The sequence below is a fragment of the Nocardia sp. NPDC005746 genome, assembly GCF_040630785.1.
In the GTDB taxonomy this organism is placed as follows: domain Bacteria; phylum Actinomycetota; class Actinomycetes; order Mycobacteriales; family Mycobacteriaceae; genus Nocardia.
In genome coordinates, this window is sequence record NZ_JBEXYE010000017.1 from 1 (window position 1) to 55,985 (window position 55,985).

A 55,985-nucleotide genomic window follows, 5' to 3' on the forward strand; every position below is an offset into this window, starting at 1 on the left:
GCAGCATCGAGCACCGAATTCTCGATGAACCCATCACGCGCGGTCGGGCTTTCAGCATCTTCCACATTGCACATACCCGGACGCGCCAGCTTCGCGAACGCAGCATCGAGCAACGCACGCAGCTCAGGAGTGATCCACCCTTCGATCCGCGTCATCCCGTCCACACCAGGACGGCACAACGTGATCCCGCGACGGCGGCGACGATCCGCGTCCGACACGACCTTCCCGTCCGGGTCCAGGCGCGCGAGGATGTCGCGCCCGATCTTCAACAGATCATCCGGCCACCCACTACGCGAGTAATCCACCAGGATCTGCTCGGCCTCCGCCCGCGCCTCAACAGGAACGTCGAGTGGCAGGTGGTTCATCACGTCCAGAATGTGACGCACATGATCCCGCGAGATCTCCCCAGCAGCGAAGGCTTCGGCGGTCACGGGCAGCACCGGCGGCGCGACATGCCCGGTCTGCTGCACGAACTCCCCACACTGGTGAGTGATCTTCACCCGCACCGACGCGTCATACCGCGACAGCCCCAACGTGTGGCGCAGGAACGGCACCATCTTCCCCGCCCCGCTCCGCGAGTGCAGCGAACGCTCCCCGGCTTCGATGATCAGACACGTATCCAACGCCGCGAGTTGACGCTTGCAGGTTTCAACCTGCCGCATCAACGACACAACATCCTCGTCGGAGAACCCTGCCATCTCCCCACCCTGAATGGACTCGGTCAGGGTCGCCACCGCGGCCGCCAGTTCAGCGATACCGCAGTCGTCGAGTGTCACCCCATTCGAATCCATGCCCCCATTCTACGCCCGCACGATCATGCCGGGAACCCGAAATGTCTGGTATCCCTTATCTTTTCATCCAATATCGAAACCGCATTCAAATCCATACCGGGTGCCCCAACCAAACACAAACTACTCGGAATTCCCCGAATTCTCGCCAATGGAAAAATAACCGCCGGCCCGCCGACAATCGACGCCAAACACGTCAAATGCAGCGTCCGCATCCGCCCCGACTCCAACGCCCCAGCGGATGCCACCCGAAGCGGCGGAAGCGTAGCGACCGTCGGCAACACAAGAAGCCGCCCACGCAAGGCATCCCGAAGAACGGCCGCCGCATCCCGGAGCACCGAGCTCGCCCCGAACGCCTCCTCCGCGGTAACCCTCGATGCGATGTGAAATCGTTGCGCCACTTCCGATTCCAACGAACCCGGATGCGCCGAGATCCACGCGCCGTGGTTCCTCCAGGCTTCGAACGCCTGCACCGTCCGGAACGCCGTGAACCACGATTCGAGGTCGGCATTCAGGTGGTAGTCGACCGCACCGAGCTGCCTGGCCGCCTTCAAGCCGGCTTCCGCGACCTCGGCATCGGCCACAGCGCACAAGTCGGGATCGACGATGAGCTCGTAGGGTCCCGAATTCTGCTCTGGAAGCAAGCATTCCGCGACCGATCGCAGCGTGTCCAGGTCTCGTGTCATCCACCCTACGGTGTCGAAGGACTCCGCCAGCGGGAGCAGTCCCGCAGTGGAGATGCTCCCGTGAGAGGTCCGCATCCCCCACAGCCCCTGATACGCCGCAGGCACTCGAATCGATCCCGCCGTATCGGTCCCCAACCCGATGGTGACCTCCCCACGCGTGACCGCCACCGCGGACCCGCTCGACGATCCACCCGGAATCCGCTGCGTAGCAGCCGGATTGATCGGCATTCCGTACCGCCCATTGCCACCGGTGATGCTGTAGGCGAATTCATCGGTCTGCGCGATCCCGGTGATATCGGCCCCTGCTGCGAGCAGACGAGCCACAACCGCCGCATGGGCGTCCGAGGGTGCTCCCAGAAACTCCTGGACCCCGCCACCGAGTGGATAGCCGGCGACAGCGTAGAGATCCTTCACCGCCACGGTGTGTCCACTGAGCACCCCGTCACCGGTAGCGGCAACCAGCGGCGCGCCCCGCTCCCGCCACACCCGAGGATCGAACTCGGCTGTCCGCTCGGCCGATTCGCGTGCCACTGTCATCAAACCCTCGCCAGCACGCGCCTGGCCAGCTCGGTGGCGGCGTGACCGGCGAAGTCCGCCACCCGCACCTCGCCGTGCACACCCCGCACTTGGTCCACAGCCTGCGAGATGGTGAAATCCGCTGCGGCACTGAGATACAGATACGCCTGCTGCGGATCCGCGTCGAACAGCGACACCACCAGTTCGATGGCGTTCCGGACACACAGTTCCAGCGCCTTGTTCAGATCCTCGCTCAAACCCGTCGGGATCAACAGCCCGTGGGAAGCCGCGAACGGCCCGATCCCCCGCCCCAGCCCGGCCGCGACTTGAGCCGCCGGAATCACGTCGACCGTCAAGGTAGCCCGTAGCGGCGCTTCCAACGCGGTGAGCGCCACTTCCCCGTTCCCTTGGGCGAAGTGCGGATCCCCGATATAGAACAGCGCCTCGGCGACCTGCACCGGCAGAAACAATGTCGCCCCCGCAGTCAGCCTCCGGATGTCGATATTGCCGCCGTGCGCCCCGGGCGGCACCGAGGACACCCGCGTATCCGTATCGGTCGCGACACCGATGATGCCCAGGAACGGGTGCAGCGGAAACCGGGCCTGCCCCGGCCGATCCGGATGCAGCGGCATCGTCCCGTACCAGGCCCCGCCCCGCTCTTCGACGGCGCAGAACTGCCCGTAATTGCCGTCGAACCCGGACTTGTTCGCCAGCACACCACGTGCGTGCCGAGTGGATACGACGCCGTACGGCGCACGCATGGCCAGCGCGTCGATCCGGATCGCGAGCAGGTCCCCCGGTTTCGCCCCTGCGACCGCGATCGGCCCGGTGATGATGTGCGGCCCCGCCAGCGAGTCACGGCGGCGGGTTCCGGCCACCTCGATCGCGTCGACGAGCACCTGGTCCCGCTCGACCCCGTGCCGTCCGAAGTAGGCCAGCGGATCAGACCCCTGATCCTCCAGAATCCCTTCGTGACTCACGGTGTCGACCACGATGGTCCCGCCCGCCTCGACGGTCGCCACCGGCTTGTCGCCGACTCGCGGCAGCCGCCCCCAGAGCACCGCCGTGGGGTCGACCGGCAGATACCCGGCGTCCTCGATCCCCTCGCCCGGTTGCAGTACCGGAAACGCCGGGGCGAACCCCCGCACAATCGACGTCACGCGCCCTACCTTCCCTACCCGGCCAGCATTGGTCCGACCATCCGATATGCCGACCATAAGTCGGCCCGACCGGCGGTGCGGGGCCACGAAACCTAACGTAACTGCCGTTTTACCTACCCGAAATGGTCTGCCAGGGAAGGGATTTAGACTCGGGGCGTGACGGCATCGATTCCGCCGCTCCGCCGGCGCGCACGCAGCGTCAGCGCGGAGGTCGCGGCGCACCTGGAGGGTTTGATCGCCAGCGGGGAACTGCGGGCCGGGGATCGGCTGCCGCCGGAACGCGAGCTGGCGGCCGGGTTGAGCGTGTCACGATCCTCGTTGCGGCAGGCCATGTTCGAGCTGGAATCCAAGCAGCTCATCGAACGCCGTCAGGGCCGGGGCAGCACCGTCATCGAGAACCCGCGGCGGGCGGGCGATCTCGCGGGCGGGCTCGCGGACCTCGATATCGAGCTCGGCCACGCCACCGAACTCCGGGACCTGGTGGAGCCGCGGATCGCGGAGCTGGCCGCCCTCCGCGCGGTCGAATCCAACCTGCTGTCCCTCGACGACGTCCTGGCCCGCTCCAGCGACTCACTCTCCCCCGCCGAATCCCTGCGCCTCGACATCGAATTCCACACCCTCCTCGCCCGCGCGGCGCAGAACCCGCTGCTGGTGACCCTGTGCACCATGACCACCGACTGGACCCGCCGCACCCGCGCCCTGTCTCACCGCACCCGGCACGCCCGCGCCCTGTCCATAGATGGCCATCACCGCATCTACACCGCCGTCGCGGCCCACGACGGCCCGGGCGCGGCGGCGGCGATGGAACAGCACCTACGTGAGGTTCGCGAGGTCAGCCGCCCGCGCCGGTGAGTACCGCCTCGCTCCGGAAGGTGCGGCGATAGGCCAGCGGTGCGACGCCGATCGCCTCGTGCAGATGCTGCCGCAGCGAGGCGCCGGTCGCGAACCCGACCTCACCGGCGATCCGATCCACGGAAAGCTCTGTGGATTCGAGTAGTTCGCGCGCCCGGAACACGCGCTGCTGGATCAGCCACCGGCCGGGACTCATTCCGACCTCGTCGCGGAAACGGCGCGCGAAGGTGCGGCCGCTCATGCGCGCGCGATCGGCGAGGTCGGCCATGGTGAGTGGCCGGTGCAGGTTTTCCAGTGCCCACTGCCGGGCCTCGGCCGTGCCCGCGGCCGCCGGCGGCGGGACCGGCTGTTCGATGAATTGCGCCTGCCCGCCCTCGCGCCACGGCGGGACGACGCAACGCCGCGCGACGGCGTTCGCGACCTCGCTGCCGTGGTCGCCGCGAATCAGGTGCAGGCACAGGTCGACTCCGGCGGACGCGCCCGCGGAGGTCAGGAGGTCGCCGTCATCGACGTAGAGCACGTTGGGGTCGACGCGGATGCCAGGGAAGGCGCGCTGGAAGCGGTCGGCGATATTCCAGTGGGTGGTGGCGGGCCGGTCGTCGAGCAGTCCGGCCGCTGCGAGCACGACAGCGCCGGTGCAGATGGACACGAGTCGCGCACCGGGACGGATCGACGCCAGCGCCGCCGAAACCTCGTGCGGCAGTCCCTGTTCCAGGATCGGAGTCACATCGCACGGCGGAATCACCACGGTGTCCGCGGTTTCCAGCACGCGCGCGTCGTGCGCCACCGCGATATCGAAGTCCGAGCTGCTCCGCACGGGTCGCCCGTCGAGCGAGCAGGTGATCACCCGGTACCGCCCGTCAGCGGTCCCGAACACCCGGTTCGGAATGCCGAGCTCGAACGGATACACCCCGTCGAGCGCCAGCACCACCACGGTATGCGGCCGAGCAACCTCCGAATCCATGGCACGATCCTATCGAATAATGGCGATCATGCCATTTCCCCGACCTGGGTCCGGGCGGCAAACTGAGAGCCATGAGCGACAAGGACTACACCCTCCCCACCACCATGACGGCCATCGGACAGGACGTGCTCGGCGGTCCCGAGGTCCTGCACGAGGTGAAAGTGCCGGTGCCCCAGCCCGGTCCGAGCGAACTGCTGGTCCGGGTTCGCGCCACCGCGTTGAACCCGACCGACTGGGCGCACCGCGCCCGCGCGGGCCTGTTCCTGCCCGCACCCCCGTACATCCTGGGCTGGGATGTCTCGGGCGAGGTGGTCGCGACCGGTGTCGGAGTCACCCTGTTCGAACCCGGTGACGAGGTATTCGGCATGCTGCCGTATCCGCACGGGCACGGCGCGGCGGCCGAATTCGTCACCGCCCCGGCTCGCTCCTTCGCCCGCAAGCCCACCAACCTCGGACACCCGGAGGCCGCCGCGATCCCGCTGGCCGCGCTGACCGCCTATCAAGCCCTGGTCGACACCGCGAACGTCGAAGCCGGGCAGCGGGTCCTGATCCACGCCGCCGCCGGGGGCGTGGGCCACTTCGCCGTACAGATCGCCAAGGCCCGCGGCGCGTACGTGATCGGCACGGCCAGCGCCGCCAATCACGAATTCCTCCGGAGTATCGGCGCGGACGAGGTACTCGACTACCGCACCACCGATTTCGCCGAGACGCTGCGCGATATCGACATCGTCATCGACCCCATCGACGCCGACCACGCGCTGCGCTCACTGCGGACGCTGCGCCCCGGTGGCCTCCTGGTCACACTGCGCGCCCTGGGTGCCGACCATGTGAAAGCCGCGGCCGAGAAGCTCGGCGTCCGCGCCGCGGTCATGCTCGTCGAGGCCGATCACACGGGTATGAACGCGCTGCGCGAGCTCGCCGAGACCGGTGCACTGCGGCCCACCCTCGCGGGAGTGTTCCCGCTCGCCGAGGCCGCCGCTGCGCACGCCCTCGGCGAAACCCGCCACACCGTCGGCAAATTGGTTCTCACCGTGGACTGACGGCCTCGCGACACGCACCGGCCGTACCCGAGACGGCCGGTGCCGCACCGCTCTACGGCTCGAACAGGTCCATCTGCGGTTCGTGCCGCCGCACCTCGATGGAACCGAACACCAGGTCCGGCGGCGGGACCAGGCCCAGGTGTTCCCAGGCGGCGGCGGTGGCGATGCGGCCGCGGGGTGTGCGGGCCACCAAACCCGCTCGCACCAGGAAGGGTTCACAGACTTCCTCGACCGTGGCCGCTTCCTCGCCCACGGCGACGGCAAGGGTGGACACACCCACCGGGCCGCCGTTGAAACTGCGGATCAGCGCGCTCAGCACCGCGCGGTCGAGCCGGTCCAGGCCGAGGGAGTCGACGTCGTACACCGACAGTGCGGCGTGGGCGATCTCGGGGGTGACCAGGCCGTCGGCCTTGACCTCCGCGTAGTCGCGCACGCGGCGCAGCAGGCGGTTGGCGATACGCGGCGTGCCACGGGAACGTCCGGCGATCTCGGCGGCCGCGTCGGATTCCAGGCGTACGCCCAGGATTCGGGCCGAGCGTTCGAGGATCTGCTGCAGTTCGAGCGGCTCGTAGAAGTCCATGTGGCCGGTGAAACCGAAACGGTCACGCAGCGGGCCGGTCAGCGCGCCCGAGCGGGTGGTCGCGCCGACCAGGGTGAACGGGGCGATGTCGAGGGGAATCGAGGTGGCGCCGGGGCCTTTGCCGACCACCACGTCGACGCGGAAGTCCTCCATCGCGAGGTACAGCATCTCCTCGGCGGGGCGGGCCATGCGGTGGATCTCGTCGATGAACAGGACGTCGCCCTCGACCAGGTTGCTGAGCATGGCGGCCAGGTCGCCGGCGCGTTCCAGAGCGGGGCCGGAGGTGAGGCGCAGGGCGGTGCCGAGTTCACCGGCGATGATCATCGCCATACTCGTCTTGCCCAGACCCGGTGGCCCCGACAGCAATACGTGATCGGGGGTGCCGCCGCGCAGCTTCGCGCCCCGCAGCACCAGGGCCAGCTGTTCGCGCACCCGCGGCTGGCCGATGAAGTCGTCGAGCGACTGCGGGCGCAGGCTGGCCTCGATCTCGCCGTCGGACTGCAGATAGCTCGCGGTGACGCTGGATTCGTCCGCGTCGAAATCCGCGTCGTCGAAGTCGTCGAAATCCTCTGACATGACCGGTTATCGATTCTTGCCGAGCAGGCCCAGCGCCGTGCGCAGCGCCTGGGAGGTGCCGATACCGGGTTCGTCGGCGAGCACCGCGTCGACGGCGCCCTCGGCCTGCCGGGCCGGGAAGCCGAGGCCGATGAGCGCATCCACCACCTGCTCGCGCACCGGCGTGACCACGGGCGCGGGACCCGATCCGGGCGGACCGGACTGCACCGGAACCAGATTCACCTTGTCGCGCAGCTCCACCACCATGCGCTCGGCGCCACGCTTGCCGACACCGGGCACCCGGGTCAGCGCGGTCACGTTCGATTCCGCGAGCGCCTTGCGCAGCGCCTCGGGCTCCAGTACCGCGAGCACCGCCATGGCCAGCTTCGGGCCGACGCCGGACACGGTCTGCAACAGCCCGAACAACTCTCGCGCCTCGGTGTCGGCGAAGCCGAACAGGGTCATCGAGTCCTCGCGCACGATCATGGTCGTGTAGAGGCGGGAATCCTCGCCGCGGGTCAATCCGGCCAGGGTCGCCGGGGTGGCGTTGAGCCGGTAGCCGACTCCCGCCGCCTCGATCACCACATGGTCGAGCCCGATGTCGAGCACCTCGCCGCGCACCGACGCGATCACCGCGTTACCGCCTTCCGATTCGGAGATTCACCACGCTGGGAACCAGCACCGCGCCGGCCGTCTCCGCTTCGCGGAGGGCGGCCGTTACCGCGTTGCTGGGCAAGCCTTTCCTCGTACAGCCGCCGCTGCTGCTCGGCCATCGCCTCCGCCTTGGCCATGCGATCCAGCATGGGCGCACGCCAGCAATGGCAGATGGCCAGGGCGAGCGCGTCGGCGGCGTCGGCGGGTTTCGGTGCGACGGACAGCCCGAGGATACGGGTCACCATCGCGGTCACTTGCGCCTTGTCCGCCGAACCGTTGCCGGTGACCGCCGCCTTCACCTGCGAGGGGGTGTGGAAGTGCACCGGGATCCCGCGGCGCGCGGCCGCGAGGGCGATCACGCCGCCCGCCTGCGCGGTGGCCATGGCGGTGCGGACATTGTTCTGGGAGAAGACCCGTTCGATGGCGACGACTTCGGGTCGATGATTGTCCATCCAGGCCTCGGCGGCATCGGAGACCCGCAGAAGCCGTTGCGCCAGATCCATTTCCGGCGGGGTGCGCACCACGCCGACCTCCAGCATGGACACCTGTCGGCCGAGAGTTCCGACCACCATGGACAGACCGCACCGGGTGAGCCCGGGGTCGACGCCCATCACCCGCACCGAAACCCCTCTCACCGTGAACGAACAACTGTTCGAGAGTCTAACGGACCCCCGCCGCGACATTGTCCATCGACACGGCCGGTCGGGGGCCGGATCCAGCACTCGCACCGCGCAGACGCGACGCGGGCCGCCTCCCGGAAGGGAAGCGGCCCGCGTCGTGAGAGCCGAAGCCGGTTCGTGAGAGCGGACGCTAGGCGTCGAGCTCGGCCAGCACCTCGTCGCTGATATCGACATTGGTGTAGACGTTCTGGACGTCGTCGCTGTCCTCGAGCGCGTCGACCAGCTTGAACACCTTGCGGGCCAGGTCCACGTCCGCGGGAACGGTCACCGACGGCTGGAAGCCGGACTCGGCGGAGGTGTAATCGATCCCGGCCTTCTGCAGCGCGCTGCGCACCGCGATCATGTCGCCCGGCTCGGAGATCACCTCGAACTCGTCGCCCAGGTCGTTGATCTCCTCGGCGCCGGCATCGAGCACCACATCGAGGATGTCGTCCTCGGACTGCCCGGCCTTGTCCAGCACCACGACACCCTTGCGGGAGAACAGGTACGACACCGAACCGACGTCGGCCATATTGCCGCCATTGCGAGTGACCGCCAGACGCACCTCGCCGGCCGCGCGGTTGCGGTTGTCGGTGAGGCATTCGATCAGCAGGGCGACACCACTGGGGCCGTAGCCCTCGTACATGATGGTCTGCCAGTCCGCGCCGCCCGCCTCTTCACCGCCGCCGCGCTTGCGCGCGCGCTCGATGTTGTCGTTGGGCACCGACGACTTCTTCGCCTTCTGGATGGCGTCGTACAACGTCGGGTTGCCGTCCGGGTCACTACCACCGGTGCGGGCCGCCACCTCGATGTTCTTGATCAACTTGGCGAAGAGCTTGCCGCGCTTCGCGTCGATCCCGGCCTTCTTGTGCTTGGTGGTGGCCCATTTGGAGTGGCCGCTCATTCCCTACTTCCTCGTTTCAGGGGGCTGAATGGTTTCCGACATTCGAGCGTACGTCAGACCCCGGCGCGCGGACGCACCGCGGTGTCGACGAACAGCCTGTGGACCCGCAGATCGCCGGTTACCTCCGGATGGAAGGACGTGGCGATGACATTGCCCTGCCGCACCGCCACGATCCGGCCCGCGGCCGGACCCGACGGCACCCGCGCCAGCACCTCGACGCCGTCACCGGCCCGCTCCACCCACGGCGCGCGGATGAACACCGCCCGCACCGGTCCATCGGTGAGGCCCGCGAAATCCAGATCGGTCTCGAAGGAGTCCACCTGCCGGCCGAAGGCATTGCGGCGCACCGTCATATCGATGCCGTGCAGCGCCTGCATGTCCGGGCGGGTGTCGAGCACCTCCGAGGCCAGCAGGATCATGCCCGCACAGGACCCGTAGGCGGGCAGGCCGTCGCGCAGCCGCTGCCGCAGCGGTTCCAGCAGCTCGAAGACCTCCAGCAGTTTGCTGATGGTGGTGGATTCACCACCGGGGATGACCAGTCCGTCGACGGCGGCGAGCTCGGATTCCCGGCGCACCGGGACCGCTTCCGCACCACAGGCCTCGAGAGCGTGCAGGTGTTCGCGCACATCGCCCTGCAGGGCCAGCACACCAATCGTCGGTTTCACGCCGTCGAGCATACGTTTGCCGGGGTGTGTGGCCCTGCTCACCCAGGGCGTCAGGGTTTCGTCAGGACGCGGTTCCACCGGGGTTTTCGGGTGAACACTCGCGGATGTGACTGATGTGCTTCCGCAAACCTCGCCCGGGCCGCGCGGCGGAGTCGACGCTCCGCCGCCGCGATCCGGGCGCACCCGGCACGGGCTGACCGTCGCCACCGGACTCGCCGGGCTGTCGCTCGACGCGATGGCCTCGGTCGCCTACGGACCCGAGGCGATCGTGCTGGTGCTGGCCGCGGCGGGCGCGGCCGGACTCGGCTTCACAGTGCCGGTGACGCTGGCCATCGTGGTGCTGCTGGCCGTGCTGATCGCGTCCTACCGGCAGGTCATCGCCGCCTTTCCGAACGGCGGCGGCGCGTACGCGGTGGCCAAGGCACGACTGGGGCGGCGGACCAGCCTGGTGGCCGCGGCCTCGCTGATCGTGGACTACGTGCTGAACGTCGCGGTGTCCATCGCCGCGGGTGTGGCCGCACTGACGTCGGCGTTCCCCCAGCTGTTCCCCTACACGGCCTGGATCTGCCTGGCGGTGCTGGCGGGCATCACGGTGCTCAATCTCTACGGCATCCGTGAGAGCGCCCGCGCCTTCATGGCCCCGACCGTGGTGTTCGTGCTGGGCATCCTCACCGTGATCGTCGCCGGGCTGCTGCGCTCGGAACCGGCGACCGTCGCCACTGGCGCGGCCGTCTCCGAGAACGCGCGCACCATCGGAATCCTGTTGCTACTCAAGGCGTTCTCCAGCGGCTGTGCGGCGCTGACCGGTGTCGAGGCCATCGCCAACGCGGTACCCAGCTTCGCCGAGCCCAAGGTCAAGCGCGCGCAGCGGGCCGAGGTGGCGCTCGGTGCGCTGCTCGGCGTCATGCTGATCGGGCTGGCCACCCTGATCGGCAAGTTCGCGATTCACCCGATCGAGGGCACCACCGTCCTGTCGCAGCTGACCGAAGCCGCGCTCGGCCACGGCATCGCCTACTACATCGTGCAGTTCGCGACGGTGATCCTGCTGGCCCTGGCCGCCAACACCTCCTACGGCGGCCTGCCGACACTGACCAAGATCCTCGCCGACGACAACAGCCTGCCGCACCGGTTCGCGGTCAGCTCGCAGCGACAGGTGTACCGCTTCGGTGTGCTCGCACTGGGCATCTCGTCGGCGGTGTTGCTGGTCGCCTCCGGCGGCGATATGAACGCCCTGGTGCCGCTGTTCGCGATCGGCGTGTTCGTGGGCTTCACCATCGCCCAGGCCGGGATGGTCCGGCACTGGCTCGCGGTGGGCGGCCCGGGCCGGCAGTGGCGTGCCGTCCTCAACGGTGTCGGCGCGGCGCTCACCTTCGTGGCGCTGATCGTCACCACCGCAATGAAATTCACCGAGGGCGCGTGGCTGATCGTGGTGGTGCTGCCGCTGCTGGTGGTCGCCATGGAACGGATTCGAACCATCTACGGCCGCATCGACGGCTGCCGGGGCACCGGCTGCGTGCCCGCCGAGCCGAAGGCCACCGAGACCGCGATCGTGGTGCCGGTGTCGGAGGTGTCGGAGCTCAGCCGTGAGGCGCTCTCGGCGGCGATGTCGCTGGGCCGGGATGTGACCGCGGTCCACGTGTGCCTGCCGGGCGAGAACATCACCGTGTTCACCAAGGAATGGGAGACCTGGCATCCGGATGTGCGTCTGGTCCTGCTCGAGGACGGCGATTCGACCGTCGGCGGCCCGGTGGCGCGCTACGTCGCCGACCATTTCGCCGGGCGCCGCAAGGTGGTGGTGATCGCGGAGGTCGAGCCGCCCGCCGGGTGGAATCACGTGCTGCCCAGCCATCGCAGCGACGAGCTGGAACGGGTGCTGCGCAAGATGAACGACACCGTGGTGTGTCACCTGCGGGTGCAGACCGCCTGACCCCGAAACCACGAGCGCGCCGCCGGATTCCACCGGCGGCGCGCTCGATTCGTTTGTCGCTCAGGCGGTTCCGGGCGGGTACGACTGCGCCTGCGGATCCTTCAGGGTGCGGGTCAGCCCCTCCTGCATGACGACCGCCACCAGTTCCCCGGCCTGGTTCCAGATCCGGCCGCCGGTCAGCGCCCGGCCCGCGCCCGCCGACGGCGACTGCTGGTCGTAGAGCAGGTAGTCGTCGGCGCGGAACGGACGCAGAAACCACATGGCGTGGTCGAGCGAGGCGTTCTGGGTGGGCTCGTCGGGGTGGATGACCTTCGAGGAGCCGAGCAGGGTCATATCGCTCATGTAGGCGAGCGTGCACACATGGAACAGCGGGTCGTCGGGCAGCGCGTGCCGGTAGCGGAACCACACCTGCTGCTGGGCGGCCAGGCCGCCACGGCGGTCCACCTCGTCCTGCGGGATGGTGCGGATGTCCCAGTGCTCCCATTCGCGCATGGCCCACAGCCGTTCCGGGCTCATGGACTCCTTGGCGTCGGGCAGGTCCGCGGGCGGCGGGACGTTGGGCATCTGATCCTGATGCTCGGGCCCCTCGTCACCCACATGGAACGAGGCCGACATGGTGAAGATGGCCTCGCCGTTCTGCACCCCGGTCACCCGGCGGGTGCAGAAGGAGCGGCCCTCACGGATGCGTTCCACCATGTAGACGGTGGGCCGTTCCGGGTTACCGGGCCGCAGGAAGTATCCGTGCAGCGAATGCACCTGATAGTGCGGATCCACCGTGCGGACAGCCGCCACCAGCGCCTGTCCGGCCACCTGCCCGCCGAATGTGCGGGGCAGCTGCGTCTTGATGGACGCGCCGCGGAAGATGTCGCGTTCGAGTTGCTCGATTTCGAGCGCCTCTTCGATCGTCGCCATGCACCCGTCCCTTCGCGTTTGTCCCGCTCAGGCTAACAACCGCAAAGATCTATCAAATTCTCCACGATCGTTTCTGATATGATCGTTTCATGTCCTGGAAGCGCCGCCTGCTGATCGCCGCGAGTTGTGTTGCCGCCCTGGTGTTGTCGGCGGGCGGGTGGGTGGTCGTGCAGCACGACTTCGACATTCGCACCGAACGGGTCACCATCACCGGCGGAGCGCAGCCCCTGCAAGGCACCCTGGCGCTACCCGAAAAGGGTGACGGCCCCTTCGGACTCGTGGTTTTCGTCCACGGCGACGGCGTGGCCACCGCCGACCGCGACGAGTTCTACCGGCCGATCTGGGAGAGCTTCGCCGAGGCCGGGTACGCGTCGCTGGCGTGGGACAAGCCCGGGGTGAACGGCGCGCCCGGGAACTGGCTGGACCAGACCATGCACGACCGGGCCGTCGAGACCGAAGCGGCCATCGCCTGGTCACACGGACGCCCCGAGATCGACGCGCAGCGCATCGGCCTGTGGGGCATCAGCCAAGCCGGATGGGTGCTGCCCGAAGTCGCGGCCCGGCACCCGCAGCTGCGATTCATGATCCTCGCCGGACCGGCGATCAACTGGATCCGGCAGGGCGAATACAACCTGCGCGCGGAACTGGATCGGCGCAACGCCTCCGAGGACGAGCTCGCCGACCGGCTGCGGCGACGCGAGAACGATCTGACCCTGCTCCGCGAGGGCGCTGACTATTCCCGATATCGCGCGGCCACCACGGATTCCCCGCCGATGTCCGAGGATCGGTGGCGGTTCGTCGGCAAGAACTACCTCGCCGATATCACCGAAACCCTTCCACGAGTGCGCGTTCCGACACTGTTGGCACTGGGCGAGCGCGATCTCCATGTCGACGTCGCCGAGACCGCGCGCGTGTATCGCGAATCGATGCCCGCGAGCCTGCTGACGGTGCGCACCTATCCCGACGCCTCGCACAACATCGTCAAGTTCGAGCTGGACAAGCCCGACAGCGTCCGGTCCTTCCTGGTCGCCCTGTTCGCGCCCCGATCCCTGTACGCCCCCGGCTATCTCGACGCGCTGCGCGACTTCGCCGCCGATCCTTCGAAGAACTGAACCACCGAGTCACGGGAGTACCGCCATGAAAGTCCTCGCCCTGGGCGCGGCCGGCGCGATGGGAGCCGCCGCCGTCGAGACCGCCGCCACCCTGCTCGGCGTCGAGCACATCGTGATCGCCGATCGCGACGGCGACGCGGCCGCCGCCACCGCCCGGCGGTTCGCGGCGGCGCGGGTGCCGGTCGCCGCGCGCACCGTCGATGTCACCGACGCGGCCACCCTGCGCGACGCGCTGTCGCGAGCGGACCTGGTGCTCAACACCGTCGGCCCCTACTACCGTTTCGGCCGCACCGTACTAAGCGCGGCCATCGACACCGGCACGCACTATCTCGACATCTGCGACGACTGGGAACCGACGCTCGACATGCTCGGGCTCGACGACGCCGCCCGCGAGGCCGGGGTGTGCGCGATCGTGGGCATGGGAGCCAGCCCCGGGATCAGCAACCTGCTGGCCGCGCTGGCGTCGGCCGAACTCGACACCGTCCACGACGCGTATACCGCGTGGCCGGTGGATGTTCCGGGCGCGGGCGAGGACGAGTCGCTGCTCGCCGGCGGGCAGCCGACCGCCGCAGCCGTGCACTGGATGCAGCAGAGCAGCGGCACCATCACGGCGGTGACAGCGGGACGTCTGGTCTCCCAGCGCCCGCTGCGCCCGGTCGAACTCACCCTGCCCGGCGGGCGGCGCGGCACCGCCTACACCGTCGGCCATCCCGAGCCGATCACCCTGCAGCGCAGCCTGAAACCGGTCGGCGACGCCGCCAATCTGATGGTGGTGACGCCCACGACGCTGGCCTACCTGGACATGCTGCGCCGCGACATCGACGCCGGGAAACTCACCAACGAAGCGGCCGCACGGGAACTCGCGCGCCCGTCGCTGGGCCGGATCGCCCGCTCGGTACCCACCGCGCTGCGCACCAGAGGACCGGGCAATCTGCCGCCCTTCTTCGCCACCGTCTCGGGCCGGCGCGCCGGTCGCGAACACCGGGTGCTGGCGCACCTGGACCCGAACGCCGCCGGCGGTCTCGATAAGCTGTTCGCCGATATGGCGCGAGCGACCGGGATCCCGTTGGCACTGGGCATGTCCCAGGTCATCGACGGCTGCGCCCGCCGCCCGGGCGTACACCCGCCGGAGGCCGTCATCGACGCGCCCCGCTTCTTCGCCGACCTGGGACGCGAATTCGGCGGCGCGTCACAGGTGGTCATCGAGCAGGAACGGGTCGGACAGTGAGGTGCACACAGTGGACGACCTGATTCCGGCCACCGAGATCCCCACCCGGTCGCTGGTGGAGAGCATGATCCGCGAGGACGCCACCATCGACGCCGGCGAACTCTACGATGTCGCGGCCGCGCTCGGCATGACCGATCAGCAGGTACGGCTGTGCATCAAGAGGGTTGTCGCCGAAGGGCTGTTCACGCACGAGGGTCGCGGCCGCAAGGCGCTCCTCCGCGCCACCGAGGACACCCGCGCGGTGCTCGCACCCGAGCTCGAGTATCTGCGGCTGATGTACGCGCAGGACCGCGGGCGGGCGAGCTGGGACGGCGTCTGGCATGTGGCGGCCTTCGCGGTGCCCGAGACCGACCGGACGGCCCGCGATGCCATGCGCAACACCATCGTCGAACTCGGCGGCGCGCCGATCCAGGGCGGACTGTACGCCTCGGCGCACCCGTGGGAGGAGCGAATCCGTTCGGCAGCAGGCGAACTCGATATCGCCGGGTCCCTCACCACCTTCTCCACCCGCGACCTCACCGTCGGCGCATGCACCGCGGCGCGTGAGCTGGCAGCCCACCTGTGGCCGCTCGACCGGATCGCGGCCGGCCACGAACGCCTCCTCGGCATCGCCGAACACGTGCGCTCGGCCCTCCCGACCGCGCAGGAGACCGAACGCGTCACCCTCGCCATCGCCTTGGCGGCCGAATTCGACCGCGCCCACAACCCGGACCCGCTGCTACCGCCCGAACTGCTCCCCCAGCCGTGGATCGGCGCATCCGCCCGCGCGGTCGTCGCCGAATGCTGGGCCGCCCTCGACGCCGCCCCCCTACCGCCGATTCGTTTGTTCCGCTGGTATGCGGACGCGGTCACCGAGATCACCGCCCCTTCCAACTCCCATTAGGCCGTCGCCGCACGTCGAGCACCGCATCCGCGCCCGGTCGAGGGCCGCCCGACGGCGCCCGGCGTCGGGAACGGCCGGTCGGCTTCACGGTCCATGCGAGCGAACCGGAGCCCCCAGCGGTTCAGCCGCACGCCCGATCCGACCTCCTACACCCCTGACCCGCGAAATGCGGTTGAGTATCGGGCAGCCCTGGATCCCGCTCCATGACGCATCAGGCCGAGACCGGCTGTCGAACCCGGTATCTGCGCCCGACCATCGCGGCCCGACACCACCTCCGGCGGAAGCCTGTCCGTCACAAAAGACCGCTGCCACGATCGGGTCGTGCCGTTGGCCGCCGCCCCCGACGATGTCCGGTGTGATACCTGCAGCAAGATGGTGTCGTGCCCGAGTTCACCGCCCTCACCCCCGACGCGCTGCTCGAATTGGTCGCCGGGCGGGCCGGGGCGCTGCGGGGGTACGCGGTCGTCGCCGTGGACGGCGCGGACGCGGCTGGGCCGATGACCGTGGCGGACGGCGTCACCGAGCTACTGCGCTCGCGGGGCCGTCCCGCGGAGGTGGTGTCCCTGCACGATTTCGTGCGGCCCGCGTCGGTTCGCCTGGAGTACGACCGGGACAGCGAATTCACCTATCGCACGGCCTGGTTCGACTACGCCGCAGTGAACCGCGAAGTCCTGAAGCCCCTTCGGGACGGCGGGCGCTACCTGCCCGCGCTGTGGAACGAGCAGACCGATCGCTCCGCCCGAGCGCGCATCCGCACCGCCGCCGAGAGCACGGTGCTGTTCGTCGCCGGTCCCATGCTGCTGGGTCGGGGACTGGACTTCGATCTGACCGTCTCCCTGCGCATGTCGGAGGGGGCGCTGCGGCGACGGACCGATCCGGAGCAGGCGTTCACAGTGGACGGCCTGCTGGAATATCAGCGCGAGCACACCGAGCGACCGGACATTCTCGTCGCCTGGGACCACCCCGACCGCCCGGCCGTACAGGCCGGGTAAGCCCGGGCGCCGTCGAAGAGCCTTACGCCGCCCCGGTTTCGAGCAACGTCCTGGCGCGATCCAACCCCGAGACCTCCGCGGTCATGGTCTTCTGGACCGGGCCGCTCATGAACAGCTTCTTCAGACCCGACAACTGCGCCCACAGCGAGAAGGTCACCTCGGTGGCGGCCTCACCCACCGGCACGAATGTGTAGGTGACAGTGGGCCGCAGCGGTCCGGCGATGCCGTGCAGCACCACCGCCCGGTTCGGCAGGTACTCGGTGATCTCGACATCGGCGGGGATACCGCGCCCGCCCAACCCGGAGACCGTCTGGCGATAGATGGTGCCCACGGCCGGCTCGCCCTCGGCGGTGATCTCCTTGACGCCGCTGCGCCACCGCGCGCTGTTGGTGGTATCGGCGAAGAACGCGAAGACATGGTCGATCGGGCGGGCAATGGTCACCGTGCGGGTCGCGGCGGGCATGACGATCCTTTCCCCGGGGTGTGCGGAGCAATGCTGGCGTTCATGACACCAGCATCCGGACCGTCAGGCCACGACCGCCGCGGTGTGTCTCACCACTGCCGATGCCGGGCGTCGAAGGTGTCTGCCGGGTACTTCTCGGCCGTAGGGGCGCTCCCGGCGCGGCGCGCGGGCCAGAACCGGCTGGCGTACTGCCCGCGGATGCGGCTCAGATCCGGCTCGTCGATCTCGGTGATCCCGACCTGGAACAGCAGGATCATGGTCGCCATGCTGACCGCGATGATCAACGGCGTGAGCAGCTGCGCGGGCTGCGCCCCCGACGGCGCGTGCATGTGCGCCGCCACGTGCGCGTGCATCGAGAACATCCCCGTGTAGTGCATGCCGCACACCGCGACCCCCATGATGAGCGCGGCGCTGACCGTGGAGACGATGCCGTTGACGTGCAGCGTGAACCAGAGCGCCGCGATCGCCGCGACCACCGCGATCACGATGGACAGCAACACCACCCACGGGTCGTACGCCACCAGCGCATCGGTCTTCATCGCGTACATCCCCGAGTAGTGCATCGCCCCCACCCCGAGCCCCGTGATGGTCCCGCCGGTGATCAACGCGAACGCCTCCCCGTGCTGGTGCACCACGATGTAGAGCCCCAGCCACACCACCCCCATCGCGATGGCGGCACTGAACAGTGTGATCGGCACGTTGTACCGAATAGTGCTGTCCTGCACAGAGAACCCCAGCATCGCGATGAAATGCATGACCCAGATCCCGGTCCCCCCGAGCGCGATCGCCCCGGTGATGATCCACCCGCCGTGCCCCTGCTGATTCCGCGCCCGCACCATGCACCGCAGTGCCAGCAACGACCCGGTAACGGACATGACATAGGCCAGGACGGGGGTCAGCCAGCCATAGGTGAAATGGTCGATCGCCAGCATGCGGGCTCCTTGCCAGAAACACGATATTTGACTGCTCACCGGTGACTCAGCCGAACACTAGCCACGAAACACCAGGTAGTAAATTTGCCGAACCTCGCTGCCCGAAAAGCGATCACAGTTTGCCGACCGGTATGCACGCAGGTAGCCACCGGTATGGACACCCCCGCGCCCCACCGCGTTCCACGTCTGCCGCACTTGACGCCTAGCACCCATCCCGCAAACCCAATAGGGCCGAAAGTCCCTCGCGCACAATGAAAAACCGCCGGGTGGTCACGAGGACCACCCGGCGGTGTGAATCAGGCTGCGGCCGAATCGATTACCGGCCGCGCTCGGCGGAGATTACCAGCCGCGCTCGGCGAGGCGGTGGGGCTGGGGGATCTCCTCGACATTGATGCCGACCATGGCCTCGCCCAGGCCACGGGAGACCTTGGCCAGAACGTCCGGGTCGTCGTGGAAGGTGGTGGCCTTGACGATGGCGGCGGCGCGCTCGGCCGGGTTGCCGGACTTGAAGATTCCGGAGCCGACGAAGACGCCCTCGGCGCCGAGCTGCATCATCATGGCGGCGTCGGCGGGGGTGGCGATGCCACCGGCGGTGAACATCACGACGGGCAGCTTGCCGGTCTCGGCGACCTCGCACACCAGCTCGTAGGGGGCCTGCAGTTCCTTGGCGGCCACGTACAGCTCATCCTTGGACAGCGAGGTCAGGCGGCGGATCTCGGCGCGGATCGTGCGCATGTGGGTGGTGGCGTTGGAGACGTCGCCGGTGCCGGCCTCACCCTTGGAGCGGATCATGGCCGCGCCCTCGGTGATACGGCGCAACGCCTCGCCCAGGTTGGTGGCGCCACACACGAACGGGACGGTGAAGGCGAACTTGTCGATGTGGTTGGCGTAGTCCGCGGGGGTCAGCACCTCGGACTCATCGATGTAGTCGACGCCGAGCGACTGCAGGATCTGCGCCTCGACGAAGTGGCCGATCCGAGCCTTGGCCATGACCGGGATGGAGACGGCGTTGATGATGCCGTCGATCATGTCCGGATCCGACATGCGGGACACGCCACCCTGAGCACGGATATCGGCCGGGACCCGCTCGAGCGCCATGACGGCGACCGCGCCGGCGTCCTCGGCGATCTTGGCCTGCTCCGGCGTGACGACATCCATGATCACACCGCCCTTCAGCATCTCGGCCATGCCGCGCTTGACGCGGGCGGTACCGATGGTGGGCGTGGTGTCGGGCGTGGTCACGGCAAACTCCTGGGTCATGTGGGCCAATCGGATCGTTTGAATTCGAACACCGGCTCGGAATCGAACACCACGATTCTAGGCTGCGGGTTCAGGCCACTTCATAGCCAGTCCGACACGACTGGACTGCCTACCTGCATCGGAATGACGGGCGTCACAATTGCGGGGCTACCGCGTCGCTAATACTCGTTTGCCCGAACCCGCCCCGCCCGCCAGGATCGAGGGCGATGACAAGTGAATTGCACGAGGTCCGCCGCCTGCTCGCCGCGGACGATGTGAGCGGCGCGGCGCGCACGCTGCGCCCGATCGCCGACGCCCTCCCGGTCCATGAAATGGCATCGATCACAGCCGAATTGGCGGACCGAGCCGAGCTGGACAAGCTCGCGCTGGCCGCGTGGGCCGCCGCGAGCGCGCCGGACAATCCGGATGCCTGGACCATCTTCGGCTACGAGTGCATCGAATACGGTGTGCCGTTCGCCGCGATCCCGGCCCTGCGGGAGGCCCTGCGCACCGGCACCACCAAGCCCAATCTGGCCCTCTCCGAACTGGTCTACGCGTTCGAGGACGAGCACCGCCACGCCGAAGCGGTGGAAGCGCTGCTCGCCCACGAATCGATCCTGCGCCCCTATCCCGAGCGGTATCTGCTGACCTACGACTCGATCCTGGCGGGCGATCTGGACCGCGCCCGCGCCGAATTCGCGCGGCTGCCCGCACCCGAGGACGAGGACTGGTTGCCCGCCCGCGACCGCGTGCACCGGATGCTGCTCCGCGCCGACCGGGTCGCCCCGGTCAGCGAGCTGGACGGCACCGACCTGCGCGGCTGGCACTACACGCTCACCGGCGGCTACCTGGCCACCCTGTCGCCCTATGGTTTCGACGCCGGGATGACCGGCCGCTGGGCGTACCTCGGTGACCGCCTCGAACTGTGCCGGCACACCCTCGACCGGCTCGCCGTGATCCTGCGCTCGGCCGCGCTCACGCCGTCCTCGGTGTCGCTGCTGCCGAGCCGGTCCGACCGGATCATCGGTTTGGCGGCGGCGGAACTGCTCGGCCTGCCCGTGGTCGAGTACGCGCCGGACCGGACGGACACCCTCGTCGTGGCCTACTCCCTCGGCGACGTGGACCGCGACCTGAGCCGTGCCCTCACCGTCCGCGCTTCCGGGCAGATCCTGTTCGAGCACGCCACCTACTGGGTCCGGCCACCGGCGGTGGCCGCCGACATCAGCGGCCTGCTGTGCCAGATGGCCGTCGAACCGTGGGGCCCGCACACCCGCCTCGGCGACAACGGCCCCGAGACCGCGCCCGCCGATTCCCGCCCGGAGTCCGAGATCGCACGGGAGATCGTGCGCGCCGACGGCACCCCGGACTCGGGCGACGACCGGACGCCGCCCGACCCCGACCACGTGCTGGCCGACTTCGTCGCCGCCACCCGGGACACCTGGCTGCAGGGCTCCCGGACCCCGGTGAAGTCTCCGGGCCCGGTGCGCAGTTCGTTCTTCGGTTGAGCGCTCGGCCCGACCGGTGAGCCTCAGCCCAGCTGATAGAAGTAGCGGCTGGTGGGGACGAGGTCCAGGTTCAGGTGCGCCCCGAACCGGACCACGCTCTCCATCATGGCCGTGACCCGGCGCTGCAGTTCGGCGTCGTCGCCGCCGCTGCCGTAGAAGGCGTGCGCGCTGGTCATGGCGGCCATCGGGAACAGTTCCTCGACAAGCGCGTCGACCTGCTTGCCCTCGGTGACGGCCTGCGCGACGGTGTTCTGCACGTAGCCGAAGGTGTCCTGGGTCTCGATGGCCACCGGGGTGTGCAGGACGTGCCAGTTGTGCAGCCACTCCTCGCGGGTGAGGTTCTCGGGGATGCGCAGGATGGCGATATTGGCCAGCGCGTCGGTGCGCTCGCCGTCGGCGACCTCGGGCGGTTCGATCGGGCGGCGCTCGTGCACGACCCACCCGTTGACCTCGTCGGCCACCGCCCGCAGCGCGGCCGTCACGGCCTCGTGGTCACCCTCGGTCCACACGCTGACGATGGCGTCGATCGGCGCGTCATAGGTGGTGTGCCGAACCTGGGCGGCCTCCACGTCGGCGTCCCGGACGTTCACCTGCAAGGCGCTGACCCCCAGCCCGGTCAGCTCTTTGCGCAGCTGCTCGCCCCGCAGCCGCTCCCCCAGATCCGCACCCCACAACGCGTACATCAACTTCATGCCGTAAGTCCTTGCCACAGATCACCATTGATCGGCCCACCGTAACCGCGGATCGGCTCCGGCGGACGGGGTTCGCGCTCGCGGTCCCACCCAGCGGACGCGCCCGGGGTCAGCGGATGGAGCGGACTTCGGGATCGGTGTCGGAGTCCGCGGCGGTGATCGCCTCGGCGAGCAGGTGATCGAGGTGGTACGGGTACACCGTTTCGCCCGAGTGGTCGAGGTGGGCGATGTCGGTGGGGGTGCACCACTTGTTGCCGGTGATGGAGCGGCGTTCGATGAAGTTCAGGTTGGTGGGGACCGGGTCGAAACTCCTGGCACGCAGGGCGAAGAAGAGTTCCTCGGAGCGGATCAGCTCACCGTTGAACGGGAACACCGCGACGCGCCGCCACAGCGGACCGCGCAGCGCCGACGAGTCGGCGGCGTGACCGGTCTCCTCGTAGAGTTCGCGGATCGCGGCCTCACGCAGCGTCTCCCCCGGATCGACGCCGCCACCGATGGTGAACCAGAACGGCACGTCCGGGACCTTCGGGTCGACGCCCTGCAACAGCAGGACCCGATCCTGCTCGTCGATCAGCACCACGCGGGCCGAGGTCCGGACGGTGTCGACCTCGAGGCCGGTCGAGGCGGCCGCGGTGACCCGTTCGGCGATCTCGAAGTACACCGGCAGCGGCGCGGTACCGCCGAGGTGCAGCCACCGGACCAGGCGTCGGGTGCGCAGGGCGAGGGTGTCGCGGACGGCGTCGTTGTGGAAGCGGCGGGCGATGAGCACCCGCGCCTCGGCGTCGGCCAGCTCAGCCACCAACTGCGGCGGCAGCAACGCGATGTCGACCGCGGACAGCGCGGCGGCGAGCTGATTCTCGACCGTCTCACGGTCCCGCCAGTGGGAGCGTTCGGCGCGGTCGGCCAGCGCGGTCAACCGGCGGGCCTGCTCGACCAGCGCCGGATCGTAGAGACCGGCCAGCGTGGTGGCCACCGACCGCGCGACGACCGCGCGACGGGCCAGCGCCGCGTCCAGCGCGTGGCGGGCCTGGTCGGTGCGCACGTGCAGGCGGTCGAGGCGGTTGGCGGTGGTGTACGCCCAGACCGCGGCCGCGATGACGGCCGCCGCGACGAGCGCGAGAACCAGAATGGTCGTCGCGGAGAAAGTGATCATCCGGCGGTCCTGACGCGCACGTCGCCGACGGTGACGGTCTCGTACACCCGCAGGATCTGCTCGGCCACGACCGGCCAATCGTATTCGCCGACAACCTGATTGGCGGTGCGGATGTACTCCTCGCGCCGCTCGTCGTCGGTGAGCATGGCGCTGATCGCCGCCGACAGCCGCGCGGAGTCGCCGACCGGCACCAGCATGCCCGCGGTGCCGTCGCGCAGTACCCGGCGGAAGGCGTCCAGATCGCTGGCCACCACGGCGGTCCCGGCGGCCATGGCCTCCACCAAGACGATGCCGAAGCTCTCGCCACCCAGGTTGGGCGCGACGTACACGTCGGCGCTGCGCATGGCCGAGGCCTTCTCCGCATCGGTGACCTGCCCCAGGAACCGCAGGTGACCCGCGTTCTCCCCGGCCTCACGGCGCAATCGGTCCTCGTCACCGCGCCCGACGATCAGGATCTCCACGTCGGGATGCTCGCGGACCAGCTCGGGCAGTGCGCCCAGCAGGACCTCCATGCCCTTGCGCGGTTCGTCGAACCGGCCCAGGAACAGCACCGACTTGCCGGGCTTCGGATAGCCGTCCAGCAGCGGCGCGTGCGCGAACGCGGGCACGTCGACCCCATTGGGGATCTCGACCGCGTCGCCGCCGAGCGCCTCCACCTGCCAGCGCCGCGCCAGCTCGCTCACCGCGATCCGGCCGCTGATCTTCTCGTGGTACGGCCGCAGCACACCCTGGAAGGTACTCAGCACCAGCGATTTCGTGGTCGAGGTGTGGAAGGTGGCCACGATCGGCCCCTCCGCGATCTTCAACGCGAGCATGGACAGACTGGGCGCGTTGGGTTCGTGGATGTGCAGGACATCGAAGTCGTTGTCGGCGATCCAGCGCCGGATGCGGGTGTAGGCGGTGGGCCCGAAGGACAGTCGCGCGACCGACCCGTTGTAGGGGATCGCGACCGCTTTGCCGGCGGAGACTACGAAGTCGGGCAGCGGCGTGTCGTCGGCGGCGGGCGCGAGCACGCTCACCTTGTGGCCGCGCTCGATGAGCACCTGCGCCAGCTCCACGACATGCGACTGCACCCCGCCCGGAACGTCGAACGAGTACGGGCAGACCATGCCGATCTTCATAGTGCCCCTGTCCCCGGCTCCCGAGAGCCCAGCGCCTGCTGCGCGGCCGCGATGCGATCCAGCCTGGCCTGCGATAAATCACTCTTCCACACCGGCTGCAACATGTGCCAGTCGGCCGGATGGGCGGCGATATTGGCCGCGAACGCATCGGTCAGCGCCTGGGTGGCGGGGGCCATGCCGCCCGCCAGGTCGAGGGACTCGAACACCCGCATGCCCCAGCCTTCACGGCCGTCGGCGTCGACGGTGAACCAGCAGTGCACCGGCAGCAGCGCCGCCCCGGTGTCCTGGGCGAGCTTGGCCGCGCCCGCGGGCAGCCAGCTGTCCTCGCCGAAGAACCTGACCGGCACGCCCTTGCCGGTGATATCGCGCTCCCCCATCAGGCACACGATCTTGTTGTCCCGCAACCGATCCGCCAGCTGCGGGAACGGCGGCTGCTCACCGCCGGTCAGCGGGAACACCTCGAAGCCGAGGCTCTCCCGGTATTCCACGAACCGCTCGAACAGCGACTCCGGCTTCAAACGCTCGGCGACCGTGGAGAACTGGCCGTAGTTCTGGACCAGCCAGACCCCCGCCATATCCCAGTTGCCCGAATGCGGCAGCACCAGCAGCACACCCTTGCCGCGGGCCAGCGCGGCGTCGACGTGCTCGATGCCCTCCACGCGCAGCGACTTGCCCAGCGCCACGTGGTCCATCGACGGCAGCCGGAACGCCTCACGCCAGTAGCGGGCATACGAGCGCATGCTGTCGCGGATCAGGCTGTCCGGCACCAGGTCCGGCGTGGTGCCCAGCACTCGCGCCAGGTTCTTGCGCAGCTGGTTCGGATTGCCCCGGCGCGCGGCCTTGTTCGCCTTGCGGGCGGCGAGATCCGCGCCCCGGTCGAACAGGCGGCGCGCGGTGCGCTCGGGCAAGGCGCGGACCAGCCGCCATCCGGCCGCGTACGCCTTGTCGGTCATCGCGGACGTGAAATCGGTTGTCACCGCTGCGGTTCCTCCGGGGCCTGCGCCGCGGGGGCGATGATGTCGCGGGCGCCGGGCGAATTGCGAACCGCCAGCACACGCTGGAAGACGGTGATGATGCTGAGCACGGCGAGGATGTACATGGCGACATACACCGCGTACGACAGCCACTCGATGCCGAAATAGCCGCCGATACCGGTCAATCCGGCGCCGACCAGCACGATGACCAGCCGGTCGGGCCGCTCGATCAGACCGCCGTCCGCCGAAAGCCCGCTGGCCTCCGCGCGCGCCTTGGCGTAGGAGATGACCTGCGAGGTCACCAGCACCACCAGCGTCGCCACGAACAGGTGCTTCGAGTGCTCGGTGTACACCGCCCACCAGGCCAGCGCCGCGAAGATGGCGCCGTCGGCCACGCGGTCACACGTGGCGTCCAGCACCGCACCGTATTTCGTGCCGCCGCCGCGCGCGCGGGCCATGGCGCCGTCCAGCATGTCGAACATGACGAACAGCCAGATCACCATGGTTCCCCAGAACAGGTGATCGGCCGGGAACAGCGTCACCGCCGCGGCGATCGAGGCGGTGGTGCCGATGAGCGTCATGGCATCGGGGGTCAGCCCCGTGCTCACCAGCGCTTTGCCCAGAGGCGCGGTCGCTTTGGCGAACGTCTCGCGACCGAAGAAGCTCAGCACGCGACGAACTCCCGGCCACTACCGCTCACGCGGCGCCCTCGGGGCATGAGCGAGGGCCCTCCATGGTCACGCTTCGCTACCGCCTCCGGGCCTGACCCGCTCATGCCGAATCCGCTTCCTTCCACGCCTGTGCCAGCAGCGCCCGGGTCTCCCGGAGCAGCTGCGGCATCACCTTCACTCCGCCGACGACGGTAATGAAGTTCGCGTCCCCACTCCAGCGCGGCACGATATGTTGATGCAGATGATCGGCGAGTGAACCCCCGGCAACGCCACCGAGATTCAGCCCGACATTGAAGCCCTCGGGCCGCGACACCTGCTTCATCACCCGGATCGCCTGCTGGGTGAACGCCATCAGCTCGGCGCTCTCCGCGGCGGTCAGGTCCTCCAGGTTGGCGACGCGACGGTAGGGCACCACCATCATGTGGCCGGGGTTGTACGGGTACAGGTTCAGCACCGCGTACACCGATTCACCGCGCGCGATGATCAGCCCGTCCTCGTCCGACATCTCGGGGATGTCGGTGAAGGGGTGCCCGGTCTTCTTGGGCGCGTCGGCCTTCGACTCGGCCGCGGTGTCGCGATCCTCGGCCTCGCCGGTGATGTAGGACATCCGGTACGGGGTCCACAACCGCTGCAGGCGATCCGGATCTCCCGCACCGGTGTCCACGATCTGCTCGGGCACGGGTACGAATGCTTCGCTCATCGACCCGCCTTGCGGATCTCGAAACCCTCCGCGGTCGGCGAGCTGTTCTCCCGCCGCTGCACCCAGTCCACGACGGTGGCGACCGCGTCGGCCACCGGCACACCGTTGACCTGGGTGCCGTCGCGGAAGCGGAAGCTGACCGCGTCACCCTCCACGTCGCGCGCGCCGGCCAGCAGCATGAACGGCACCTTCTGCGCGGTCTGGTTGAAGATCTTCTTCTGCATGCGGTCGTCGCTACGGTCGAGCTCGGCGCGAATCCCGTTGTCCTGCAACTGCTCGATCACGCGATCGAGGTGCTCGGCGAACGCCTCGGCGACCGGGATGCCCACCACCTGCACCGGCGACAGCCACGCCGGGAACGCGCCCGCGTAGTGCTCGGTGAGCACGCCGAAGAAGCGCTCGATGGAACCGAACAGCGCGCGGTGGATCATGACCGGGCGGTGCTTGGCGCCGTCGGAGCCGGTGTACTCCAGCTCGAAGCGCTCGGGCAGGTTGAAGTCGAGCTGGATGGTCGACATCTGCCAGGTGCGGCCCAGGGCGTCCTTGGCCTGCACGGAGATCTTCGGGCCGTAGAACGCGGCGCCGCCCGGATCCGGGACCAGCTCCAGACCGGAGTCGGTGGCCACCTTGCGCAGGGTCTCGGTGGCCTCCTCCCACAGCTCGTCGGAACCCACGAACTTCTTCGGGTCCTTGGTCGAGAGCTCCAGGTAGAAGTCGTCGAGGCCGTAGTCGCGCAGCAGCGAGAGCACGAACTGCAGCGTGGAGGTGAGCTCCGCGTGCATCTGCTCCTTGGTGCAGTAGATGTGCGCGTCGTCCTGCGTCATGCCGCGCACCCGGGTCAAGCCGTGCACGACGCCGGACTTCTCGTAGCGGTAGACCGAGCCGAACTCGAACATGCGCAGCGGCAGTTCCCGGTAGGAACGCCCGCGCGACCGGAAGATCAGGTTGTGCATCGGGCAGTTCATCGGCTTGACGTAGTAGTCCTGGCCGGGCTTGCGCACGGTGCCGTCCTCATTGAGTTCGGCGTCGAGGTGCATGGCCGGGAACATGCCGTCGCGGTACCAGTCCAGGTGACCGGAGACCTCGAAGAGGTGGCCCTTGGTGATGTGCGGGGTGTTGACGAACTCGTAGCCGGCGGCGGTGTGGCGGCGACGCGAGTAGTCCTCGAGCTCCTTGCGGATGATGCCGCCCTTGGGGTGGAACACCGGCAGGCCCGAGCCGAGCTCGTCGGGGAAGGAGAACAGGTCCAGTTCCAGGCCGAGCTTGCGGTGGTCGCGCTTCTCGGCCTCTTCCAGCAGGCGCAGGTGCTCGTCCTGGGCCTCGGTGGACTCCCAGGCGGTGCCGTAGATGCGCTGCAGATCCTCGCGGGACTGGTCACCGCGCCAGTAGGCGGCCGAGGAGCGGGTCAGCTTGAACGCCGGAATGTACTTGGTGGTCGGCAGGTGCGGGCCGCGGCACAGGTCGGCCCAGATCAGCTCGCCGGTGCGCGGATCCAGGTTGTCGTAGATGGTCAGCTCTTTGCCGCCGACCTCCATGACCTCCGGATCGTCGATGCCCGACTTGTCGGAGATGAGCTCCAGCTTGAACGGCTCCTTGGCCAGTTCGACCCGGGCCTCGTCGATCTCGACCACCCGGCGCGAAAACCGCTGCGCGCCTTTGATGATCTTCTTCATCCGGGACTCCAGCTTGGCCAGATCCTCGGGGGTGAAGGGACGGTCGACCTGGAAGTCGTAGTAGAAGCCGTCCTTGATGTACGGGCCGATGCCCAGCTTGGCCTCGGGGAACTCCTGCTGCACGGCCTGCGCCAGCACGTGCGCGGCCGAATGCCGGATCACATTGCGGCCGTCGGGCGAATCGGCGGTCACGACCTCCACCTCGGTGTCCAGCTCCGGCACCCAGGTCAGATCCTTCAACGCGCCGTCCGCGTCCCGCACCACGAGCACCGCGCCCGGGCCCTTGCTCGGCAGGTCCGCCTCCCGCACCGCGGCCCCGGCGGTAGTCCCAGCCGTGACCCGGACGCGGGCGGCTGGGGTCTGCTGGGGTGAGGTGGTCACGGCTGGACACTCCTAGGCGTTTCACGGCGGCGATCCATCCGCCGTACAGGTTGGACATGACGACCGGGCACCCCCCTCGTGAAGGGCAGAGCCCCGGCGGCCACCACTCTATCGGCACGGTTGTCCCCGCGCGCCGATGGACCACCCCTGCGCCCCAGGGTGTTCGGCCCCGCCCGCGCCGTCAGCCGCGCGCGGCGACCTCGGCGAGCAGGACCTCACGCTCGGCGGCGGGGCGTTTGGGGCAGCTGGTGCACATGGTGCAGCCGGGGACCTCGAAGACCAGGCAGCAGGAAATGCGGCGGACGAAGGTGCGGCCGCCGACGTCCTGGAAGCGGGGCACCGGAAGGCGCCCGGCCACGTCGCGGGCCAGTCGCGCGCCCGCTTCCTCGGCCCCGATGTCGAGGGCGCGGTTGCCGATGGCATCGGCCACGATCGCCCACAGTGAGGCCACGCCCGCGCCGGACACCTCGGCGACCACCGGGATCACCCGGGACAGGGTATGGCGCAGCGCGTGCCCGACAGATGCTGTCGCGCAGCCGCTTTCGGGCCCCGAGGCGCAGCCTTCGAGGTCGGCGGCGTGGACTTCGGACTCGGTGTCACCGGTAGGCGCGGGCATCAGCGGATCCACGATCGACGCGGCGACCACGTCCGGGGCCGCCACCGCGTCCGATCCGAGGGCGAGCAGGTGGGCGGCGATCCGGTAGCCGTGCGGTTCGCCCAGCACGCGCTCGACGCCGCCGTCCGGCCGGATCTCGAGCACGATGTGCTCGAGCGCGGGGTCGAAGGCGGGCGCATCGCTGGCGATCGCCGCGACGATCGGGTCCACCAGGGACGACGCGGCCATGCACCACCACAGGGTGCCCGAGACCCGCGAGTCGGCAGTCCCCCACGAGATCCCCATGTCGGCGATCCGTTCGGCCAGCCACTCCGGCCGTAGCAGGTCGGTGCCCGGCACGAGGGCCTGTGAAACGGGGGGCTGCGCAACCATTTCCATTCGACTCCGATCCGGCCGTTCACGGTGATTACTACCCACGATGTCACGTTTGGGCGCCGAAGTGGACCGCTCCCCCGCGAGCCTTCCGCGCACCCGATCAGCCCGCGATTCCACGAGGCGCGCTCAGCGTACGGCGCGCGTGCCGAACCGCCCGGCCGACGCGCCAGGCGAACGCACCCGAGGACGATGCGGCGTTCCTCGGGCCACACCGATCGCCAGCGGAGGACACCGATCACGAAGGGCCAGTCGGCCCGACCATGCGGCCGTGCGGGCTCGCCCGCCTGCTGGCCCTTCATGATCCACGGCACCGAAAAGTACGGTGGCGCGGGCAATCCCGAATGGAATGCCCGCGCCACCGTGTGGTGTGGGTCGATCAGTGGGTGTGCGCCAAGGCCGATAGCTCGGGGGCGTCGATCTCCCGGATGCCCGCCGAGGTCACCTCGAGCACCCGGGCGGTGCCGATGTCGAAGAACAGGCCCTTGATCTGCAGGCCGTGTTCCGCTATGGCGCGCCGGACCACGGGGTGGGCCCGCAGGGTGTCCAGCTGCACCGCGACGTTGACGATGGAGAGCTGATCGTCCACGCCGTATCCGGCCCGGGCGGCCGCGGCGGCGACCGGGTCGTCGGGGTGGAAGCGGTCCAGGCTGGCGCGGCCGTGGACCAGCCAGTTGCCCAGGCCCGGGCCGGTGGGCCCGCCCGCGACCAGGGCTTTCATCGCTCCACAGGCGGAGTGGCCGCACACCACGACATTGTCGACGCGCAGTTCCTCGATGGCGAACGACAGCGCCGCCTCGATGGAGGTGTCGCGGCCGCCGGGGACCACGAAGTTGCCGACATTGCGAATCGTGAACAGGTCACCGGGTCCGGTATTGGTGATCACATTGGGCACGATCCGCGAATCCGCGCAGGTCAGGAAGAGCGAGTGCGGGTTCTGTACGTCGCGTAGCTCGTCGAGGTGCGGGCGCACCACGTGGGCGTTGCGGCGGTGGAAGGCGGCCACGCCGTGGGTGATCGGGTTGCCGTCGTCCTCGCGCCACGGTCGCAGAACGTCGTCGAGCAGGGTGCGGGCGCGGCCGCGGACCGGCGGCCCGGTCAGGGCGTGCGCCATGCGGGCGGTGCCGAGTTCCACGTATTCGACTGTGCCGCCGGTGTTCTCGTGCTGGCCGGCCCAGTCGTGGATGGCCTCGTAGGCAGCGTGGTCGAGGAAGTCGACGGTCAGTTCGACCAGCACGTTCGCGCCGGTCGGGACCTTGCCCAGTTCCGCGGACAGTTTCGGCAGCGCCAGGAAGGTGCAGGTGCCGTCGATGCTGACCAGCCAGCGATCGGTGCCGGCGACCTCGCCCGCGGTCACCGACACGCGGACAACCCGCCACAGCAGTAGCCCGAAGGCCAGGACCAGGCCGATGATGACGCCCTCGAGCAGGTTCAGGAACACCACGCCGAGCACGGTCACCACGTACACCAGCAGATCGCCGGTGCGCCGGGCCAGCTTGATGTGGGCCAGCTTCACCAGCTGCACGCCGACCACGATGAGCAGACCGGCCAGCGCCGATTTCGGAATCTGCTGCACCAGTCCGACCAGCGCGACCGAGAACACCAGCACCCAGACGCCGTGCATCAGGGCGGAGGCGCGGGAGCGGGCCCCGGCCTGCACATTGGTGGCGCTGCGCACGATCACGCCGGTGACGGGCAGGCCGCCCAGGGTGCCGGAGATCATGTTGGCCGCGCCCTGACCGATCAGTTCGCGGTCGAAGTTGGTGCGCGGGCCGGTGTGCATCTTGTCCACCGCGACCGCCGACAGCAGGCTCTCCACGCTGGCGATCAGAGCGATGGTCAGGGCGGCGAGCGCCACCGCGCCCCAGTTGCCGGACGGCATTCCGGGCAGGCCGATGGCGTCGAACAGCGAGCCGCTCAACACGATTCGCTCCGGGGAGCCGGGCAGCACCAGCGACAGCACGGTGCCGACGACGACCGCGACCAGCGGGCCGGGCAGCACCTTCACCTTGCCGGGCACATACTTCCAGCCGAACATGATGGCCATCACGACCGCGCCGATCAGGAAGTCGTCGCCGTGGATGCTGGACAGCTCACCGGGGAGCTGGATCACGTTCTGCCAGGCCGAACTATGGGACGCGCCGCCGAGCAGCACATGCAGCTGCTGCAGCGCGATGGTGATGCCGATTCCCGCCAGCATGGCGTGCACCACGACGGGTGCGATGGCCAGGGCGGCGCGGGCAATTCGGCTGAGCCCGAACAGAATCTGGAGCAGACCGGCCAGGACGGTAATGAAACATGCCGTCTTCCAACCGAACTGGGTGATGGTTTCGGCGACGACGACCGTCAGACCGGCCGCGGGGCCGCTGACCTGCAGCGGGGAACCGCCGAGCAGGCCGACCACGATACCGCCGACCACGGCGGCGATGAGTCCGGCCGCGATGGGCGCGCCGGAGGCGACCGCGATGCCGAGTGACAGCGGCAAGGCGACGAGAAAAACTACTAGGGATGCAGGCAGATCGTGACGCAGCAGGCTGTCGAGCCTGCCTTCGGATCTACCTGGCGGTGAATCGGTGTCGCGAGACATATCGCTCCTCAGCGAGCATGTACAGGGGCATCGAATAAAGACCGCGGACGGCGTTGGCCGCGCACTCACCGGACGAGCAAAGGCCAGGCTAAAGGTAAAGTCTTAGCAAAGTCTGAGAAAACCTGCCGCCCAACATAACAAGGGGGTGAATCCTGCCGGATTCACGCCCCTTTTGCCCGAAAATCCTCACCAACACCCCAAATCACACGCGCCTCATGCGGGCTGGGCCACCCTCCCCACGCCGTCGATCTCCGCGATCCCGTCCACGGTGACCTCCACCACCCGCGCCGTGGCGATGTCGAAGAACAGCCCCGACAGCACCACCCCGCGCTCCTGGACCCCGCGCCGCACCACCGGATGCGCGTACAGCGTCTCCAGCTGCACCGCCACATTCACCATGCCGAGCTGATCGACCGGACCGAATCCGGCTGCGGCAGCGGCTGTTCCGACCGGATGCCCGAGCCGGAACCTATCCAGGCTGGGCCGGGCGTGCGCGAGCCAGTCGTCGAGCCGGGACCCGGTGACCAGTTCACCGTGCAGCGCGCCCATCGCGCCGCATCCGGAGTGCCCGCACACCACCACCGAACGCACGTCGAGCTTGTCGAGGGCGTAGATCAGCGCGGCTTCCATGGACGAGTCCTGGGCGTCGCGCGGAATCAGATTGCCCACGTTGCGCACCGTGAACAGATCGCCGGGACCGCTGTTGGTGATCACGTTCGGCACGATGCGCGAGTCGGCGCACGTGACGAAAAGCGAGTCCGGTTCCTGCCCGTCACGCAGCACACCCAGGTGTGGCCGCATGACGTGCGCGTGACTGCGGTGGTAGGCCGCCACACCCGCGACGATCGGGTCCACATCGGTCGCGGTGCGCCGCCAGGGCCCGAGCACCTCGTTGAGCAGGTGCCGCGAATGCCCGCGCGCGGATGGACCCGCCGCGGCATCGGCCATACGGACCGCGCCGACCTCGATGAACTCGACCGTGCCGCCGTCGGCGCGGTGCTGGTCCACCCATTCCTGCAGGGCGTCGTAGGCGGCGTGGTCCAGGAAGTCGACTGTCATCTCCAGCACCACATCGGCGTTCGGCGGCACCTTGGCGAGTTCACTGGTGAGCTCGGGTAAGGCCAGGAAGGTGAAGCTGCCGTCCACCGTGACCCGCCAGCGCACGGCGTCGGTACCGCCCAGCCCGACCTCCTCGGCGGTCACCGTCACCCGCACCACCCGCCACAGCAGCAGCGCGAAGGCGAGTGCGAGACCAACGACCATGCCCAGCAACAGATTCCAGAACACCACCACGAACACGGTGGCCGCGTACACCACCAGGTCGCCGGTGCGCTGAGCGCGCCGGATGTGGGCCAGTTTGATCAGCTGGACGCCGACCACGATGAGCAGTCCGGCCAGCGCCGCCTTGGGAATCGAGCGCGCCACCTCGACCAGCGCCACCGAGAACAGCAGGATCCACAGCCCGTGCAGCATGGTCGAGGCCCGGGTGCGCGCCCCCGCCTTCACATTGGTGATGCTGCGCACGATGACCGCGGCCACGGGCAGGCCGCCGATCAGGCCGGAGACCACGTTGGCCGCGCCCTGCCCGATCAGTTCACGGTCCAGATCGGTTCGGCGAGTGGCGTTTTGACGCATCCGGTCGGCCGCGACGGCCGATAGTAGGGTCTCCACACTGGCGATGAGCGCGATGGTCACCGCCATCAGGGCGATGGCGGCCCAGCTGCCGTGCGGCACCTGCGGCAGCCGCAGTTCGTCCAGCAGCGATCCGTCGATGGTGATGTGCTCGACGCGCACCGGCAGCAGCCGGGCCAGCACGGTGGCGACCAGCACCGCGGCCAGCGGCGCGGGCACCTTGCGTACGGGTTCGGGCAGGTGCTGCCAGCCGACCAGGATGGCGATCACCACCAGCCCGATGCACAGGTCGCCGGCCTTCACCGAGGCCAGCTGGTGCGGCAGCCCGGCGATGGCCGCCCAGGACGAGGTCAGGGTGTCGCCGCCCAGCAGCACGTGCACCTGTTGCAGGGCGATGACGATGCCGATCCCGGCGAGCATGGCGTGCACCACGACCGGCGCGATGGCGAGCACGCCGCGCGCGATCCGGCTGAGCCCGAACAGGATCTGCAGTCCGCCCGCCAGCATGGTGATGAAACACGTGGCGGCCCAGCCGAACTGGTTGATGGATTCGGCGACCACCACGGTCAGCGAGGCGGTGGGCCCACTGACCTGGAGCACCGAGCCGCCGCAGAGCGCGGCGACCACCCCGCCGACCACCGCGGCGATGAGTCCGGCGGCGACGGGGGCGCCCGCGGCCACCGCGATGCCGATCGACAGCGGTAGCGAGACGAGGAAGACGACGAGCGAAGCCGGGAGATCGTGGCGCACCAGGGTGGCCCACGAGTCCCGACGCGCGGGACCGGGAAGCGACGTCCGTGGAGGCTGATCGGTGTCGGTGGACATATTTCTCCTTCGCCGGCACGGCGGAGCCGCCCGGTTCATCGGTCAACATGTACTGGCATCGAGAGGCAGCGGCGGGCGAGGCTGGAGAACCACGACGCTTGGCAGAACGCGGGTAAGCGTAAAGACAAGGCAAAGGGAACGAAAAGCATTTGCGGCGATTGATGCGAACCGCTATCAAACTGTGACACAGCTCACGCGCTCGCGCCAATCGGATATCACCGTTTGTTCACCCGATGCACCCTGCGGGTTCGCCAGCGATGCCTACTGTGCGCGCGAGATTGCTGTGGAACCCGGAGTGAGTCGGGGTCCTTCGGAAAGGGTCCCGCGGAATGTCGCTCCCCCGCCGCGTCGTCGTCGCGGCCGTCGTCCTCGCGACCGTCTCCACCGCCGCCTGCGGCAAGCCGCCGGAGCCGAGAACGGTTCCGGCGGCGACCAGTTCGTGGACCGCGCCGCCCGGGCTGCGCGGCGAGCTGACCCTGTACTCGGCCAATCCGCAGGACCTCACCGACGATCTGGTGGCCGCCTTCACCAAGGCGTCGGGGGTGAAGGTGACCGTGTTCAGCGCCGAGACCGGCAAGATCACGGCCAAGCTCGACAAGGAGGGCCCGAGTCCGGCCGCCGACGTGGTGTACCTGGCCTCGTGGACGCCCGCCGCGCAATACGACCTCGACGGCCGCACCCTGCCCTACACCCCGCGCGGCGCGGACCGCGTGCACGACGGGTGGATCGGCAAGAATCACGGCTTCCTGGGCCGCGACGGGTCCGCGCTGACCATGGTGGTCAACACGGAGGCGTCCCCGCGCCTGCCCAACGACTGGGCCGACCTGGCCGCGCCGGAGTTCCACGGCAAGGTGATCATGCCCGACCCCCGCGAATCGGGCACCGCGCGCGACCTGCTGGCGGCCATGGTCAGCGCGTGGGGCAAGGACGACACCTGGGCCGTCTTCGACGCGCTGTTCGCCAACGGCATGGTGGTACGCGGCGGCAACGGTCCGGCCCTCGACGAGGTCGGCTCGGGCAACGGCTGCGCGGTGGTCCTCGGCGGCGTCGACTACGCGGCCTACGACGCGGCCGCCAAAGGCGTTCCACTGCGGGTCATCTCGCCCGCCTCGGGCACCATCGTGACGCCGCGCCCGGTCTTCATCCTGAACACCACCAGGAACCCCGCCGCCGCGAAAGCCCTGGTGGACTACATGTTCACCCCCGAGGCCCAGCAGATCTCGGCAGCCCACAAGATGATTCCCGCCCGCACCGACATCCCGGTGGCCCCGGGCACCCGCACCTACGCCGAGGTCAAACAGCTGCCGTTCTCCTGGGATCAGATCAAGGGCAACGGCGCCGCGATCCTCGCCGAGTTCGTCCAGCGCTACCTGCACTGACCCCGCGCGACCTCAGCCGCGCCCGTGCGCCCGCTCGTAGGCCGCGCGGGCGTCCGCGGCGCGGGCGCGTTCGCGCTGATCGGCCAGATTCGGGTCCAGGCCGTGCTTGGCCAGGCGAGCCCGCCGGAACACGTACATCAGCGCCGCGGTGAAGTAGATGAGCGGCAGGTACAACAGCGCCATCATCGACGCCCCCATCCACAGCGGCCCGGGAATCAGCAGGAACAGGCACAGCGGCGGAATGATCGGGATCAGGATGCGCAGCATGTAGCGGCGGGCCGCACCGGGCCCGGTCAGATCCTCGATCACCCACGGGTGCATCGACGCGGGCAGGGCGCCGCCCGCGATGTAGCGCAGGCGCTGCCAGAGATTCGGGGTGTCGTTCGTACTCATCGATGGCTGCTTTCGGCGGGACGGGAGACGAGTTCGCGGGCGACCGCGATGGCCTCGGGGGTCTGATCGAACAGGTGGCCCGGGCCGGGCAGCGCGCCGACGGCCGCGAGCGTGCGCCGGTGGTCCTCGCGCAGGCCGGACATGAGCACGGTGATGTCGCGATGCTCGAGCTTGCCGACGGCGTCGCGCAGGGTGAGCGCGCCGGTGGTGTCGAGCGCGGTGAGGTGGGACATGCGCAGGATGACCACCCGCACCTGCGACACCTCGGCCAGTTCCAGCAGGAAGCGGTGCGCGGCGGCGAAGAAGAGCGGCCCGTCGAGGCGGTAGGCCACGATGTGGTCGTGCAGCAGCTCGTGCTCCTCGGCCAGGTGGTCGGCGTCGTCGAGCGGAATCTGGTGCAGCCGGGCCTCTTTGGCGACCGAGCGCAGCGCCAGCAGCACCGCGATGCCCACCCCGACGGCGACCGCGCTGACCAGGTCCAGGGCGACGGTGATCCCGAAGGTGATCGCCATGACGGCCGCGTCGCCGCGGGAGGCGCGGGCGATGGCGGCCAGCGAGGCGGTCTCGACCATGCGCACGGTGGTGGCCAGCAGCACGCCGGCCAAGGCCGCCAAGGGAATCGCCGCGACCAGCCCGGTGGCGAGGAAGACGATGCCCGCCAGCACCACCGCGTGGGTGAGCGCGGCCAGCCGGCTGCGCGCGCCCGAGCGCACGTTCACCGCGGTGCGCGCGATCGCCCCGGTGGCGGGCACCCCGCCGAACAGGGGCGCGGCGATATTGGCCAGGCCCTGCCCGAACAGTTCGCGGTCGGGATCGTGGCGGGTGCCCACGGCCATGGAGTCGGCCGCGGTCGCCGACAGCAATGATTCCAGCGCCGCCAGCGCGGCCACGGCCAGCGCCGGGGCGATCAGCCCGCCGAGCTGGTCCAGGTGCACGAAATTCAGTGTGGGCGCCTGCAATCCGGACGGGATGGTCCCGATCAGGGTCAGGTCCAGGTGGAAGACCTTGGCCGCCACGGTCGCCAGCACCACGGCGAGCAGCGCGAACGGCAGTCGCGGCAGGTAGCGGCCGCCGATCAGTACGACAGCCGCCACCACCAGCGCGGTGCCCAGGGACACCCAGCCGGGTTCGGCGGCGAACTGCCGCACCGCGTCCCACGCCGACTGCCATACCTTGTCGCCCTGCGCGTGCGCGACCCCCAGCGCGGACGGGAACTGCTGCAGCGCGATGACCACCGCGATCCCCGCGGTGAATCCCTCGATCACCGGGGCGGGCATATAGCGCACGGCGCGCCCGACCCCGGCGATCGCGAGCACCACCAGCACGAGCCCGGCCAGCAGCCCCACGGCCAGCACCCCGCTCGCTCCGTGCCGATGGAAGATCGGAACCAGCACCACGGTCATCGCGCCCGTGGGCCCGGTGACCTGGAACCGGGAGCCGCCGAAGACCGCGGCGAGCGCGCCCGCCACTACAGCGGTCGCCAGTCCGGCGGCCGCGCCGAGCCCGGAGCTGATGCCGAAGCCCAGCGCGAGCGGCAGCGCGACCAGCGCGACGACGAGTCCGGCCAGCAGGTCCGCGCCCGGGGCGCGCACGGCGGGCAGCCAGTCCGCCCGGTTCGGCAGCAGGTGGGCCACGGTCAGAGCGCCTCGGCCAGACGTAATTTCAGCGCGGCCAGTTCGGCGCGCAAGGCGTCGGGCAGGCGGTTGCCGCCGATGCTCGCGTACCACTCGTCAATGGATTCCAGCTCGCGCACCCATTCCTCGACGTCCACGGCCAGGGCCGCGCCGGCCAGGCCGCGGTAGCCCGCGCCCAGGCCCTCGAGATCGAGTGCGTCCGCGGTGGGCACGTACCCGATGGGGGTGCGCACGGCGTCGGCGGTGCCGTCGAGGCGTTCGAGCGCCCACTTCAGCACGCGCACATTGTCGCCGAAGCCGGGCCACAGGAACTTGCCGTCGGCGCTGCGGCGGAACCAGTTGACCTGGAAGATCTTCGGCAGCTGCGCGCCTTCGCGGGCGCCCATGGCCAGCCAGTGCGCGAAGTAGTCGCCCACGTGGTAGCCCAGGAACGGCAGCATGGCCATGGGGTCGCGGCGCACCACGCCGACCGCGCCCGCGGCGGCCGCGGTGGTCTCCGAGGACAGCACCGAGGCGGTGAACACGCCGTGCGCCCAGTCGAAGGACTCGGCGACCAGCGGGATGGTGGTGGCGCGGCGGCCGCCGAAGAAGACGGCCGAGATCGGCACCCCGCGCGGGTCGTTCCATTCCGGGGCCACCGACGGGCACTGCTCGATCGGGGTGCAGTAGCGCGAGTTCGGGTGCGCGGCCGGGGTTCCCGACTCGGGGGTCCAGTCGTTGCCGCGCCAGTCGATCAGGTGCGCCGGCGGCTGCTCGGTCAGGCCCTCCCACCAGGCGTCGCCCTGGTCGGTGCGGGCGGTGTTGGTGAAGATGGAGTTGCCCGCCTCGATGGTGGCGATCGCATTGGGGTTGGTCTTGGCGCCGGTTCCCGGTGCGACGCCGAAGAATCCGGCCTCCGGGTTGACCGCGTAGAGGCGACCGTCGGCGCCGAAGCGCATCCAGGCGATGTCGTCGCCCACGGTCTCGGCCTTCCAGCCGGGCAGGGTGGGTTCGAGCATGGCCAGGTTGGTCTTGCCGCACGACGACGGGAACGCGGCGGCGATGTAATGCGTCTTCCCCTGCGGCGAAGTCAGTTTCAGGATGAGCATGTGCTCGGCCAGCCACCCCTCGTCACGGCCGATCACCGAGGCGATGCGCAGCGCGAAGCACTTCTTGCCCAGTAGCGCGTTGCCGCCGTAGCCGGACCCGTAGCTCCAGATGGTGCGGGTCTCGGGGAAGTGCGCGATGTACTTGGTCTTGTCGCACGGCCACGGCACGTCGGCCTCGCCCTCCGACAGCGGCGCGCCCACCGAATGCAGGCACTTCACGAATTCGGTGCCGGGGGTGAGCTGTTCCCAGACCTGCGCGCCGGAGCGGGTCATGATCTGCATCGAGACCGCCACGTACTCCGAATCGGTGATCTGCACACCGTATTTCGGTTCCCCGGCGTCGAGCGGGCCCATGCAGAAGGCGATCACGTACAGGGTGCGCCCGGCCATCGCGCCGCGGTAGTGCTCGGTGAGCACGGTCCGCATGTCGACCGGATCCACCCAGTTGTTGGTGGGTCCGGCGTCACTCTCGCGCTCGGAGCAGATGAAGGTCCGGTCCTCCACGCGTGCCACGTCATCCGGATCGGAGACGCACCAGAAGGAGTTGGGCTTGGCGGGCAGCGGGACGAACGTGCCCTTGGCCACCAGGTCCGCGGTGAGCCGGTCCCACTCGTCGCGGGAACCGTCGCAATAGACGATCCGCTCGGGCGCGGTCAGCTCCGCGACCTCGGCGACCCAGGCCGCGATGTCGGGGTGCGCGGTCGGGGCCACGGTGGGGGCGACGGTGGCGGTAGGACGTTCGGGCACAGCGAACCTCTCTTCACGAAACAACTAGGTTTTTATTTTAGAAAACATGCAATCAGTTGGTGGGCGGACCCCCGGAAAAGCCGTGGGCCCCCGCGGCTACGCGGAGTGCTCGAGCGCCTCCGCCTGGCCGGTCACCACGCCGGTGAGGATGGCCCGCGCGACCGCCAGCAGCTCCGCGACCTGCGGCGAGGTCAGTTCGTAGGTGACCGAGAGTCCTTCGCGGCGGGCCGAGACCAACCCGGCGCGGCGCAGAATCGACAGCTGCTGCGACAGGTTCGCGGCCTCGACGCCGATCTCGGTCAGCATCTCCGAGACCGCGTACTCACGCTGGCTCAGCAATTCGAGGACCCGGATCCGCACGGGATGGCCGAGCGTCTTGAAGAAATCCGCCTTCATTTGATAGAGCGGCCGTTGCAGTCCTGGCATGTCGCGAGCCACTCCTTCCGAGGGCGGATGGGCATCCGGATGCGCTGCCCGACCCGGTGATTGCAGAGTTTAGCAAACAGGACAATCATGCTAGGTTCGGTCGTCCCCGGACCGCCCACAGGAAGACCGAACGTGCCCATCGCCACCCTCAACGGGATTCGCCTCAACTACGACGTCACCGGTAACGGACCCCTGGTCGTCCTCGTCATGGGCACCGGCAGCCCGGGCCGGGTCTGGCGGACCTACCAGGTGCCGGCCCTGGTGAAGGCGGGTTTCCGGGTCGCCACCTTCGACAACCGCGGCATCGCGCCCTCGGAGGAGAGCGCGCACGGCATGCGGATCGAGGACCTGGTCGCCGACACCGCGGCGCTGATCGAACTGCTCGGCGGTCCCGCGCACGTGGTCGGCACCTCGCTGGGCGCCCGCGTCACCCAGGAACTCGCGCTGGCCCGGCCGGATCTGGTGACCAAGGCCGTCATGCTGGCCACCACCGGCCGCTCGCATCCCCTGGCCAGCACGCTGAACAAGGGTGAGCAGGCGTTGCAGCAGCTGGGCGTGAAGCTGCCGCCGGAGTACGCGGCCGCGGTCAAGGCGATGCTGAACCTCTCCCCCGCCACCCTCGAGGCCGACGACTCCGCGCAGCAGTGGCTCGACATCTTCGAGTACTCGGCGAGTGTCGCGCCCGGGCCGGGCGTGCTCGCGCAGATGCGCATGGACCGGACCGGCAACCGCCTCGCCGACTACGCCCGCATCACCGTCCCCAGCCTGGTGGTCGGGTTCGCCGACGACCGCATGCTGCCGCCGATGTTCGGCCGCGAGGTGGCCGAGGCGATTCCGGGTGCGCGGTACGTGCAGCTCGACAAGTGCGGCCACTACGGGTATCTGGAGCAGCCCGAGGCGGTCAACAGCACCATCATCGACTTCCTCACCGGCGTCCACGCCTGAGCCCCACCGACTTCCGTCCCTGCCACCCGCCGAGGAGCCGATCGTGTCCGACTCGCTGCCGCCCTGTCCCGCCTGTTCCAGCGAATACACCTACGAGGTGAGCGGATTGCTCACCTGCCCGGAGTGCGCGCACGAATGGACCGTCGAGACCGAGGCGGCGGCCGAGGACGGCGCGATCCGGGACGCGGTCGGCAATGTCCTCGCCGACGGCGACACCGTCACCGTGATCAAGTCGCTGAAGGTGAAGGGCAGCCCCACCGGCATCAAGGCCGGCACCAAGGTCCGCAATATCCGCCTCGTCCAGGGCGTCGGCGACCACGACATCGACTGCAAGGTCGACGGCATCGGTGCCATGCAGCTGAAATCCAGTGTGGTGAAGAAGGTCTAGAGCGGACCTCGCGCGCGGGTCAGTCGACGGGTTCCTGCTGGGTGGTGCAGTGGATGCCGCCGCCGCCCGCGGCGATGGCGTCGATATTGATCTGCACCACACGGCGATCCGGGAAAAGCCGGGCCAGTGTGGAGTAGGCGGCCGAATCGGCTTCCGCGTCACCGAATTCCGGGGCGACGACGCCGCCGTTGCAGACGTAGAAGTTGATGTATCCGGCGGCGAAGTCGTCGCCCGCGCCGCGGTAGCGCAGATCGACCGGCGCTTCGAGGGTTTCGATCTCGAGCGGCCGTCCCTGCGCGTCGGTGGCGTTGTGCAGGATCTCGAGGTGGCGGCGGGTGACGTCGTAGTCGAAGGACTCCTCGTCATTGTCCAGCGCCGCGACCACCACCCCCGGGCGGGCGAAGCGGGCGTAGAAATCGGTGTGGCCGTCGGTGATGTCCTGCCCGGCGATGCCCGGTAGCCAGATCACCTTCTTGATGCCCAGCAGATGGTCGAGCTCGGCCTCCACGTCGGCCTTCTTCCAGCCGGGATTCCGATTCTTGTTCAGCACACAGGATTCGGTGATGAGCGCGGTGCCCTCGCCGTCGACCTCGATGCCACCGCCCTCGAGCACCAGATCGGTGTGCGTGGTCTCCACTCCGGCGCGGCCGTCGACGATGGTGGCGACCTTGCTGTCGCGCTTGTGCTGCTGTTTGCCGCCCCAGCCGTTGAAGTTGAAGTCGACACCGGACTTGCCGTGATTGCTGTGCACGAATACCGGTCCGGTGTCACGCATCCAGAGATCGTCGAGGTCGGCCACGATCAGTTCGACGTTCGCGCCGCCGATCAGTCGCCGCGCCAGATCGAGTTCGTCCTGGCGCACCAGCATGGACACCGGCTCGAAGCGGGAGATGGTGGAGGCGATGGTGGCCAGGTTCTCGCGCACCTGCGGCAGCAACTGCCGGCCCCAGATCGCTTCGCTCGCACCGAAGGCCATCCAGGTGCGCTTGTGCGGGGCGCCCTCGTCGGGCATCACGCCGGAGTGCCCCTCATTGGACGAGCCCGTGGAGGGCTCGCCGTTGAACCACGACGAGATGGATCCTTCACAGCCCGCGAGCAGCAGCCCGCCCATAGTCAAGATCCCCGATCGCATGAACCGGCGTCGTCCTTGCATTGCACTGTCTCCTTTGAAAGAAGGCCCGGCGCGGCGTTTCCCTCTCCGGCGCGCTGAATCCACTGAACCCGCTGATCAAACGGCCGCCACACACAGAACGGCCCGAGCCGGGCACCAGCGACTCTAATGTCTGACTGAATTTTCAGTCAATACCGGCCGGTGTGATCCGGCTCCCTCCGCGACCGGGTGCGCGCAGACTGGGAAGGATGACCACCGCCCGCGTTTCCGCTGCTCTGGCCTCCGCGATCGTCATCACCGGGGTCGTGGCCGTCGACCCGGCCACCGCACCCGCCCACGCCTACGGACCGGCCTCGTGAGTCCCCGGCGACCCCACCCGCCCCACCGGCGAGCTGCTCGCCACCACCAACACCGCCACCATCACCGACCCCGCCGACCCGCGCCTGACCGATCGGCTGGACCTGCTCGAACTCGACGAGAACTTCACCGCCCTGACCGAACTGGCCCTGCCGGTCGGATCGCAACTGATCGACGGGATGGCCTGGTCGGCCGACACCGGTCTCACCTACGAACGCTCCAAGCGATTCCTGCTGGCCTGCACCGACTACAAGAACCTCTGCTGGGTCGCCGACGACCTGCGTGGGCGCTACCGCCAGGAAACGGTCCTGACCTTCGAATACCTGCCCGGCGCGGACACGCGCGCCGACCGTTTCACCGTGACCGTCACCGACGTGGACCGCACCCGCTTCGGCGCGGGCCCTCGCCGCGAATCCCGCGGTGGCCGAACGGCTCGGCGGCGGCTCGTTCACCCCGTCCGGCGATCTGATCCTGGTGCGCGACCGCGCCGACAGCGCGGTGATCCGCGACTTCGTCACCAGCCTGGGCGGCGACTGGGATGACACCCAATTCCGTTACGGCGAACGGGAATTCGTCCGTTCCACCGGCACCGACGCCCTGGCCAGCGCCGTGTGACCCGACCGGCCCGGTTAGTCTCGAATCATGGTGTCGCGCATGAACGGGACGGTGCTGCCACCCAGCCTGGTGGAAATGGCGACGCGGCATCTGCGGGCGGAGGTGCTCAGCGGCGGGTTCGAGCCGGGCGACCGCATCGGCGAGGAAGCGCTGTGCGCGCGGCTGGGCACCAGCCGCGCGCCCGTGCGGGAAGCTCTACGGCTCTTGGCGCAAGAAGGGCTGATCGAACATCTGCCCCGGCGCGGATTCCGGGTGGCGGTGTGGTCGCGGACCGACATCCTGGAGCTGTTCGAGTTGCGGCGGGTGCTCGAGCGCTACGCCATCGACAGCGCGTTCCCGCTGGCCGTCGAGGGCGACCCGCTGCGACGGGTCCGAGCGGCACTCGAGGAGATGCGCGTCGCCGACGCCGCCGGGGACGCGTTCGAGCGCGACAATGCCCACCGCCGATTCCACGCGGCCATCGTGGCGCTGTCCGGTAATCGGCAGCTGGAACTGGCCTACGAGCCGATCCTGGTCAAGCTACAGCTGCCCATGGCCCGCAACCTGCGCGCCGAGGCCCGGCTCACCCAGCGCCACAACGGTATTCGACGGCACGAGGAGCTGCTGGCGGCCCTGGAATCCGGTGACGCCGCGACGGCGCGCGAGGCGCTGTTGCGGCACGGGGAGCGGGCCTACCTGGACCTGGATATCCGCTAACACAGCGGATACATTGCGACACCGCCGATTTCACACATTCTGTCGACAATCGACAAATGGTGAACCCGAGCCCCACGGTCGCGGAAATCCTGGCCTCGCACGAAAGCGGCAGCGGCTCTCCGACCCACACCGCCGCCCGGGTCGCGGACGCGATCGCGGCGCGCGGCGACGACGACGGCACCTGGATCACGCCGGTCCCGCGCGAACAGCTGCTGGCCGCGGCCGCCGAGATCGAGCGACGGCCCGGGGCGCGCACGCTACCGCTGTACGGTGTGCCGTTCGGGGTGAAGGACAGCATCGACGTCGCGGGCCGGCCCACCACACTGGCCTGCCCCGACTACGCCTACACCGCCACCAGCACCGCGCCCGCGGTCGAGCGCCTGCTGGCGGCGGGGGCGCTGTTCGTCGGCAAGACGAACCTCGACCAGTTCGCGACCGGCCTCAACGGCACCCGCACGCCGTATCCGATCCCGCGCTCGGTGTTCGGCGGCGAATTGATCTGCGGCGGTTCCAGTTCCGGGTCCGCGCGCGCGGTGGCACTCGGTGAGGTGCCGTTCTGCGTGGCCACCGACACCGCCGGGTCGGGGCGGGTTCCCGCGGCGCTCAACGGAATCCTGGGCTGGAAGCCCTCGCGGGGGCTGATCAGCGCGCGGGGCCTGGTCCCGGCGTGCAAGTCGCTGGACTGCGTGACACTGATGGCGGGCACCGTCGAAGACCTCGATCGGGTCTTCGAGGTGATCGCGGGCGTGGATCCACTCGATCCGTGGAGCCGGGCGCGCGGGCCGCGCTTCGGCGGCGGACGGCTGCGGGTCGGACTGCCCGATCCCGGCGAGCTGGAGTTCTTCGGGGACGAGGTGTTCCGCACCGCGCACCTCGACGCCCGGAATCGACTGGAAAGCCGCGGCTTCGACTGTGTGCCGACCACCCTGGAACCGTTCCTGGCCGCGGGCGAATTGCTCTATCAGGGCCCGTGGGTGGCCGAGCGGCTGGTGGAGTTCGAGGACTTCCTCGCCGAGCGACCGGATTCGATCCTGCCGGTGATCCGCGAAATCCTCACCGGCGGTTTCCGATTCACCGCGGTAGACGTCTTCCGGGCGCAGCAGCGCCTGCAAGAACTGCGCGCCACGGTGGCCCGGGTCTGGGACTACGTCGACGTGGTGGTCACGCCGACCATCGGCACCACGTTCACCGTCGCGCAGGTGCTGGCCGATCCGATCGCCACGAACACCGTGCTGGGCCACTACACCCACTTCGGCAATCTGCTGGACCTCACCGCGATCTCGGTGCCGATGGGCCTCGCCGCCGACGGCCGCCCGCTGTCGGTGATGGTGTTCGGCCCGGCGTTGGCCGACGACGTGGTGCTCGCCGCGGCGGCCCGCCTGCTCGACGAACCGCGCCCGGTCGTGGCGCACGCGGATCTCCGGCTCGTACAGAAGGAACGGCAATGACGGCATTCTCCCGCGTCCCGGCGCAACCGGGCGACTTCATCTTCGACCCGAACAGGGTCGCGCTGCTGATCATCGACATGCAACGCGACTTCCTGTACCCCGGCGGCTTCGGCGAGAGCCTGGGCAATGATGTGGCCCTGCTGCGCACGGTCATCGAGCCACTAGCCGGGCTGCTGGCCACCGCGCGAGCGGCCGGGATTCCGGTGATCCACACCCGCGAAGGCCATCGACCCGACCTCTCGGACTGCCCGCCCGCGAAACTACTGCGCGGCGATCCCGCCCGGCGCATCGGCGACCCGGGACGGTTCGGCCGCATCCTGATCCGCGGCGAGTACGGGCACGACATCATCGACGAGCTCGCGCCGGTGGACGGCGAAATGGTGATCGACAAGCCCGGCAAAGGCGCGTTCTACGCGACCGAGCTGGCAGACGCACTGGCGGACAGGGGAATCCGCTCGCTGCTGGTCACCGGGGTCACCACCGAGGTCTGCGTGCACACCACGGTGCGCGAGGCCAACGACCGCGGATTCGAGTGCCTGGTGGTCTCCGACTGCGTCGGTTCGTATTTCCCGGAGTTCCAGCGCGTCGGGCTGGCCATGATCGCCGCCCAGGGCGGCATCTTCGGCTGGGTCGCCGACTCGGCTGCGGTCCGCACCGCGCTCACCTCCGCCGTCTCCCCCAGCCCGGCCCAGTGAACAGGAAAGCCCATGTCCGTCGAAACCCCGATCGCCGGTGAAACCGGCAGCGCCGCACCGCTGTCGCTGCCGTGGTGGACCCGCGGCGACACCAATGCCTTCTTCGGCCTGTCGTTCAACATCCTCGTCAATGTCCTGACCCTGACCACGCTGTCCATCGCGGTGGTGAAGATCCCGAGCGCCGACGTGCTGGGCACCGTACTGCCCGCGCTGGGTGTGGCGCTGGTGCTGGGCAATCTGTACTACATGCTGCTGGCGCGGCGGCTCGCGCGGCGTGAGGGCCGCGCGACGGTCACCGCGCTGCCCTACGGGCCGAGCGTCCCGCACATGTTCATCGTGGTGTTCGTGGTGATGCTGCCCATCTATCTGAAGACCAACGACCCGATGCGGGCGTGGTCCGCGGGTCTGGCGTGGGCGTTCATGATCGGTGTGATCGTCATGATCGGCGCGTTCGTCGGACCGTACATTCGCCGGATCACCCCGCGCGCGGCCATGCTCGGCACGCTGGCGGGCATCTCGATCACTTTCATCGCCATGCGGCCCGCCGCGCAGATGTGGGAAGCGGCCTGGATCGGGTTGCCGGTGCTGGCCATCATTCTCATCGGCTTCTTCACCGATGTGCGACTGCCCGGCAATGTTCCGGTCGGCCTGGTGGCGCTGCTGGTCGGCACCGCCGTCGGGTGGATCGGCGGCTATATGTCGGTTCCGGACGTCTCCCAGGCCGCACACGACATCGCCCTCGGGTTGCCGGACCTGCGCCTGCACCTGCTCTTCGACGGGCTCGCGCACCTGGCGCCGCTGCTGGCCACCGCGATTCCGCTGGGCGTCTACAACTTCACCGAGGCCATGAGCAACGTCGAGAGCGCCGCCGCCGCGGGCGACAACTACAACCTGCGCAGCGTGCTGCTGGCCGACGGCTTCGGCGCGATCATCGGCTCCGGTTTCGGCTCGCCCTTCCCGCCCGCCGTCTACATCGGCCATCCCGGCTGGAAGGACGCGGGCGGACGCACCGCCTACTCGCTCGCCAGTGGAGCGATCATCGGATTGATGTGCCTGCTGGGCCTTTTCGGCGTGCTGGCCACCCTGCTCCCCATTCCGGCGATCGTCCCGATCCTGCTCTACATCGGACTGCTGATCGGCGCCCAGGCTTTCCAGGCCGTCCCGCGCCTGCACGCGGTCGCGGTGGTGGCCGCGCTGCTGCCCAATCTGGCCGAGTGGGGCGTCGGCCAGATCGACAACGCGCTCAGCGCTGCCGGGACCTCCGCCGACAAGATCGGCACGGGCGCGCTCGGCCAGGCCGGCGTGGTCTACGACGGCCTGAAGACCCTGGGTGCGGGCGCGGTGCTGGCCGGGCTGGTACTCGGCACCATGGTTACCTTCATCCTCGAAAAGCGCTTCCGCGCAGCCGCTCTCGCCGCCACGGTCGGCGCCGCGCTCAGTTTCGTCGGTCTCATCCACGCCACCGAGGTGGCCTGGGCCGCCGCCCCGAAGGTCGCCCTCGGCTACCTCTTCTTCGGACTCGTCTGCCTCGCGTGCTCGTTCCTGCGCGGCACGCGCCCAGCCTCCGATCCCGCACTCCCCGACTGAGCCGCCCGGGCGGTCACCGTCCCGCACCCGACGGCGGCCGCCCCGCACCGCCCCCATCCGTCTCGTCCAGAAAGATCCGCAAGCCCTCCCCGATCTTGCCCGCGGCATTCTCCAACTGCTCGGGCGAGAGCACCTTCCCGAACGACGCCGCCTTCAGCAGCTGCCGCTGCACCTCTTTGAGGTTCATCGTCGCCCAGTCGCGTCGTGAGAGTTCCGGCATGGTCCGGGACAATACCTCGAGTAGAACGTTTGTTCGAGTGTCGAAGATCGTTGACAGTGGCGCGTCAGGGCGGTGTCAGCTCGGTGTAAGCGCGGGTGGGGATTGTCAGTGGCGTGAACAGCACTCTGATCGCCGATTCCGGACTGCGGACGATGCACGGCAACCCGATGGACTTCGAGGCCATCGATCTGGGCATCGAGCGTGGGCTCGCCGCCGCGAGCCGGTTTCTGCGCGGCGATCATGTGGTCGCGCAGCTGATCCGGTTCGCGGTGGTCGGCGGGGTCAGCAATATCGCGTATGTGCTGATGTTCATGGCGGTCAACGGGAGTGGGGCGCTGGTGGCGAATATCGCGGGGTCGGTGGTCAGTACGGCGATCGCGAACGAGCTGCACCGGCGGTTGACGTTCCGGGCGGCCGGGCGGGTCGGGTGGTTCAGCGCGCAATGGGAGGGCGGCGGGCTGGCCGCAGTCGGGCTGGTGATCAGTACGGCAGCGCTGGCGGGGCTCGATTTCTGGGCCCCTGGGCTCGGGGAGCTCAGCCAGGCGACGGCCGTGCTCGCGGTGATGGCGGCGGTCGGTGGGATGCGGTTTCTCGCCTTGCGCGGGTTCGTGTTCTGAGGCGGGCTGTCACATGTCGATCGGCGGCGGTGTCCAGTGGATGACACGAAAGACGGGAGCCCACCCATGATCGGTACCACCGCCGCCACCGACGCGTTCGTCGCGCACCGGAATCTGCTGTTCACGGTCGCCTACGAGATGCTCGGGTCGGCGGCCGACGCCGAGGATGTGCTGCAGGAGACGTGGCTGCGCTGGATCGGCGTCGACCTCGCGGAGGTGCGGGATCAGCGGGCATACCTGGTGCGGATCACCACCCGGCAGGCGCTGAGCCGGTTGCGGACGCTGGGCCGGCGCAAGGAGTCCTATGTCGGGCAGTGGCTGCCGGAACCACTGCTGACCGCGCCGGATGTGGCCGAGGACGTCGAACTGGCGGAAAGCGTGTCGATGGCCATGCTGCTGGTGCTCGAGACGCTCACCCCGACCGAGCGCGCGGTGTTCGTGCTGCGCGAGGTGTTCGACCTGCCGTACGACGAGATCGCCGCGGCGGTGGACAAGTCCGCGGCCGCGGTCCGGCAGATCGCGCACCGCGCCCGCGCGCACGTGGCGTCACGCCGCCCGCGCGGCCCGGTGTCACCCGCCGAGTCCCGGGAGGTGCTCGACGCGTTCCATCGCGCGGTCGAGACCGGTGACCTGCGAGGTCTGCTGGATCTGCTCGCACCGGATGTCGTCGCGTTCGGTGACGGCGGCGGGCTCCGGTCCGCGCTGCCGCACCCGATCGTGGGCGCGGACAAGGTGGCTCGCGTACTCACCACGGGCTGGCGGCGATTCGGCGACAGCGCGTTCGACACCACGTCGGTCAACGGCCATCCCGCGCTGGTGATGCGACGGGAGGGTGCGGTGGACACCGTACTGGCGTTGCGGATCGACGACGGCCTCATCACCGGGCTGTACGCGGTCCGCAACCCGGAGAAGCACTCGCACATGGACCGGGTGACCGCCCTGAGCCGATGACCCGGTCGGACGTCAGGGGTGTGCGGGTTGCGTGTCGCCCGGGCCGATGATGCCGTACAGCACAAGGCCGACAAGCCGGTCGGTGGCCGCCGCGGCGATGTCGGACCGGTCACTGGTCCACGCGATGGCGGTAGCGAGCTTGACGATGTCGTCGGTGGTGACCTCGGGGTGCGCGCGTCCTGCCCGTTGGGCGCGGACGAGCACGGTGCCGGCCGCATCCAGTGCCGCGGCGCAATGCGGGGCCAAGGGGCTGTCGGGCACTTCGAGGGCTCGCAGGATCTCCTCGGACAGCCCCCGCACCCGGCGAATGTGCGCTACCAGCGCGGCAATCCACTGCGATAGCGCCGCCGCGGGGTCGGGTTCGGCGTCGAGAGCGCTCGCGAGTGCGGTGACCTCGTCGAGGCTGGTGCCGACCACGGCGGCGATGAGGTCTTCTCGCCGCGGGAAATGCCGATAGAGGGTGGCCGGGCCGACACCGGCACGGCGGGCGATCTCATTGAACGACACGTCGACGCCATCGCTGGCGAACATCGCGCGGGCGGTGTCGAGCAGTCGTGCGCGGCTGCGCCGGGCATCGGCTCGAGCCCCGCCCGGTGGCGGTGATTCTGCTTGCTCCACAGGACTCCTCGGGCGAATCGGAATGCCATTCCGTATATTCGGAGTGGCATTCCGAATTGTAGTGGACAGGAGTCGAACATGACGTTGCCGACCAACTTGCCGCGCACCGGCATCTGGGTGAACGGGCTCGATCTGCAGGCGCCGCCGGTCGCGACGGGACTGGCCGCGGAGCTGGAGGAACTGGGGCTGGGCGCGATCTGGCTCAGCGAAGGGCTCGCGCACGACCCGTTCGTCACGGCCGCCGGATTGCTCGCCGCAACAAGCGGACTGGTGGTCGGCACGGGGATCGCGGTGACATACGGCCGCCATCCGCACTGGATGCGAGCCTCGGCCCGAGCCGTCCTGGACGCCTATCCGGATCGGTTCGTGTTCGGGGCCGGCACCTCCAATCCCCGCGTCGTCGAAGGCGTACTCGGGCTCGAATACCGCAGACCGCTGACCGCTCTGCGCGACTACCTCGACGATCTCGACACGCCGGACGCCTTGCTGGCCCAGCTCGGATTGCCGGACGCCGGCCGATTGCCTCGCGTGCTGGCGGCGCTCGGTCCGAGCGCGTTGCGGCTGGCTCGGGACCGGGCCGACGGCGCGATCACCTATCTCGTGACGCCCGAACACACGGCGCGGGCCCGCGCCGCGCTCGGACCGGACCGGACGCTCGTGGTCGAACAGGCCGTCGTGGTCGGGGCCGCCGACGCGGACGCCCGGACCCGCGCACGGGCACACGTGGGCGCCTACCTGTCCAACCCCGGCTACCGCGCGAGCTGGCAGCGACTCGGCTTCACCGACGCCGATCTCAGCGGCAGCGACCGGCTCGTCGACGCGTTGGTCGCGATCGGGGAAGACCAGGTCCGGCAACGGATCACGGCCCACATCGACGCCGGCGCCGATCATGTGTGCCTGCAGGCCCTACCGGCGGAGCCGTTCACCATCCCGGCACAGCAGTGGAAGCTGCTGGCCTCCATCGATGAAGGCCCCCGCCGACGACACGATCACGCCGGAACGGACACGCGGTGGACCCGGTCCGGTCAGCCGCGGCCGATGTAGGGCATGCCGGTCGCCATCACGGTCACGAACGGCACGTTCACGTCCAACGGCAGGTCGATGGTCTGCGCGACGACGCGGGCGACGTGCGCGGCGTCGATGGTCGGTTCCGGGCGGACGCTGCCGTCGGCCTGCAGTGATCCCGCCGCGATGCCCGCGGTGAGTTCGGTTGCGGCATTGCCGATGTCGATCTGCCCGACCGCGATGTCGTGCGCGCGGCCTTCCAGGTTGAGCGCCTTGGTGAGACCCGTGATGCCGTGCTTGCTGGCGGCGTAGGCCACCGTGTTGGGGCGCGGGGTGTGCGCGGAGATGGATCCGTTGTTGATGATCCGCCCGCCTCGCGGCGTCTGGGTCTTCATGAGCCGGAACGCGGCCTGCGCGCACAGGAAAGCGCCGGTGAGGTTGATGTCGACGACCTGCCGCCACTCTCGCGCGGACAGTTCGTCGATCGGCTTGCTGGGCCCGAAGATCCCGGCATTGTTGACCAGTACGTCGAGCCGCCCCCACTGCCGCGTGATGTGCGCGAACACCTCGTCCACGGCGCCGGGATCGGTGACATCGGCGGGGACGACGTCCACGCCGCCCGGGCCGGGTGCGGCCGCGGCGGTCTCGTCGAGGGTGGCACGGGTGCGCCCCACCGCGACGACCTGATGCCCGGCGGCGGTCAGCGCGTGGGTCATGGCGCGCCCCAATCCGGCTCCGGCTCCGGTGACGAGAACGATCTTCGGTGTGCTCACGGAATCCGAGCGTATTCGGTCAGTCCGCGGCCCGATCCGCCGGAAGCACGTTGACGCGCAGGTGCCGGACCAGCGCGACCAGCCGTTCGAGGGTGGCGTGCTCGGGATCGGCGAGCCGCAACTGGAGCAGTTCGCGACCGGAGGCGTGCAGGATGCGCGCGGTGTATTCGGGATCGGGCAGCTTCGGAAACGCCTGCCGCAGTTCCTGTTCCAGGAATCCCCGGACGGCCGCCTGGGCGACGGCCTGGCGCTCGTGCAGTTCCGGTGGCGCACCGGCGGGCGGGAACAGGAACAGCCGCCACGTCTCGGGATGCGCGTCGATGGCCCGGACCGCGCCCTCGAAGGCCCGCACGAACGGGTCCGGGTCGGCGGTCTCGTCCACCTGCGCGAAGCCTTCCGCGAACTGGGTCGCGGCACGGACGCTCTCCCGGTCGATGAGGGCGACGAAAAGCCCTGCCATATCGCCGAATTGCTGATACAGCACGGGGCGGGTGACCCCGGCCGCCTCGGCGATCCGATTGGGGGTGGCCGCGGGGAAGCCTTCCGCCCCGACGATCTCGTGGGTGATGTCGAGGATCTGCTCGCGGCGGTTCTCTGCGCTCATCCGCCGCCGCGTCCGGGGAGCGGTGGTCACCCTTGACAGCATAACTTACAACCTGTCAGTCTCTAACTAACAGGTTGAAAGTTGAGGTGCTCCGATGTCGCCGCACTACCCCGAACTCGCCGAGCGCGTCCGCAGTCAGCGCGCACTGCAGCCCGAGCTCTACGGCTCGATCGACTTCGACGAGGCCCCCTTCCGCTTCACCGTCGATCCCGGCGACAAGTCGTCGCTGCCCGGCTGGGTCGCACCGCGCGAGCCACTGCTGGCCGACGATCGGGTCGTCGAATTGATGCGCACCGCAACGATGCTCGGCGATGTGGTGGCCGACCCGTACGCGGCGCTCGCCCCGGAGTACGGCGTCAAGGGCTTGATCGGAATGCTGCGGCAGGCGTGCCGTGCGGGGGTCGACTCGGTACCCGGCGCACCCGAGGAACTGCGGGCTTTCCTGGCGGCCATGGAGGCGACGCCGGCCTGGCTGGACATGGAGCTGGTCGAGGAGGGCGCGCGACATTCGCGGGTCGGCGCGGCGTTCCTGTCACCGGTCCTGATCCGGGGCGCGTTCCTGGCGACGTTCCTCAATACCTATGCGGCCCTGCCGATGACATTGACCGGGGCGCTGTCGGGGCGGCGGGCGGCGCGGCGGGTCAACGAGACCGCCTCGTTCTTCGCGGTGACCACGCTGCCCGGTGCGCTGGAACGGCACGGCGAGGGCTTTGAGGCCGCGGCCATGGTGCGCCTGATGCATTCGATGGTGCGCTACAACGCGTTGGCGCGCGGGGACCGGTGGGACGCCGATGTGTACGGGGTGCCGCTGCCGCAGGTCGATCAAATGCCCGCCGGGCTGATCAATATGTATCTGCTCGCGACGATGGCGATCCGCCGCGGCCGCACCGAGTTCAGCGCCCGCGAACGCGCGATCCTCGAATTCAGCCGCTACCGCTGCTTCCTGCTGGGCCTGCCGGAGGAATTGCTGCCGACCACCGCGGCGGGCATCCTCGAGGTCTTCCACGGCCGGGCCGCCGTGCTGCGCGACGACTTCGACGACGCCACCTGCGGCGCGCTGGTCCGCTCCACCATTCCGCGTACCTGCGCCCGGGCCGCTCGCGCTACGACCGCGTCGCCGACGCGATCGAGAAGAGCTGGAGCCGGGTGTTCTTCCTCGGCTTCTGCGGCGGCAACCGCAAGGCCGCGGCCGCCATGAGCGTGACGCTGACTCTCCCCGACGCGATCCGGGTGGGCCTGACCGCGCCGTTCATCATCGTGCGGTTCATTCTCATGACCATGGCGAGCCAGTCTCCCACCCTGCTCCGGGCGGCCGACGCCTACACGGTCCGCAGGGTGCGCAAGCAGCTGGTGGTCTACGGCAACCCCGAGTACACGACCGACTCCCGCGCGTATCCGGGAGCCGATGCGCGGGAATGACGCGCGGTCAGGCGGTTCCGGCCGCGGTCACCCGGGCCGCCAGGCCGTCGAGCACCACGGCCCGCTCGGGTGGCACACCGATGTGCATGTGCACCAGATCGGTTCCCGCGGCGGCGAATTCGAAGGTGAAGAAGGAACAGCAGCTGGTTTCCCGCGCGGCGAGTTCGCGGGCCCGGGGCTCGGCGCTGCCGTCGAGGTCCAGCCGCAGCCGGGTCGCCGAGATCCGGTCCCAGCCGAGCACCGCGTCGCGGAACAGGGCGTCGAATTCGGCGACGCGCAAGGGTTGCTCGGCGGTGGGTAGCGCGCAGGCTTCCACCGGGACCCACGACGGCGCGGAGGGGTTGCCGATCGATCGAATCTCGGGTTTGCCGGCCATGACTCGCACCTCCTGCCGCCCCGGGCCGTCGGTCCGGGATCTCCCTACGATGCTAGGCCGTTCCGGCGGGCGCGCCAGGGGCCGTTGTCATATCGGCGCAGGTTGTCACATCCGCTCGCGCAGTAGGAGATAGGCGTCGAGTTGGGCCGCGCCGGACAGCAGGGCGCGGCCGCGGGCGTTCAGGCGCTGCTGCCAGGCGGTGAGGAAGGCGGTGAGCGCCTCGGTTCCGCCTGCCTCGTGCAGGGATTCGAGGAAGTGCGCGACGCGTGCCAGCGGGTATCCGCCGCGGCGGAGCTGCCGGGCGATCTCCGCGTCGCGCACGGCGTCGGGCCGGTAGTGGCGGTAGCCGGTGGCGGGGTCGCGTTCCGGACGCAGGATGCCTTCGGTCTCCCAGGTGCGCAGGGTGGCGGCGTGCACGCCGAGGCGGTGCGCGAGTTCGCCAACGGTCAGGGGGCGGCCGGGAATCGGGTCGGGTGGCGCGGCGGAGAGGCTGTCGAGCGCGGTCGCGACGTCGGCGTGGGTGGTGCGTTCGGTGTGCAGCGCGGTGTGTGTGGCGTCGATGAGCCGGTAGGCGGCTTCGGTGTCGCCGCGATGGCAGGCGCGCAGGATCTCCGCGGCGCGTTCGTGGCCGTGGCCGACGCGCAGGGCGAGGAAGGCGCGCAGGGCTTGCGCGTGCGCGGGGGTGTAGCGGCGGTAGCCGTTGTCGGTGCGCTCGGTGGGCGGGAGGATGCCCGCGTCGTCGTAGTTGCGGATCGCCTGTGCCGACAGGCCGTGCTCGCGGGCCAGATCGATCGGGCGCACCGCCACCTCCTTTGAGGGTTGTCCTGCTCCGAACAGGCACAACTTCACACAAGTTTCACTCGAACCTTCAACGATACTGTCGAAGGCAGTCCTGCTGGAAGGAGTGCCATGTCCGCAACCACCCCCACCTCCCCGAGCGCGATCGGCCGCCGAGCCGATGACCGCGCGGCCCTGGGCCTCGCTCTGGACGAGCTACTGTCCGCCCGCACCACACCACCGGCCGTGTTCGCGCTCGGCGAGCCGACCCATGGGATCGCGGCATTCCCGCTGCTGCGCAACGACATTCTGAGCCGGCTGGCCGACCGGGGGTTCCGGTCGATCGCGCTGGAGATCGATTTCCTGGCGGCGGGGATCGTCGATGACTACGTCAATGGGTCGGAGGGGGCGATCGATGCCGTGCTGTCCACGGGGTTCAGCCACGGATTCGGATCGATACCCGGTAATCGCGAACTCGTCGAGTGGCTGCGCGAATACAACGC

Annotated in this window: 56 protein-coding genes (1 of these 56 running past the window's edge); 22 read left to right on the forward strand and 34 right to left on the reverse strand. The window is 69.3% G+C overall.

The window, feature by feature from the left end; translation table 11 throughout:
- The 3 genes from ABZ412_RS26955 to ABZ412_RS26965 form a co-directional block, all read right to left on the reverse strand.
- Window positions 1-791: DUF222 domain-containing protein (locus tag ABZ412_RS26955; protein ID WP_357285249.1), on the reverse strand; the 791-nt coding region annotated here is incomplete at its 3' end.
- 23 nt (window positions 792-814) lie between these two features.
- Window positions 815-2,005: an amidase family protein gene (locus ABZ412_RS26960; protein WP_357285252.1), complete on the reverse strand. Its 1,191-nt coding sequence runs from the start codon at window positions 2,003-2,005 to the stop codon at window positions 815-817.
- 5 nt (window positions 2,006-2,010) lie between these two features.
- Complete coding sequence (locus ABZ412_RS26965) at window positions 2,011-3,150, reverse strand: acetamidase/formamidase family protein (RefSeq protein ID WP_357285255.1); 1,140 nt, start codon at window positions 3,148-3,150, stop codon at window positions 2,011-2,013.
- 156 nt (window positions 3,151-3,306) lie between these two features.
- Between ABZ412_RS26965 and ABZ412_RS26970 the strand changes: the two genes are divergently transcribed.
- Window positions 3,307-4,002, forward strand: a complete 696-nt coding sequence (locus ABZ412_RS26970) for an FCD domain-containing protein (RefSeq protein ID WP_357285258.1) — start codon at window positions 3,307-3,309, stop codon at window positions 4,000-4,002.
- On the opposite strand, the gene ABZ412_RS26975 is transcribed toward ABZ412_RS26970, so the two are convergent.
- On the reverse strand, window positions 3,983-4,966 hold the full coding sequence (locus ABZ412_RS26975) for a helix-turn-helix domain-containing protein (RefSeq protein WP_357285260.1): 984 nt from the start codon (window positions 4,964-4,966) through the stop codon (window positions 3,983-3,985). The genes ABZ412_RS26970 and ABZ412_RS26975 overlap by 20 nt on opposite strands.
- A gap of 71 nt (window positions 4,967-5,037) precedes the next feature.
- On the opposite strand from ABZ412_RS26975, the gene ABZ412_RS26980 reads away from it, so the two are divergent.
- On the forward strand, window positions 5,038-6,006 hold the full coding sequence (locus ABZ412_RS26980; RefSeq protein WP_357285263.1) for an NADP-dependent oxidoreductase: 969 nt from the start codon (window positions 5,038-5,040) through the stop codon (window positions 6,004-6,006).
- A 52-nt stretch (window positions 6,007-6,058) separates the two neighbouring features.
- Here ABZ412_RS26980 and ruvB read toward each other — a convergent pair whose 3' ends face one another.
- The 5 genes from ruvB to pdxT form a co-directional block, all read right to left on the reverse strand.
- Window positions 6,059-7,162, reverse strand: a complete 1,104-nt coding sequence (gene ruvB / locus ABZ412_RS26985; RefSeq protein ID WP_357285266.1) for a Holliday junction branch migration DNA helicase RuvB — start codon at window positions 7,160-7,162, stop codon at window positions 6,059-6,061.
- A 6-nt stretch (window positions 7,163-7,168) separates the two neighbouring features.
- Complete coding sequence (gene ruvA / locus ABZ412_RS26990; RefSeq protein WP_357285268.1) at window positions 7,169-7,774, reverse strand: Holliday junction branch migration protein RuvA; 606 nt, start codon at window positions 7,772-7,774, stop codon at window positions 7,169-7,171.
- Window positions 7,771-8,415 (reverse strand): crossover junction endodeoxyribonuclease RuvC, encoded by a 645-nt coding sequence (gene ruvC / locus ABZ412_RS26995; protein WP_357285271.1) that lies wholly within the window; start codon window positions 8,413-8,415, stop codon window positions 7,771-7,773. Before ruvC ends, ruvA begins: the two co-directional genes overlap by 4 nt.
- Before the next feature lie 190 nt (window positions 8,416-8,605).
- The gene (locus tag ABZ412_RS27000; protein WP_357285273.1) at window positions 8,606-9,358 is read right to left on the reverse strand and encodes a YebC/PmpR family DNA-binding transcriptional regulator; all 753 of its coding nucleotides are present in this window, start codon (window positions 9,356-9,358) and stop codon (window positions 8,606-8,608) included.
- Between the two features lie 53 nt (window positions 9,359-9,411).
- The gene (gene pdxT / locus ABZ412_RS27005) at window positions 9,412-10,035 is read right to left on the reverse strand and encodes a pyridoxal 5'-phosphate synthase glutaminase subunit PdxT (protein ID WP_357285655.1); all 624 of its coding nucleotides are present in this window, start codon (window positions 10,033-10,035) and stop codon (window positions 9,412-9,414) included.
- 223 nt (window positions 10,036-10,258) lie between these two features.
- On the opposite strand from pdxT, the gene ABZ412_RS27010 reads away from it, so the two are divergent.
- Window positions 10,259-11,950, forward strand: a complete 1,692-nt coding sequence (locus ABZ412_RS27010; protein ID WP_357285658.1) for an APC family permease — start codon at window positions 10,259-10,261, stop codon at window positions 11,948-11,950.
- A 60-nt stretch (window positions 11,951-12,010) separates the two neighbouring features.
- Here the strand turns inward: ABZ412_RS27010 and ABZ412_RS27015 are convergent, their stop codons facing one another.
- Complete coding sequence (locus ABZ412_RS27015) at window positions 12,011-12,862, reverse strand: acyl-CoA thioesterase II (RefSeq protein ID WP_357285276.1); 852 nt, start codon at window positions 12,860-12,862, stop codon at window positions 12,011-12,013.
- A 107-nt stretch (window positions 12,863-12,969) separates the two neighbouring features.
- Here ABZ412_RS27015 and ABZ412_RS27020 point away from each other — a divergent pair, with 107 nt between their 5' ends.
- The 4 genes from ABZ412_RS27020 (at window position 12,970) to ABZ412_RS27035 (ending at window position 17,077) form a co-directional block, all read left to right on the forward strand.
- Complete coding sequence (locus ABZ412_RS27020) at window positions 12,970-13,974, forward strand: alpha/beta fold hydrolase (RefSeq protein ID WP_357285661.1); 1,005 nt, start codon at window positions 12,970-12,972, stop codon at window positions 13,972-13,974.
- A 25-nt stretch (window positions 13,975-13,999) separates the two neighbouring features.
- A complete protein-coding gene (locus ABZ412_RS27025) occupies window positions 14,000-15,202 on the forward strand; it encodes a saccharopine dehydrogenase NADP-binding domain-containing protein (protein ID WP_357285279.1) in 1,203 nt (400 codons plus the stop codon).
- A 64-nt stretch (window positions 15,203-15,266) separates the two neighbouring features.
- Window positions 15,267-16,085 carry a PaaX family transcriptional regulator C-terminal domain-containing protein gene (locus ABZ412_RS27030; protein ID WP_357285664.1) on the forward strand — a complete coding sequence of 273 codons (819 nt, stop codon included), beginning with the start codon at window positions 15,267-15,269 and terminating at the stop codon, window positions 16,083-16,085.
- 380 nt (window positions 16,086-16,465) lie between these two features.
- Window positions 16,466-17,077 carry a hypothetical protein gene (locus ABZ412_RS27035; protein ID WP_357285281.1) on the forward strand — a complete coding sequence of 204 codons (612 nt, stop codon included), beginning with the start codon at window positions 16,466-16,468 and terminating at the stop codon, window positions 17,075-17,077.
- A 22-nt stretch (window positions 17,078-17,099) separates the two neighbouring features.
- Here ABZ412_RS27035 and ABZ412_RS27040 read toward each other — a convergent pair whose 3' ends face one another.
- From ABZ412_RS27040 to pdxS, 3 genes are all read right to left on the reverse strand, one after another.
- A complete protein-coding gene (locus ABZ412_RS27040; RefSeq protein WP_357285283.1) occupies window positions 17,100-17,540 on the reverse strand; it encodes an SRPBCC family protein in 441 nt (146 codons plus the stop codon).
- 89 nt (window positions 17,541-17,629) lie between these two features.
- A complete protein-coding gene (locus ABZ412_RS27045; protein WP_357285285.1) occupies window positions 17,630-18,472 on the reverse strand; it encodes an MHYT domain-containing protein in 843 nt (280 codons plus the stop codon).
- 339 nt (window positions 18,473-18,811) lie between these two features.
- Window positions 18,812-19,714: a pyridoxal 5'-phosphate synthase lyase subunit PdxS gene (pdxS, locus tag ABZ412_RS27050; protein WP_033089600.1), complete on the reverse strand. Its 903-nt coding sequence runs from the start codon at window positions 19,712-19,714 to the stop codon at window positions 18,812-18,814.
- A gap of 224 nt (window positions 19,715-19,938) precedes the next feature.
- Here pdxS and ABZ412_RS27055 point away from each other — a divergent pair, with 224 nt between their 5' ends.
- Window positions 19,939-21,216, forward strand: coding sequence for a hypothetical protein (locus tag ABZ412_RS27055; RefSeq protein ID WP_357285287.1), 1,278 nt, complete (start codon window positions 19,939-19,941; stop codon window positions 21,214-21,216).
- Between the two features lie 23 nt (window positions 21,217-21,239).
- Here the strand turns inward: ABZ412_RS27055 and ABZ412_RS27060 are convergent, their stop codons facing one another.
- The 10 genes from ABZ412_RS27060 to ABZ412_RS27105 all read right to left on the reverse strand — a co-directional run bounded on the left by ABZ412_RS27060 (window position 21,240) and on the right by ABZ412_RS27105 (window position 34,613).
- On the reverse strand, window positions 21,240-21,908 hold the full coding sequence (locus ABZ412_RS27060) for a hypothetical protein (protein ID WP_357285289.1): 669 nt from the start codon (window positions 21,906-21,908) through the stop codon (window positions 21,240-21,242).
- A 109-nt stretch (window positions 21,909-22,017) separates the two neighbouring features.
- Entirely contained in the window at window positions 22,018-23,058 is a 1,041-nt protein-coding gene (locus ABZ412_RS27065) for an NUDIX hydrolase (protein ID WP_357285667.1), read from the reverse strand.
- A complete protein-coding gene (locus ABZ412_RS27070) occupies window positions 23,058-24,182 on the reverse strand; it encodes a glycosyltransferase family 4 protein (RefSeq protein ID WP_357285291.1) in 1,125 nt (374 codons plus the stop codon). Before ABZ412_RS27070 ends, ABZ412_RS27065 begins: the two co-directional genes overlap by 1 nt.
- On the reverse strand, window positions 24,179-25,135 hold the full coding sequence (locus ABZ412_RS27075; RefSeq protein ID WP_357285670.1) for a phosphatidylinositol mannoside acyltransferase: 957 nt from the start codon (window positions 25,133-25,135) through the stop codon (window positions 24,179-24,181). The genes ABZ412_RS27070 and ABZ412_RS27075 overlap by 4 nt, the downstream gene beginning before the upstream one ends.
- Before the next feature lie 20 nt (window positions 25,136-25,155).
- Window positions 25,156-25,827 carry a phosphatidylinositol phosphate synthase gene (pgsA, locus tag ABZ412_RS27080; protein WP_357285293.1) on the reverse strand — a complete coding sequence of 224 codons (672 nt, stop codon included), beginning with the start codon at window positions 25,825-25,827 and terminating at the stop codon, window positions 25,156-25,158.
- Window positions 25,828-25,927: 100 nt separating this feature from the next.
- Window positions 25,928-26,527 (reverse strand): HIT domain-containing protein, encoded by a 600-nt coding sequence (locus ABZ412_RS27085; protein WP_357285295.1) that lies wholly within the window; start codon window positions 26,525-26,527, stop codon window positions 25,928-25,930.
- Window positions 26,524-28,581, reverse strand: a complete 2,058-nt coding sequence (thrS, locus tag ABZ412_RS27090; RefSeq protein WP_357285297.1) for a threonine--tRNA ligase — start codon at window positions 28,579-28,581, stop codon at window positions 26,524-26,526. Before thrS ends, ABZ412_RS27085 begins: the two co-directional genes overlap by 4 nt.
- Window positions 28,582-28,762: 181 nt before the next feature.
- Window positions 28,763-29,569, reverse strand: coding sequence for a (2Fe-2S)-binding protein (locus ABZ412_RS27095; RefSeq protein WP_357285299.1), 807 nt, complete (start codon window positions 29,567-29,569; stop codon window positions 28,763-28,765).
- Window positions 29,570-29,948: 379 nt separating this feature from the next.
- Window positions 29,949-32,156 (reverse strand): bifunctional SulP family inorganic anion transporter/carbonic anhydrase, encoded by a 2,208-nt coding sequence (locus ABZ412_RS27100; protein ID WP_357285301.1) that lies wholly within the window; start codon window positions 32,154-32,156, stop codon window positions 29,949-29,951.
- Window positions 32,157-32,369: 213 nt separating this feature from the next.
- Entirely contained in the window at window positions 32,370-34,613 is a 2,244-nt protein-coding gene (locus ABZ412_RS27105; protein WP_357285303.1) for a bifunctional SulP family inorganic anion transporter/carbonic anhydrase, read from the reverse strand.
- A gap of 329 nt (window positions 34,614-34,942) precedes the next feature.
- Between ABZ412_RS27105 and ABZ412_RS27110 the strand changes: the two genes are divergently transcribed.
- The gene (locus ABZ412_RS27110; RefSeq protein WP_357285305.1) at window positions 34,943-35,992 is read left to right on the forward strand and encodes an extracellular solute-binding protein; all 1,050 of its coding nucleotides are present in this window, start codon (window positions 34,943-34,945) and stop codon (window positions 35,990-35,992) included.
- 12 nt (window positions 35,993-36,004) lie between these two features.
- Here ABZ412_RS27110 and ABZ412_RS27115 read toward each other — a convergent pair whose 3' ends face one another.
- The 4 genes from ABZ412_RS27115 to ABZ412_RS27130 all read right to left on the reverse strand — a co-directional run bounded on the left by ABZ412_RS27115 (window position 36,005) and on the right by ABZ412_RS27130 (window position 40,280).
- On the reverse strand, window positions 36,005-36,385 hold the full coding sequence (locus ABZ412_RS27115) for a DUF5313 family protein (protein WP_357285307.1): 381 nt from the start codon (window positions 36,383-36,385) through the stop codon (window positions 36,005-36,007).
- Window positions 36,382-38,046 (reverse strand): SulP family inorganic anion transporter, encoded by a 1,665-nt coding sequence (locus ABZ412_RS27120; RefSeq protein ID WP_357285673.1) that lies wholly within the window; start codon window positions 38,044-38,046, stop codon window positions 36,382-36,384. Before ABZ412_RS27120 ends, ABZ412_RS27115 begins: the two co-directional genes overlap by 4 nt.
- Window positions 38,022-39,854, reverse strand: coding sequence for a phosphoenolpyruvate carboxykinase (GTP) (locus ABZ412_RS27125; protein WP_357285309.1), 1,833 nt, complete (start codon window positions 39,852-39,854; stop codon window positions 38,022-38,024). The genes ABZ412_RS27120 and ABZ412_RS27125 overlap by 25 nt, the downstream gene beginning before the upstream one ends.
- 96 nt (window positions 39,855-39,950) lie before the next feature.
- Window positions 39,951-40,280: a metalloregulator ArsR/SmtB family transcription factor gene (locus tag ABZ412_RS27130; RefSeq protein WP_357285311.1), complete on the reverse strand. Its 330-nt coding sequence runs from the start codon at window positions 40,278-40,280 to the stop codon at window positions 39,951-39,953.
- A gap of 132 nt (window positions 40,281-40,412) precedes the next feature.
- Here ABZ412_RS27130 and ABZ412_RS27135 point away from each other — a divergent pair, with 132 nt between their 5' ends.
- Together ABZ412_RS27135 and ABZ412_RS27140 are read left to right on the forward strand one after the other, a co-directional pair.
- Window positions 40,413-41,225, forward strand: a complete 813-nt coding sequence (locus ABZ412_RS27135; RefSeq protein WP_357285313.1) for an alpha/beta hydrolase — start codon at window positions 40,413-40,415, stop codon at window positions 41,223-41,225.
- 43 nt (window positions 41,226-41,268) lie between these two features.
- A complete protein-coding gene (locus tag ABZ412_RS27140) occupies window positions 41,269-41,613 on the forward strand; it encodes a zinc ribbon domain-containing protein YjdM (protein ID WP_357285315.1) in 345 nt (114 codons plus the stop codon).
- A 19-nt stretch (window positions 41,614-41,632) separates the two neighbouring features.
- On the opposite strand, the gene ABZ412_RS27145 is transcribed toward ABZ412_RS27140, so the two are convergent.
- Entirely contained in the window at window positions 41,633-42,745 is a 1,113-nt protein-coding gene (locus ABZ412_RS27145) for an agmatine deiminase family protein (protein ID WP_357285317.1), read from the reverse strand.
- Window positions 42,746-43,501: 756 nt separating this feature from the next.
- On the opposite strand from ABZ412_RS27145, the gene ABZ412_RS27150 reads away from it, so the two are divergent.
- The 5 genes from ABZ412_RS27150 to ABZ412_RS27170 are packed head-to-tail and all read left to right on the forward strand — an operon-like array spanning window position 43,502 to window position 48,122.
- Window positions 43,502-43,696 carry a hypothetical protein gene (locus ABZ412_RS27150; protein ID WP_357285319.1) on the forward strand — a complete coding sequence of 65 codons (195 nt, stop codon included), beginning with the start codon at window positions 43,502-43,504 and terminating at the stop codon, window positions 43,694-43,696.
- A 27-nt stretch (window positions 43,697-43,723) separates the two neighbouring features.
- A complete protein-coding gene (locus ABZ412_RS27155; RefSeq protein WP_357285322.1) occupies window positions 43,724-44,392 on the forward strand; it encodes a GntR family transcriptional regulator in 669 nt (222 codons plus the stop codon).
- Between the two features lie 56 nt (window positions 44,393-44,448).
- Window positions 44,449-45,840: an allophanate hydrolase gene (locus ABZ412_RS27160; RefSeq protein ID WP_357285325.1), complete on the forward strand. Its 1,392-nt coding sequence runs from the start codon at window positions 44,449-44,451 to the stop codon at window positions 45,838-45,840.
- Window positions 45,837-46,535 (forward strand): isochorismatase family cysteine hydrolase, encoded by a 699-nt coding sequence (locus tag ABZ412_RS27165; protein WP_357285328.1) that lies wholly within the window; start codon window positions 45,837-45,839, stop codon window positions 46,533-46,535. Before ABZ412_RS27160 ends, ABZ412_RS27165 begins: the two co-directional genes overlap by 4 nt.
- A 12-nt stretch (window positions 46,536-46,547) precedes the next feature.
- Window positions 46,548-48,122 carry a regulator gene (locus ABZ412_RS27170; protein WP_357285331.1) on the forward strand — a complete coding sequence of 525 codons (1,575 nt, stop codon included), beginning with the start codon at window positions 46,548-46,550 and terminating at the stop codon, window positions 48,120-48,122.
- Between the two features lie 13 nt (window positions 48,123-48,135).
- On the opposite strand, the gene ABZ412_RS27175 is transcribed toward ABZ412_RS27170, so the two are convergent.
- Window positions 48,136-48,342, reverse strand: a complete 207-nt coding sequence (locus ABZ412_RS27175) for a DUF6374 family protein (RefSeq protein ID WP_357285333.1) — start codon at window positions 48,340-48,342, stop codon at window positions 48,136-48,138.
- Between the two features lie 167 nt (window positions 48,343-48,509).
- On the opposite strand from ABZ412_RS27175, the gene ABZ412_RS27180 reads away from it, so the two are divergent.
- Together ABZ412_RS27180 and ABZ412_RS27185 are read left to right on the forward strand one after the other, a co-directional pair.
- Window positions 48,510-48,959, forward strand: coding sequence for a GtrA family protein (locus tag ABZ412_RS27180; RefSeq protein WP_357285675.1), 450 nt, complete (start codon window positions 48,510-48,512; stop codon window positions 48,957-48,959).
- 66 nt (window positions 48,960-49,025) lie between these two features.
- Complete coding sequence (locus ABZ412_RS27185; protein ID WP_357285336.1) at window positions 49,026-49,910, forward strand: RNA polymerase sigma-70 factor; 885 nt, start codon at window positions 49,026-49,028, stop codon at window positions 49,908-49,910.
- A gap of 12 nt (window positions 49,911-49,922) precedes the next feature.
- Here ABZ412_RS27185 and ABZ412_RS27190 read toward each other — a convergent pair whose 3' ends face one another.
- Complete coding sequence (locus ABZ412_RS27190) at window positions 49,923-50,528, reverse strand: helix-turn-helix domain-containing protein (RefSeq protein WP_357285339.1); 606 nt, start codon at window positions 50,526-50,528, stop codon at window positions 49,923-49,925.
- Window positions 50,529-50,606: 78 nt separating this feature from the next.
- Between ABZ412_RS27190 and ABZ412_RS27195 the strand changes: the two genes are divergently transcribed.
- Window positions 50,607-51,572, forward strand: a complete 966-nt coding sequence (locus ABZ412_RS27195; RefSeq protein ID WP_357285342.1) for a TIGR03620 family F420-dependent LLM class oxidoreductase — start codon at window positions 50,607-50,609, stop codon at window positions 51,570-51,572.
- On the opposite strand, the gene ABZ412_RS27200 is transcribed toward ABZ412_RS27195, so the two are convergent.
- Both ABZ412_RS27200 and ABZ412_RS27205 read right to left on the reverse strand, forming a co-directional pair.
- Entirely contained in the window at window positions 51,554-52,306 is a 753-nt protein-coding gene (locus ABZ412_RS27200; RefSeq protein WP_357285344.1) for an SDR family oxidoreductase, read from the reverse strand. The genes ABZ412_RS27195 and ABZ412_RS27200 overlap by 19 nt on opposite strands.
- A gap of 19 nt (window positions 52,307-52,325) precedes the next feature.
- Window positions 52,326-52,940: a TetR/AcrR family transcriptional regulator gene (locus ABZ412_RS27205; RefSeq protein ID WP_357285347.1), complete on the reverse strand. Its 615-nt coding sequence runs from the start codon at window positions 52,938-52,940 to the stop codon at window positions 52,326-52,328.
- A gap of 64 nt (window positions 52,941-53,004) precedes the next feature.
- Between ABZ412_RS27205 and ABZ412_RS27210 the strand changes: the two genes are divergently transcribed.
- Complete coding sequence (locus ABZ412_RS27210; protein ID WP_357285350.1) at window positions 53,005-54,108, forward strand: oxygenase MpaB family protein; 1,104 nt, start codon at window positions 53,005-53,007, stop codon at window positions 54,106-54,108.
- On the forward strand, window positions 54,105-54,329 hold the full coding sequence (locus tag ABZ412_RS27215) for a hypothetical protein (protein ID WP_357285353.1): 225 nt from the start codon (window positions 54,105-54,107) through the stop codon (window positions 54,327-54,329). Before ABZ412_RS27210 ends, ABZ412_RS27215 begins: the two co-directional genes overlap by 4 nt.
- Before the next feature lie 7 nt (window positions 54,330-54,336).
- Here the strand turns inward: ABZ412_RS27215 and ABZ412_RS27220 are convergent, their stop codons facing one another.
- Window positions 54,337-54,705 carry a hypothetical protein gene (locus ABZ412_RS27220; RefSeq protein ID WP_357285356.1) on the reverse strand — a complete coding sequence of 123 codons (369 nt, stop codon included), beginning with the start codon at window positions 54,703-54,705 and terminating at the stop codon, window positions 54,337-54,339.
- A 105-nt stretch (window positions 54,706-54,810) separates the two neighbouring features.
- A complete protein-coding gene (locus tag ABZ412_RS27225; RefSeq protein ID WP_357285359.1) occupies window positions 54,811-55,506 on the reverse strand; it encodes a MerR family transcriptional regulator in 696 nt (231 codons plus the stop codon).
- Window positions 55,507-55,614: 108 nt separating this feature from the next.
- On the opposite strand from ABZ412_RS27225, the gene ABZ412_RS27230 reads away from it, so the two are divergent.
- A protein-coding gene (locus ABZ412_RS27230; RefSeq protein WP_357285362.1) for an erythromycin esterase family protein crosses the window boundary here: on the forward strand, window positions 55,615-55,985 show its 5' end (the start). It continues 853 nt past the right edge of the window; only the first 371 of its 1,224 coding nucleotides appear in the window; its start codon is at window positions 55,615-55,617; its stop codon lies off the right edge, out of view.

What these genes read in the sequence shown, in the direction of transcription:
- ABZ412_RS27040 (WP_357285283.1), bottom strand. Translation starts at nt 17,540, where the DNA reads ATGCCCGCCGCGACCCGCACGGTGACCATTGCCCGCCCGATCGACCAT.
- ABZ412_RS27045 (WP_357285285.1), bottom strand. Translation starts at nt 18,472, where the DNA reads ATGCTGGCGATCGACCATTTCACCTATGGCTGGCTGACCCCCGTCCTG.
- ABZ412_RS27165 (WP_357285328.1), top strand. Translation starts at nt 45,837, where the DNA reads ATGACGGCATTCTCCCGCGTCCCGGCGCAACCGGGCGACTTCATCTTC.
- ABZ412_RS27100 (WP_357285301.1), bottom strand. Translation starts at nt 32,156, where the DNA reads ATGTCTCGCGACACCGATTCACCGCCAGGTAGATCCGAAGGCAGGCTC.
- ABZ412_RS27110 (WP_357285305.1), top strand. Translation starts at nt 34,943, where the DNA reads ATGTCGCTCCCCCGCCGCGTCGTCGTCGCGGCCGTCGTCCTCGCGACC.
- ABZ412_RS27175 (WP_357285333.1), bottom strand. Translation starts at nt 48,342, where the DNA reads ATGCCGGAACTCTCACGACGCGACTGGGCGACGATGAACCTCAAAGAG.
- ABZ412_RS27015 (WP_357285276.1), bottom strand. Translation starts at nt 12,862, where the DNA reads ATGGCGACGATCGAAGAGGCGCTCGAAATCGAGCAACTCGAACGCGAC.
- ABZ412_RS27095 (WP_357285299.1), bottom strand. Translation starts at nt 29,569, where the DNA reads ATGGTTGCGCAGCCCCCCGTTTCACAGGCCCTCGTGCCGGGCACCGAC.
- ruvB (WP_357285266.1), bottom strand. Translation starts at nt 7,162, where the DNA reads ATGTCAGAGGATTTCGACGACTTCGACGACGCGGATTTCGACGCGGAC.
- ABZ412_RS27145 (WP_357285317.1), bottom strand. Translation starts at nt 42,745, where the DNA reads ATGCGATCGGGGATCTTGACTATGGGCGGGCTGCTGCTCGCGGGCTGT.
- ABZ412_RS27130 (WP_357285311.1), bottom strand. Translation starts at nt 40,280, where the DNA reads ATGCCAGGACTGCAACGGCCGCTCTATCAAATGAAGGCGGATTTCTTC.
- ABZ412_RS27055 (WP_357285287.1), top strand. Translation starts at nt 19,939, where the DNA reads ATGACAAGTGAATTGCACGAGGTCCGCCGCCTGCTCGCCGCGGACGAT.
- ABZ412_RS26975 (WP_357285260.1), bottom strand. Translation starts at nt 4,966, where the DNA reads ATGGATTCGGAGGTTGCTCGGCCGCATACCGTGGTGGTGCTGGCGCTC.
- ABZ412_RS27170 (WP_357285331.1), top strand. Translation starts at nt 46,548, where the DNA reads ATGTCCGTCGAAACCCCGATCGCCGGTGAAACCGGCAGCGCCGCACCG.
- ABZ412_RS27105 (WP_357285303.1), bottom strand. Translation starts at nt 34,613, where the DNA reads ATGTCCACCGACACCGATCAGCCTCCACGGACGTCGCTTCCCGGTCCC.
- ABZ412_RS27060 (WP_357285289.1), bottom strand. Translation starts at nt 21,908, where the DNA reads ATGAAGTTGATGTACGCGTTGTGGGGTGCGGATCTGGGGGAGCGGCTG.
- ABZ412_RS26980 (WP_357285263.1), top strand. Translation starts at nt 5,038, where the DNA reads ATGAGCGACAAGGACTACACCCTCCCCACCACCATGACGGCCATCGGA.
- ABZ412_RS27160 (WP_357285325.1), top strand. Translation starts at nt 44,449, where the DNA reads ATGGTGAACCCGAGCCCCACGGTCGCGGAAATCCTGGCCTCGCACGAA.
- ABZ412_RS27210 (WP_357285350.1), top strand. Translation starts at nt 53,005, where the DNA reads ATGTCGCCGCACTACCCCGAACTCGCCGAGCGCGTCCGCAGTCAGCGC.
- ABZ412_RS27185 (WP_357285336.1), top strand. Translation starts at nt 49,026, where the DNA reads ATGATCGGTACCACCGCCGCCACCGACGCGTTCGTCGCGCACCGGAAT.
- ABZ412_RS27000 (WP_357285273.1), bottom strand. Translation starts at nt 9,358, where the DNA reads ATGAGCGGCCACTCCAAATGGGCCACCACCAAGCACAAGAAGGCCGGG.
- ABZ412_RS27025 (WP_357285279.1), top strand. Translation starts at nt 14,000, where the DNA reads ATGAAAGTCCTCGCCCTGGGCGCGGCCGGCGCGATGGGAGCCGCCGCC.
- ABZ412_RS27195 (WP_357285342.1), top strand. Translation starts at nt 50,607, where the DNA reads ATGACGTTGCCGACCAACTTGCCGCGCACCGGCATCTGGGTGAACGGG.
- ABZ412_RS27030 (WP_357285664.1), top strand. Translation starts at nt 15,267, where the DNA reads ATGATCCGCGAGGACGCCACCATCGACGCCGGCGAACTCTACGATGTC.
- ABZ412_RS27180 (WP_357285675.1), top strand. Translation starts at nt 48,510, where the DNA reads ATGGACTTCGAGGCCATCGATCTGGGCATCGAGCGTGGGCTCGCCGCC.
- ABZ412_RS27085 (WP_357285295.1), bottom strand. Translation starts at nt 26,527, where the DNA reads ATGAGCGAAGCATTCGTACCCGTGCCCGAGCAGATCGTGGACACCGGT.
- ABZ412_RS27115 (WP_357285307.1), bottom strand. Translation starts at nt 36,385, where the DNA reads ATGAGTACGAACGACACCCCGAATCTCTGGCAGCGCCTGCGCTACATC.
- ABZ412_RS27155 (WP_357285322.1), top strand. Translation starts at nt 43,724, where the DNA reads ATGGTGTCGCGCATGAACGGGACGGTGCTGCCACCCAGCCTGGTGGAA.
- ABZ412_RS27220 (WP_357285356.1), bottom strand. Translation starts at nt 54,705, where the DNA reads ATGGCCGGCAAACCCGAGATTCGATCGATCGGCAACCCCTCCGCGCCG.
- ABZ412_RS27075 (WP_357285670.1), bottom strand. Translation starts at nt 25,135, where the DNA reads ATGACCGACAAGGCGTACGCGGCCGGATGGCGGCTGGTCCGCGCCTTG.
- ABZ412_RS27215 (WP_357285353.1), top strand. Translation starts at nt 54,105, where the DNA reads ATGAGCGTGACGCTGACTCTCCCCGACGCGATCCGGGTGGGCCTGACC.
- pdxT (WP_357285655.1), bottom strand. Translation starts at nt 10,035, where the DNA reads ATGCTCGACGGCGTGAAACCGACGATTGGTGTGCTGGCCCTGCAGGGC.
- ABZ412_RS27010 (WP_357285658.1), top strand. Translation starts at nt 10,259, where the DNA reads ATGGCCTCGGTCGCCTACGGACCCGAGGCGATCGTGCTGGTGCTGGCC.
- ABZ412_RS27070 (WP_357285291.1), bottom strand. Translation starts at nt 24,182, where the DNA reads ATGAAGATCGGCATGGTCTGCCCGTACTCGTTCGACGTTCCGGGCGGG.